Origin of the sequence: Pediococcus ethanolidurans (genome assembly GCF_001437405.1) — a bacterium.
Lineage (GTDB): Bacteria > Bacillota > Bacilli > Lactobacillales > Lactobacillaceae > Pediococcus > Pediococcus ethanolidurans.
Map to the genome: position 1 here is coordinate 1 of NZ_JQBY01000012.1, position 57671 is coordinate 57671.

General features: G+C 37.3%; 49 protein-coding genes and 1 pseudogene. 30 read left to right on the top strand and 20 right to left on the bottom strand.

The window, feature by feature from the left end; translation table 11 throughout:
- Positions 1–241 precede the first annotated feature (241 nt).
- Positions 242–1516, bottom strand: a complete 1275-nt coding sequence (locus tag IV87_RS06205) for an ammonium transporter (protein ID WP_057806459.1) — start codon at positions 1514–1516, stop codon at positions 242–244.
- Between the two features lie 514 nt (positions 1517–2030).
- Between IV87_RS06205 and IV87_RS06210 the strand changes: the two genes are divergently transcribed.
- The 12 genes and pseudogenes from IV87_RS06210 (at position 2031) to IV87_RS06265 (ending at position 18496) form a co-directional block, all read left to right on the top strand.
- A complete protein-coding gene (locus IV87_RS06210; protein ID WP_057806460.1) occupies positions 2031–3506 on the top strand; it encodes a UbiD family decarboxylase in 1476 nt (491 codons plus the stop codon).
- 73 nt (positions 3507–3579) lie between these two features.
- A pseudogene (locus tag IV87_RS06215) lies at positions 3580–4184 on the top strand (UbiX family flavin prenyltransferase).
- A 200-nt stretch (positions 4185–4384) separates the two neighbouring features.
- The gene (locus IV87_RS06220) at positions 4385–5809 is read left to right on the top strand and encodes an MFS transporter (protein ID WP_057806462.1); all 1425 of its coding nucleotides are present in this window, start codon (positions 4385–4387) and stop codon (positions 5807–5809) included.
- Between the two features lie 264 nt (positions 5810–6073).
- Positions 6074–6535: a universal stress protein gene (locus IV87_RS06225; RefSeq protein WP_057806463.1), complete on the top strand. Its 462-nt coding sequence runs from the start codon at positions 6074–6076 to the stop codon at positions 6533–6535.
- 43 nt (positions 6536–6578) lie between these two features.
- On the top strand, positions 6579–8006 hold the full coding sequence (locus tag IV87_RS06230; protein ID WP_082623533.1) for an Nramp family divalent metal transporter: 1428 nt from the start codon (positions 6579–6581) through the stop codon (positions 8004–8006).
- A gap of 220 nt (positions 8007–8226) precedes the next feature.
- Positions 8227–9975, top strand: coding sequence for a pyruvate oxidase (spxB, locus tag IV87_RS06235; protein ID WP_057806465.1), 1749 nt, complete (start codon positions 8227–8229; stop codon positions 9973–9975).
- Between the two features lie 624 nt (positions 9976–10599).
- Positions 10600–12369 (top strand): SLC13 family permease, encoded by a 1770-nt coding sequence (locus IV87_RS06240; protein ID WP_236698978.1) that lies wholly within the window; start codon positions 10600–10602, stop codon positions 12367–12369.
- Positions 12370–12419: 50 nt separating this feature from the next.
- On the top strand, positions 12420–13901 hold the full coding sequence (locus IV87_RS06245; RefSeq protein ID WP_057806467.1) for a sulfotransferase family protein: 1482 nt from the start codon (positions 12420–12422) through the stop codon (positions 13899–13901).
- 44 nt (positions 13902–13945) lie between these two features.
- The gene (gene sat / locus IV87_RS06250; RefSeq protein ID WP_057806469.1) at positions 13946–15100 is read left to right on the top strand and encodes a sulfate adenylyltransferase; all 1155 of its coding nucleotides are present in this window, start codon (positions 13946–13948) and stop codon (positions 15098–15100) included.
- 8 nt (positions 15101–15108) lie between these two features.
- Entirely contained in the window at positions 15109–15711 is a 603-nt protein-coding gene (gene cysC, locus IV87_RS06255; protein WP_057806471.1) for an adenylyl-sulfate kinase, read from the top strand.
- Between the two features lie 34 nt (positions 15712–15745).
- Complete coding sequence (locus tag IV87_RS06260) at positions 15746–16696, top strand: DHH family phosphoesterase (RefSeq protein WP_057806473.1); 951 nt, start codon at positions 15746–15748, stop codon at positions 16694–16696.
- A 60-nt stretch (positions 16697–16756) separates the two neighbouring features.
- Positions 16757–18496 (top strand): aryl-sulfate sulfotransferase, encoded by a 1740-nt coding sequence (locus IV87_RS06265; protein WP_057806475.1) that lies wholly within the window; start codon positions 16757–16759, stop codon positions 18494–18496.
- Positions 18497–18778: 282 nt separating this feature from the next.
- Here IV87_RS06265 and IV87_RS06270 read toward each other — a convergent pair whose 3' ends face one another.
- The gene (locus IV87_RS06270) at positions 18779–21496 is read right to left on the bottom strand and encodes an FtsX-like permease family protein (RefSeq protein WP_057806477.1); all 2718 of its coding nucleotides are present in this window, start codon (positions 21494–21496) and stop codon (positions 18779–18781) included.
- A gap of 10 nt (positions 21497–21506) precedes the next feature.
- On the bottom strand, positions 21507–22211 hold the full coding sequence (locus IV87_RS06275) for an ABC transporter ATP-binding protein (protein WP_057806479.1): 705 nt from the start codon (positions 22209–22211) through the stop codon (positions 21507–21509).
- Between the two features lie 161 nt (positions 22212–22372).
- Here IV87_RS06275 and IV87_RS06280 point away from each other — a divergent pair, with 161 nt between their 5' ends.
- On the top strand, positions 22373–22984 hold the full coding sequence (locus IV87_RS06280; RefSeq protein ID WP_057806482.1) for a TetR/AcrR family transcriptional regulator: 612 nt from the start codon (positions 22373–22375) through the stop codon (positions 22982–22984).
- Positions 22985–23085: 101 nt separating this feature from the next.
- Here IV87_RS06280 and IV87_RS06285 read toward each other — a convergent pair whose 3' ends face one another.
- The 4 genes from IV87_RS06285 to IV87_RS06300 are packed head-to-tail and all read right to left on the bottom strand — an operon-like array spanning position 23086 to position 27801.
- Positions 23086–24954 (bottom strand): CDP-glycerol glycerophosphotransferase family protein, encoded by a 1869-nt coding sequence (locus IV87_RS06285; protein WP_057806484.1) that lies wholly within the window; start codon positions 24952–24954, stop codon positions 23086–23088.
- Positions 24951–26081, bottom strand: coding sequence for a CDP-glycerol glycerophosphotransferase family protein (locus tag IV87_RS06290; protein ID WP_057806487.1), 1131 nt, complete (start codon positions 26079–26081; stop codon positions 24951–24953). Before IV87_RS06290 ends, IV87_RS06285 begins: the two co-directional genes overlap by 4 nt.
- Positions 26069–27094: a ribitol-5-phosphate dehydrogenase gene (locus IV87_RS06295; RefSeq protein WP_057806489.1), complete on the bottom strand. Its 1026-nt coding sequence runs from the start codon at positions 27092–27094 to the stop codon at positions 26069–26071. Before IV87_RS06295 ends, IV87_RS06290 begins: the two co-directional genes overlap by 13 nt.
- A complete protein-coding gene (locus IV87_RS06300; RefSeq protein ID WP_057806491.1) occupies positions 27094–27801 on the bottom strand; it encodes an IspD/TarI family cytidylyltransferase in 708 nt (235 codons plus the stop codon). Before IV87_RS06300 ends, IV87_RS06295 begins: the two co-directional genes overlap by 1 nt.
- Before the next feature lie 279 nt (positions 27802–28080).
- On the opposite strand from IV87_RS06300, the gene IV87_RS06305 reads away from it, so the two are divergent.
- Together IV87_RS06305 and IV87_RS06310 are read left to right on the top strand one after the other, a co-directional pair.
- Positions 28081–29427, top strand: coding sequence for an FAD-dependent oxidoreductase (locus tag IV87_RS06305; protein WP_057806493.1), 1347 nt, complete (start codon positions 28081–28083; stop codon positions 29425–29427).
- A 380-nt stretch (positions 29428–29807) separates the two neighbouring features.
- A complete protein-coding gene (locus IV87_RS06310) occupies positions 29808–30302 on the top strand; it encodes an isochorismatase family protein (protein ID WP_057806495.1) in 495 nt (164 codons plus the stop codon).
- Between the two features lie 98 nt (positions 30303–30400).
- On the opposite strand, the gene folP is transcribed toward IV87_RS06310, so the two are convergent.
- From folP to IV87_RS06345, 7 genes are all read right to left on the bottom strand, one after another.
- Positions 30401–31540, bottom strand: a complete 1140-nt coding sequence (gene folP / locus IV87_RS06315) for a dihydropteroate synthase (protein ID WP_057806497.1) — start codon at positions 31538–31540, stop codon at positions 30401–30403.
- Complete coding sequence (locus tag IV87_RS06320; RefSeq protein ID WP_057806499.1) at positions 31527–32135, bottom strand: non-canonical purine NTP pyrophosphatase; 609 nt, start codon at positions 32133–32135, stop codon at positions 31527–31529. The genes folP and IV87_RS06320 overlap by 14 nt, the downstream gene beginning before the upstream one ends.
- A complete protein-coding gene (locus tag IV87_RS06325; RefSeq protein ID WP_057806501.1) occupies positions 32128–33444 on the bottom strand; it encodes a bifunctional folylpolyglutamate synthase/dihydrofolate synthase in 1317 nt (438 codons plus the stop codon). The genes IV87_RS06320 and IV87_RS06325 overlap by 8 nt, the downstream gene beginning before the upstream one ends.
- A gap of 9 nt (positions 33445–33453) precedes the next feature.
- Positions 33454–34023, bottom strand: a complete 570-nt coding sequence (gene folE, locus IV87_RS06330; protein WP_057806503.1) for a GTP cyclohydrolase I FolE — start codon at positions 34021–34023, stop codon at positions 33454–33456.
- A 14-nt stretch (positions 34024–34037) separates the two neighbouring features.
- Entirely contained in the window at positions 34038–34520 is a 483-nt protein-coding gene (gene folK, locus IV87_RS06335; protein WP_057806505.1) for a 2-amino-4-hydroxy-6-hydroxymethyldihydropteridine diphosphokinase, read from the bottom strand.
- Positions 34513–34881 carry a dihydroneopterin aldolase gene (folB, locus tag IV87_RS06340; protein ID WP_074693892.1) on the bottom strand — a complete coding sequence of 123 codons (369 nt, stop codon included), beginning with the start codon at positions 34879–34881 and terminating at the stop codon, positions 34513–34515. The genes folK and folB overlap by 8 nt, the downstream gene beginning before the upstream one ends.
- Positions 34882–35056: 175 nt before the next feature.
- Positions 35057–36190: a vitamin B12 independent methionine synthase gene (locus IV87_RS06345; RefSeq protein WP_057806507.1), complete on the bottom strand. Its 1134-nt coding sequence runs from the start codon at positions 36188–36190 to the stop codon at positions 35057–35059.
- Positions 36191–37531: 1341 nt separating this feature from the next.
- Here IV87_RS06345 and brnQ point away from each other — a divergent pair.
- From brnQ to pcp, 4 genes are all read left to right on the top strand, one after another.
- A complete protein-coding gene (gene brnQ / locus IV87_RS06350; protein ID WP_057806509.1) occupies positions 37532–38920 on the top strand; it encodes a branched-chain amino acid transport system II carrier protein in 1389 nt (462 codons plus the stop codon).
- 281 nt (positions 38921–39201) lie between these two features.
- Positions 39202–39879 (top strand): DUF969 domain-containing protein, encoded by a 678-nt coding sequence (locus IV87_RS06355; protein ID WP_057806511.1) that lies wholly within the window; start codon positions 39202–39204, stop codon positions 39877–39879.
- Entirely contained in the window at positions 39872–40795 is a 924-nt protein-coding gene (locus IV87_RS06360; protein WP_057806514.1) for a DUF979 domain-containing protein, read from the top strand. Before IV87_RS06355 ends, IV87_RS06360 begins: the two co-directional genes overlap by 8 nt.
- Positions 40796–40814: 19 nt before the next feature.
- Positions 40815–41462 carry a pyroglutamyl-peptidase I gene (gene pcp / locus IV87_RS06365; RefSeq protein ID WP_057806515.1) on the top strand — a complete coding sequence of 216 codons (648 nt, stop codon included), beginning with the start codon at positions 40815–40817 and terminating at the stop codon, positions 41460–41462.
- 409 nt (positions 41463–41871) lie between these two features.
- Here the strand turns inward: pcp and pepT are convergent, their stop codons facing one another.
- Positions 41872–43116, bottom strand: coding sequence for a peptidase T (gene pepT, locus IV87_RS06370; protein WP_057806517.1), 1245 nt, complete (start codon positions 43114–43116; stop codon positions 41872–41874).
- Between the two features lie 208 nt (positions 43117–43324).
- On the opposite strand from pepT, the gene IV87_RS06375 reads away from it, so the two are divergent.
- Positions 43325–44188 carry an ROK family protein gene (locus tag IV87_RS06375; RefSeq protein WP_057806519.1) on the top strand — a complete coding sequence of 288 codons (864 nt, stop codon included), beginning with the start codon at positions 43325–43327 and terminating at the stop codon, positions 44186–44188.
- 146 nt (positions 44189–44334) lie between these two features.
- Positions 44335–44886: a ferritin-like domain-containing protein gene (locus IV87_RS06380; RefSeq protein ID WP_057806521.1), complete on the top strand. Its 552-nt coding sequence runs from the start codon at positions 44335–44337 to the stop codon at positions 44884–44886.
- 20 nt (positions 44887–44906) lie between these two features.
- Here IV87_RS06380 and IV87_RS06385 read toward each other — a convergent pair whose 3' ends face one another.
- Positions 44907–45578 (bottom strand): Crp/Fnr family transcriptional regulator, encoded by a 672-nt coding sequence (locus tag IV87_RS06385; protein WP_057806523.1) that lies wholly within the window; start codon positions 45576–45578, stop codon positions 44907–44909.
- Positions 45579–46484: 906 nt separating this feature from the next.
- Between IV87_RS06385 and IV87_RS06390 the strand changes: the two genes are divergently transcribed.
- Both IV87_RS06390 and IV87_RS06395 read left to right on the top strand, forming a co-directional pair.
- Positions 46485–48113 (top strand): ABC-F family ATP-binding cassette domain-containing protein, encoded by a 1629-nt coding sequence (locus IV87_RS06390; protein WP_057806525.1) that lies wholly within the window; start codon positions 46485–46487, stop codon positions 48111–48113.
- 109 nt (positions 48114–48222) lie between these two features.
- The gene (locus IV87_RS06395; protein WP_057806528.1) at positions 48223–48975 is read left to right on the top strand and encodes an alpha/beta hydrolase; all 753 of its coding nucleotides are present in this window, start codon (positions 48223–48225) and stop codon (positions 48973–48975) included.
- Between the two features lie 64 nt (positions 48976–49039).
- On the opposite strand, the gene IV87_RS06400 is transcribed toward IV87_RS06395, so the two are convergent.
- Positions 49040–49522: a nucleoside 2-deoxyribosyltransferase gene (locus IV87_RS06400; protein WP_057806530.1), complete on the bottom strand. Its 483-nt coding sequence runs from the start codon at positions 49520–49522 to the stop codon at positions 49040–49042.
- 31 nt (positions 49523–49553) lie between these two features.
- Positions 49554–50198 carry an NAD(P)-dependent oxidoreductase gene (locus tag IV87_RS06405; RefSeq protein WP_057806532.1) on the bottom strand — a complete coding sequence of 215 codons (645 nt, stop codon included), beginning with the start codon at positions 50196–50198 and terminating at the stop codon, positions 49554–49556.
- 154 nt (positions 50199–50352) lie between these two features.
- On the opposite strand from IV87_RS06405, the gene IV87_RS06410 reads away from it, so the two are divergent.
- The 4 genes from IV87_RS06410 (at position 50353) to IV87_RS06425 (ending at position 54752) form a co-directional block, all read left to right on the top strand.
- Positions 50353–51852, top strand: a complete 1500-nt coding sequence (locus IV87_RS06410) for a gluconokinase (protein WP_057806534.1) — start codon at positions 50353–50355, stop codon at positions 51850–51852.
- Between the two features lie 77 nt (positions 51853–51929).
- On the top strand, positions 51930–52133 hold the full coding sequence (locus IV87_RS06415; protein WP_057806536.1) for a PLD nuclease N-terminal domain-containing protein: 204 nt from the start codon (positions 51930–51932) through the stop codon (positions 52131–52133).
- Between the two features lie 671 nt (positions 52134–52804).
- Entirely contained in the window at positions 52805–53557 is a 753-nt protein-coding gene (locus IV87_RS06420) for an alpha/beta fold hydrolase (protein ID WP_057806538.1), read from the top strand.
- 154 nt (positions 53558–53711) lie between these two features.
- The gene (locus IV87_RS06425; RefSeq protein WP_057806540.1) at positions 53712–54752 is read left to right on the top strand and encodes an oxidoreductase; all 1041 of its coding nucleotides are present in this window, start codon (positions 53712–53714) and stop codon (positions 54750–54752) included.
- On the opposite strand, the gene IV87_RS06430 is transcribed toward IV87_RS06425, so the two are convergent.
- On the bottom strand, positions 54749–55009 hold the full coding sequence (locus IV87_RS06430) for a hypothetical protein (RefSeq protein ID WP_057806542.1): 261 nt from the start codon (positions 55007–55009) through the stop codon (positions 54749–54751). The genes IV87_RS06425 and IV87_RS06430 overlap by 4 nt on opposite strands.
- A 136-nt stretch (positions 55010–55145) precedes the next feature.
- On the opposite strand from IV87_RS06430, the gene IV87_RS06435 reads away from it, so the two are divergent.
- The 3 genes from IV87_RS06435 (at position 55146) to IV87_RS06445 (ending at position 56961) form a co-directional block, all read left to right on the top strand.
- The gene (locus IV87_RS06435) at positions 55146–55469 is read left to right on the top strand and encodes a helix-turn-helix domain-containing protein (RefSeq protein WP_057806544.1); all 324 of its coding nucleotides are present in this window, start codon (positions 55146–55148) and stop codon (positions 55467–55469) included.
- A 245-nt stretch (positions 55470–55714) separates the two neighbouring features.
- Complete coding sequence (locus IV87_RS06440; protein ID WP_057806546.1) at positions 55715–56560, top strand: sulfite exporter TauE/SafE family protein; 846 nt, start codon at positions 55715–55717, stop codon at positions 56558–56560.
- Positions 56561–56604: 44 nt separating this feature from the next.
- Positions 56605–56961, top strand: coding sequence for a DUF1634 domain-containing protein (locus tag IV87_RS06445; protein WP_057806674.1), 357 nt, complete (start codon positions 56605–56607; stop codon positions 56959–56961).
- Between the two features lie 5 nt (positions 56962–56966).
- Here the strand turns inward: IV87_RS06445 and IV87_RS06450 are convergent, their stop codons facing one another.
- On the bottom strand, positions 56967–57647 hold the full coding sequence (locus IV87_RS06450; protein ID WP_057806548.1) for a YoaK family protein: 681 nt from the start codon (positions 57645–57647) through the stop codon (positions 56967–56969).
- Between the last annotated feature and the right edge of the window lie 24 nt (positions 57648–57671).

A 57671-nucleotide genomic window follows, 5' to 3' on the forward strand; every position in this document is an offset into this window, starting at 1 on the left:
AAAATCTGTCTCAAATATTGACTTCAATCCAGTGGTTATTACAGATTTTGTAATAACCATTCACAAATAAACTTTTATGTTTTAACTGATAAAAATATAAAGTTTGTTATTTAATTTATAAAGTCCCACTACCTTGATTGGTGGTGGGACTTTTTATTTTCGTTAACATGTAGTATGGCTCAGCAGCTTAATATTTACTAATAAGCATCTTTTAAATTGTGTCCTTTAAATATCGATCCCTTTAATCTGGTTTATGCATACTTACATATGAATGAGAATTAGCCAATTGATTACTGATGTTTACAGTATAATCTGCTTCTTCACCTTGTTCACTTTTGTCCAATCCTATCTTTTCTTTCTTAGGTTCAACACGCATCGGTATAAATAAGCAGAGGACCTTAATGATAATAAATGTCATAGCAGAGACAAAAATAATTGTTATTACGGTAGTTAATACTTGAATACCTACTTGGTACCACCCTCCACCATAGAAGAGACCATTATGAGATATGATAGGATTTACATATTTAGTAGCAAATAATCCAACTAAAATGCTACCAGTGATACCGCTAATACCATGGCAACCAAAAACATCAAGTGTATCGTCTATACCGATTTTGTCTTTGAAATAATGAATAAAAATATAACTAGACAAGGTAGAAAAAATACCAATCCAGAAAGAACCAGCAAGCGTCACAAATCCACAAGCTGGTGTAATTCCAACCAGTCCGCAGAGAGTACCGGTACAAACACCAACCAAATTTGGCTTTCCTGAAATAATCATATCTAGAATCATCCAGGTAACCATTGCAGAACCAGTTGAGACTGTAGTTGTCATAGCTGCTTGGACAGCAATATTACTAATGCCTAATGCTGAACCAGAATTGAATCCATACCAACCAATCCAAAGAATTACGGTACCAATCAGAACCCAAGGCAAACTGTAATGGGTATTAGAAGGCTTAATTCTTTTTCCAAGAACAGCTGATAGAATCAATCCCGTAATACCGGCATTGATATGAACAACAGTTCCACCAGCAAAGTCTAAAATTCCAAGCCCTGCTAAAAGTCCTTGTGAACTCCAAACTAAATGAACCATTGGATAGTAAATCAATACTGACCAAAGAATTAAAAAGCTTAACAGGAAGTTAAATTTAATTCTACCAACAATTGATCCAACAAATAATGCTGGTGTAATAATAGCAAATGTCATTTCAAAGCCAGAAAAAACCATAGTCGGAATTTTTTGGTCATTTAAAGATCCCGTACGTATATTATTCATAAAGAAATTATGTAAGTTCCCAATGATTCCATAAATGTTACCTTCAAAGGATAAACTGTATCCAACTGATATCCAGAGAATAATTGCAATTCCCGTCATGATAAATACAGATAACATTGTGTTAACAACATTTTTTTGTGACACTAAGCCGCCATAAAAAAAGGCAAGGCCAGTAGTCATAAATAGGACTAATATACTAGATATAATTAAAAATAAAGTGTTAGTAACGTTCATAATATTTTCTTCCTCTCTATAAAAAGAGAGTACATGAAGTGCATGATTGAAGTCAATACTTTATGTTATATTTTATAACATGTATCAAAATAATATCTCACACCATTTTAATAGATATTGATAATTTTTTAAAAACTAGTATTTAATTACTTTGAATACTAGTTTATTTCATAAATAAGGTGTGTATATGCAATTTACTTAATTTAGTCTAAATGGATCAAATAAAATAACCTCATCAGATTAATTCTGGTGAGGCTTTTATTCATTTTAGTCTTGGGGACATTTTGGGGACATACTACACATTTTATTGCTTATTTTTGCGTATTATCAAAAATTGAAACAGCATGATACCGGGGAATAAGCGTTATTAAGCTACATTGTATATTCCTGTTGGGAATAATGCTAGTCGAAACCCGATTTGTTCGCAAGTAATTGCACTCATATAATTAAAAATGTAAAAAGATTTCAGTGTTAATGAAATTTTGAGAGTTTTATAAATTGGAGGTTATTAACTATGGCAAAAAAAGATGTTTATGATTTGCGTAAGGTTCTTGATGAATTAAAAAAAGAGCCAGGTCAATATCATGAAACAAATGTAGAAGTTGATCCAGACGCTGAATTATCTGGCGTTTACCGTTATATTGGTGCTGGTGGAACTGTGCAACGACCAACGCAAGAAGGTCCAGCAATGATGTTTAACAACGTCAAAGGTTTTCCGGACACTCGTGTTTTAATGGGATTGATGGCAAGCCGTAAACGGGTTGGTAAGATGTTTCATCATGATTATCACACCCTTGGTCAATTTTTAAATGATTCCGTGGAAAATCCGGTAGATCCTGTAATGGTTGATGAAGCAGATGCACCAACTCATGAAGTTGTGCATAAATCTACAGATGCAGACTTTGATATTCGTAAACTAGTAGCAGCTCCTACTAACACACCAAGAGATGCTGGTCCTTATATTACGGTTGGTGTTGTCTACGGTTCTAACCCTGATAAAACTATGAGTGATGTGACAATTCACCGAATGGTCCTTGAAGACAAAGACAAATTAGGAATTTATATCATGCCTGGTGGTCGTCACATTGGTAAATTTGCTGAAGAATATGAAAAAATGAACAAACCAATGCCAATCACCATTAACATTGGTTTGGATCCCGCAATTACCATTGGGGCAACTTTTGAGCCACCTACAACACCACTAGGTTATAACGAATTAGGTGTTGCTGGTGCCATTCGTCAAGAACCGGTTCAACTAGTTAAGGGATTAACGGTTGATGAAAAGGCAATTGCTCGTTCTGAATATACTTTGGAAGGTTATATCATGCCTAACGAACGCATTCAAGAAGACATCAATACCCATACAGGCAAGGCAATGCCAGAATTTCCTGGTTATGATGGTGATGCTAATCCTGCATTGCAAGTTATTAAAGTTACTGCTGTTACGCATCGAAAAGATCCCATTATGCAAAGTGTGATTGGGCCTTCAGAAGAACATGTCAGCATGGCAGGTATTCCAACTGAAGCAAGTATTTTGTCCTTAACTAACCGAGCAATTCCCGGAAAAGTTTTGAATGTCTATAATCCTCCTGCAGGTGGTGGTAAGTTGATGACCATTATGCAGATTCATAAGGATAATGCAGCAGATGAAGGTATTCAACGTCAGGCAGCATTATTGGCATTTTCGTCGTTTAAGGAACTGAAGACGGTATTCTTGGTTGATGAAGATGTAGATATTTTTGATATGAATGATGTGGTGTGGACAATTAATACCCGTTTTCAAGCAGACCAAGATATTATGGTGTTGCCAGGAATGCGTAACCATCCGTTGGATCCATCAGAACGTCCGGAGTATGATCCCAAATCAATTCGGACACGAGGAATGTCATCTAAGTTAGTCATTGATGGAACGGTGCCATTTGATATGAAGGATCAATTTGAACGTGCTCAGTTTAAAGAAGTGAAGGACTGGGAAAAGTATTTGAAATAGGATGCTTGAGCGAGCGACCGGTTTTTGAGTAAAGTTTTTTTAAGTAAAAATTTTAACGTAAGAAGGTGCAAACATGAAAAAAATTATCGTCGGAATTACGGGTGCTTCGGGCACGGTGTATGCAATTGACTTGTTGGAAAAATTGCATCGATTGGATGATGTGGAGGTTCATTTGGTGATGAGTCAGTGGGCAAAAAAAATTTGGAGTTAGAGACAGATTATTCACTGAGTCAGATTAATGAGTTGGCTGACAAGGTTTATCATATTAATGATCAGGGAGCGGCAATTGCGAGTGGATCGTTTTTGAATGATGGTATGGTGATTGTGCCGGCAAGTATGAAGACGGTGGCAACGATTGCGTATGGAATTGGCGATAATTTGATTGCGCGCGCTGCGGATGTTGCGATTAAGGAACAAAGAAAACTGATAATTGTGCCAAGAGAGACACCATTGAGTGTGATTCATTTGGAAAACTTGACGAAGTTGGCGAAGGTGGGAGCGCAGATAATTCCGCCGATGCCGGCGTTTTATAGTCATCCGAAGACGATTCAGGATTTGGTGAATCATCAGACGATGAAGGTTGCTCCTGCGAACGGTCCTAGAGCTCAGCGGAAAAAGACAGGCAGAGACGGGTCTAACCGTGACGTATGCGGGATCGCAATCCCGCAGGAATCATAGTTATGTTTAGAAGGTTGCTCTGGCGAACGGTCCTAAAGCTCAGCGGAAAAAGGCACTTCACTAAAATTAGCAGTATAAAAATTAATAAGATTATTCAAGGACACGACAGCAAGGCGATGCCAAGCTGTATGTGCCCTTGTATTTTGAAATTATTCATATTTTATTAAATAACAGAATAGATTGAGGAGATGGGCAACAAGATGAATGAAAACAAGATTTCATTGAGAACAAAGCTGGCGATTGTTTCAGCTGGAATGATCTCATTTATGGGTATTTTGGTAGAAACTTCGTTAAACGTTACGATGAATACGTTAAGTAATCAGTTCAACGTGAGTGTTGGTACGGTTCAGTGGATTACAACAGCCTACCTATTACTTGTGACAATTATGATGGCAGCAATGGCGTTTATTATGCGGAAGTTTAAATTTCGTTCGATTTTTATCTTTTCCGCAACAGCGTTTATCGTGGGGTCCATTGTGTGTGCAATTGCAGAAACCTTTTGGATTTTATTGATTGGACGAATGATTCAGGCGATTGCAACTGGATTAGCAACGCCATTAATGTTTCAAATCATTAATGTCAAAATTCCGAGTCAACACGTTGGAACCTATAATGGGGTTGCTAGCATGTTGACATCATTATCACCAGCTTTAGGGCCGACATATGGTGGTATATTAAATACATTAATTAACTGGCGTTGGATTTTCTGGGTAGTTTTACCTCTTAGTATTGTTGTGCTTATTATGGGAATGAGCAGTATAAATATTCCTGTGCAACATAAAGATGGTGAAAAGCTTTCATTTGATAGTGCTGGTATGGTTTGGTTGAGTTTAGTTTTAATTGGGTTTGTTTGGACCTTTAATGAAGCTGGACTTGCAGGTTGGACGTCAGGTGCTTTTTGGATTTCTCTGGTTATTTCAATTTTGCTATTGGCTAGTTATGCTTGGTACAATTCCAAGAGCAGCCGTGAAGTTTTAGATTTTGGCTTGTTGAAGAAAAAGGCGGTCTGGCTTCATTTAGTTAACTACTTTGTGTTAGCGTTTGTAAATATTGGTATTTCCTGGTTATTACCAATGGTTGCTGAGGTTAACTTAAAACAAAGTTCAATGGTCGCAGGACTCTTAGTGTTACCTGGAGCTTTAATTGGTGCGATTATTTCACCAAGTACAGGTGCCATTATGGATAAAAAGGGTGCTTTTTTACCATTGATGATCGGAAATATTTGCTTATTAGCATCTGTTGTCCTGTTCTTCTTCTTAAACAACGTGATGACTTCAATGATTCTTTTAGCATTATTTGTTATTCTTAGAATTGGCGTTGCATTCAGTTTTGGAAATGTAATGGGTGCGGCCAGTCAACAAGTTGTGCCGGAAAAACGAGGAGACATTAATTCTTTGTTTAACATGATGCAGCAATATGCTGGTGCCATGGGAACCGTAATTTTGGCTTCAGTTGTGAGTTCTTTAGAGTTGCATGGTGGTTCAGTTGTGGCGGAAACTCGTCATGGATCAGAAATTGATTATGTTATTTTGAGTGTGCTAGCCGCGGTTGCCTTAGTAACAGTTATTGTTAATCGGAGCACGCGTAAACAAGCAGTTAAAAAAGTAACATTGGCAAAAAATTAGTTAATTGAAGATTTATAAAAGACATTTGGTCAATTCTTGATCAAATGTTTTTTTGCTGTAAACTAAAAGCCTTTTGCTAATTAAGGGACACCTAAACTTAAATTGAACTAATATTCACTTTTTTTTAATTTATGTTCATCTTTTTGTAGAATTTTATTGTTTTAAGTGTTACGATCATCTAGGTGGTAAAAATCTGCAAACAATTAAATATGTGTTTATTATGATATTTTGAAAGTGACTTTTTTTGAGACGAGGAGGTTTATTATGCAAACAAGTGAGTTAAGTCGACCACTTATTTTCCGTCGTGTGTTGTTAACTGTGGATGCTGATGATCCCAATTCATCGATTCGAGCGTTTCGTTACGCTGCCACGATGGCTCATGATTATCAGATTGAATTATGTATTGTGTCCGTTTTAGAAGACGATGATGTGAACATTTTCGATGTGATGACACCAGGAAAAATGGACAAAAAAGAAAACGATGTTCGCCAAACCGTTGAAGACTACATGACAATTGCTGAAAAACTGGGAGCAGAACATGTCACAGGCTTAACAGTGGGTGCAGGCGATGTAGATGATGTAATTTTAGAACGCGTTATTCCAAAGTTTAAACCTGATTTAATTGTTTGTGGATCTGATACAGAAGAAGCAAGCCACCGTGTACCAGGAGCAGTAGGATTAAGAATTGCAAAACGGGCACACGTTTCCGTAATCGTAGTTCGATAATTCAGAGATTGAATTTTGAGAATGTTAGAAAAGAGGAAATGCCATGGCAAAAAATGACAACCAAGATAATATTAAAGAAGTGAAGATTCAAAAAGGAAAGTTGGCACGAAAGGGTTCGCTCTCAGGACACAAAGAACATCATATTATTTCATCTACAGGTGGTGCGAGTAAATCTTTAGATGAAATCAATGGAAGTGTAGAAGTTCCTCAAAATGCTGGTGTCCTAAAAACATTCTTGGCTTACTTAGGCCCGGGAGTTTTAGTTTCAGTTGGGTATATGGATCCAGGTAACTGGATTACTTCAATTTCTGGTGGAGCTCAGTTTAAATATCGATTAATCAGTGTTATTTTGATTTCAAGTTTGATCGCAATGCTGTTGCAAGCAATGGCTGCCCGGTTGGGGATTGTAACAGGTCGTGATTTAGCGCAGCTTACCCGTGAGAAGACTTCCAAACTCGGTGGTGTTGTATTATTCATTATTACAGAACTAGCCATTATGGCCACCGATATTGCGGAAATCATTGGATCAGGGATTGCGTTAGAATTGCTGTTTGGATTTCCACTGATTGTTGGTATTATCATTACGGCATTTGATGTTTTACTTCTATTGCTGTTAATGAAACTAGGATTTCGAAAAATTGAAGCAATTGTAGCTACCTTGGTTGCTGTAATCTTGTTTGTTTTCTTATATGAAGTTATTTTAGCACAACCAAATGTCCCAGAAATTCTCCGTGGGTTTGTGCCAGGCAAAGATTTAATTGAAAACCAATCAATGCTATATATTGGCTTGGGTATTGTGGGTGCAACTGTTATGCCCCATAATTTATATCTTGGTTCATCAATTTCACAGACCCGTAACTTTGATCGCAACGATCATAAGAGTGTGCGTAGTGCCATTCGCTATACGGTAGCTGATTCTAATATGCAATTAACGATGGCTTTTGTTGTTAACTGCTTGCTTTTAATCTTGGGAGCTGCCTTATTTTTTGGAACTAATTCAGATTTAGGTCGTTTTGTTGATTTATATAACGCATTGGGTAATTCAAAAATTGTTGGTGCTGTTGCAAGTCCGGTATTAAGTATGTTATTTGCAATCGCCTTACTCTCTTCAGGTCAAAGCTCCACAATTACTGGAACCTTATCTGGTCAGATTATTATGGAAGGTTTCATTCGCTTACGGATGCCATTATGGGCACAACGTTTGTTAACCCGATTACTAGCCATTATTCCTGTATTGGGATTTGCCATTTACTATCACGGTAATGAGTCACAAATCGAAAACTTGCTGACATTTTCACAGGTGTTTTTGAGTGTTGCGTTACCGTTTGCCATGGTTCCACTAATTATTTTTACCGGTAGTAAAAAAATTATGGGTGAGTTCGCAAACCGGATGTGGGTTAATGTCTGTGCATGGATTGCGGCGGTTGTTTTGATTATTTTAAATATTTGGTTAATCTTACAGACTATATAATTAGAATCAAAAAGTTGATTTGAGTATTAAGGTTACTGACTAATAAAAGACTAGGAAAAATTAATTTTTTCCGGTCTTTTTTGTTTTGCTTGAAAAATAGGTTGTTTATTTTTTTGTGAGATCGTTTCCTTTTACACACCCATTCAGTTCATGAGATACTGTCACTATAGGTATACGGTTATGACTACAATAATAGCAATTTAAGAAAGAAGGACTTATTATGGGTGAAACAATTAATGCTGGCATTGCAATGATGAAGGTACTTGAAGATTGGGATGTTCAGCAAGTTTATGGCATTCCTGGTGGATCAATTAATAGCACAATGGAAGCGTTACGTGTTGAAAAAGAAAAAATTGATTATATTCAAGTTCGTCATGAAGAGGTTGGTGCATTTGCAGCCACCGCCCATGCCAAGTTAACTGGAAAGATTGGTGTTTGTTTTGGTTCGGCTGGCCCAGGTGCTACCCATTTATTTAATGGATTGTATGATGCACAAATGGATCACGTACCTGTTCTAGCGTTGATTGGGCAGGTAGGAACGGGAGACATGAACTGGGATTCTTTCCAAGAGATGAACGAAAACCCTATGTTTGCGGATGTTTCCGTATATAATCGAACGGTGATGACGGCGGAAAGTTTACCACACGTTGTGGATGAGGCGATTCGACGAGCATACAAAGAGAACGGGGTGGCAGTAGTCACCATTCCGAATGATCTGGGAAAACAAGAAATTTCAACAGACTTTTGGTCTTCCGGGCATAGCTATGTGCAACCGCTACTGCCTGAACCGAATGAACAGTTAATTGGACAAGCACTGGAATTAATTAAACAGGCCAAACGACCGATAATTTTTGCTGGCATTGGGGTTAAAGGTGCGACAGAAGAATTGATTTCTTTGTCTAAGCACTTAAAACTACCAGTAGTTATGTCATCTATTTCTAAGGGAACGATTCCAGACGATTTTGAGGCCAATATGGGTTCAGCGTATCGAGTGGCAACTAAGCCGGGAAATGAAACGCTGGAAGCAGCTGATCTGATTGTGATGATTGGGGCAGATTTTCCGTTTGGACGTACAAAGAATTTGTTCAAATCACAAGTTAAATTCATTCAAATTGATATTGATGCTGCCAAAATTGGAAAACGTCATAACGTTGATGTACCGCTGCTGAGTGACGCAAAAAAAGCAATGAAACAACTGGTCGCACAAAGCGATGAAATTACCCATCGCCGCTTTTATGATGCGTGTGTGGCTAATATGAAAAATTGGCGTGCTTATTTGCAACAGTTGGCTGACAAAACAACTGAACCGCTAGAAGTTGGGTCAGTTTTTAAACAGATTAATCGAATTGCTACCGGAAATGATGTGTTTGCCGTTGATGTTGGGGACGTCACCATGAATAGTTTGCGATTCTTAAATATGAATCCTAACCAAAAATTTACAACTTCAGCGTTGTTTGCCACAATGGGTTACGGAATTGGGGCGGCCATTGCCGGAAAATTAACTTATCCAGAACGTCAGGTCTTTAATTTGGCTGGAGATGGCGCATTTGCAATGGTGATGCAAGACGTCTTAACACAGGTTAAAGAAAAATTGCCTATTATTAATGTTATCTTTTCAAATGAAAATTTCGGTTTTATTAAAGATGAGCAAGAAGATGAAAAGCAAAAATTTTATGGTGTCGATTTGCAAGGTGCGGATTTTGCGATGATTGCAAATGGAATGGGAGCGACAGGCATTTCAGTTAAAACGCACCAAGAATTAATTGCCGCGTTTGACAAGGCGGTTGTGGCAGATGGTCCAGTTGTGATTGATGTTAAGATTCGGGCAAACCGACCATTGCCGGCTGAGGATCTGCAATTAGATCCTGCAACTAATTCAGCAACTGAAATTGTTGAATTTAAACGTCGTTATGAGGCAGAGGCGCTACAACCAATTAGTGTTTATCTAAATGAATTTGAAGTGGAATAATTAAAAACACAGGCTGAAAGTATCAAAATTATTTCAATAACTGTTGTTAAACAACGGAACGTAAAAAAATAGTCTAACTGTTGTCTTGTGGTTCAGTTGGTCGGAACAGAGTATGAGCTCTTGCAGCTTCAAGTCGTGCCCACTACTACGTAAAGAAGAATGATTTTCGTTCCAAAAATCTTGATACTCCGTACGATGTCGATTCTTGTGGCAAAAATCAGCCGCAAGAACTCACACTACGTTCCAGCCCAAATTTGCTGGAAGACGACATTTTTATCTAATTCTATTACCATAAACATTTTTGTGATTAAAACTAAATGCAGCTATCAACAAGACAGAGACAAAATCAATTGGGATTTTGTCTCTGTTTTTTGTTGTCCAAAAATAAATGTTATCTAATTGTTTTAATTAGCAATTCACGAAGAATTCAAATTTGATGAAACTTCGTGCTAAATCCTCAATTTATCTACCACGTTAGTTCATATGTCTATATTACAATTTTCTTCAATGTTATTAGTAATTACTGTTTAAAAAGTCTTTAAAAAATTCGCGGTTGGGGAGTTCTACTTTCATTCTATGATTATCATCATAATTTTTTAGAAATGGAGTTGATCTAACACGACTTTGCAAATTGCAATTGTTCTAGTAACCTTGGCCGTTACATTTATTCTGATGGCGATGGAAATCACAACACCTAATGCCATTATTTTATGTGCGCTTGTTTTTTTGATGGTCATTGGAATCTTGTCTCCGGATGATGCTTTAGAAGGTTTTGCTAATGATGGTTTAGCTACGATTGGTCTAATGTATATCATCGCCTATTCGATTGCCAAAAGTAATGTGATTACCCACTTCTTTGATCGTGTTTTGGGAAGTGGCAAATCAGAAATACGTTCCTTACTACGGTTACTCACGACGGTCAGTTTATTTTCACCGTTTATGAACAATACCCCTATTGTTTCAACGCTTACCCCAATGGTTCAAAAGTGGTGTAAGGAAAAGCATTTATCAATTTCAAAATTTTTAATTCCTTTATCTTACATCACAATTCTTAGCGGACTCATTACAGTGATTGGAACCTCAACTAATTTAGTTGCTCAAGGTTTGCTTTCTAAATATCATCTTCAGCAGTTTGGATTCTTTGATTTTGCAGTGATTGGAATTCCAATTACGGTGGTTGGTGGGTTGTACTTACTGACAATTGGTTATCGAATTTTACCAAATTATAAAAATAGCAATGTGGATAGCGTTATTCAATCACCGAATGATTATCTTATTGAAATGTCAGTTGATGCGGATTTCCCATTTATAAATAAATCTGTTAGTAAAGCAGGTTTACGTAACTTAGAGCATGTTTTTCTTGTTGCTATTAATCGTGATGGCCAACCAATTGTACCGGTTAATGAGGATATGACGATAAAGTTACATGACAAACTTTATTTTACCGGTTCAGTAAAAGAAATTAATGATTTGCTTCAAATTCCAGGGCTGCAACCAAGCACCGAAAAAATCGATATGGTTGATGTCACCAATGAACACGCACATATCGTTGAGTTATCCATTCCCGATAATTCAGCACTGGTAAATCAGACAGTTAAGTCATCTAACTTTCGTGACGTTTATGGTGGTGTAATTGTTGCCATTCATCGTGATTCGGCTAAGTTAAGCGGTCAAATTGGTCAAATTAGCTTAAAGGCCGGGGATGATCTGGTCGCCATTACCACTAATGAACCAGAACAGCTAGGATCAATGAAAGATTTACATGTTTTTAATGAGCGGTTAACTAAAACAAATAAAAAAAGCTATAAAGATTTCTTACCAGTGCTTTTGTTGGTTGTTGCTATTGTGATTTCAACGTTAGGAATTGCTGATCTTTTTGTTGCCTTGGCAGCAATTTGTGTCATTTTGTTTCTCACTAAATGCATTACCGTTCAAGATGTGCCGCGGGCCGTTGATATGAATGTATTGTTCCTTGTGGCAAGTAGTTATGGACTTGGATTAGCTATGTCTAATGTTGGGGCGGATAAGTTTATTGCCAAACAACTGACCTTGGTTACGGGGACGACAAATCCCATCTTGTATATGTTTTTATTGTATTTCATAACTAACTTTTTGACGGCACTTTTGTCAAATGCAGCAGCTCTTTCGTTAATGTTTCCGGTGATTGTGTCAGCGGCTAAATATATGGATTTACCGGTTATGATGTTGGCTATGGTAATTACGATTGCGGCAACGGCCGACTTTTCGACCCCCATCGGTTATCAAACTAATTTAATTGTGTATGGACCGGGACACTATAAGTTTACAGATTATTTTAAGGTAGGAATCCCCCTTAATATGATTTGTATGGTGATTTGTGTTTTTGTCACCTATTACGTTTATGTTGTTATGTAAAAGCATTAGAAACGGTAACTAAAAATTAAAAAATAGATAGGAAGATGCAAATGGCAATTCAATTTTTACAACGATTTTTCCCCAGTTTACGTTCTAAGCGTGCAGTTTTAGTGTTAGGAAGCGGACGTTCCGGAACGTCAGTTTTAACTAAATGTATTAACTTTATGGGCATTTCGTTGGGTACGGATAATTTGTTAGCACCCAGTAAACGCATTAATCCCAAAGGCTATTTTGAAAATAAAGATGTCATTAACTTTCATAAATCGCTGGGTGGAAAAATTCGCTATCGACCTGCGTTTAAAGGTTATTATGACAGTCCGAGAATTAAAAAAGATCGAACAACGTTGACTAGATATTTAACGAATAAGTTTCAAAAAGAACAGTATTTAGTTATTAAGGATCCACGAATGAACGATTACATTGAGTTATGGCAACATGTATTAGCGGATGTGAAAGTAAAACCCGCTGAAATTATTCTAATTCGAAATCCGCTTGATGTTGTGGCCTCAAATTCAAGAGCCTGGCATCGAAACAAAGTGCTTGCTTTGCGACAATGGCAAGTTCGGACATTACTTTCCTTGCGTGATACCAAGGGACATCCGCGATTGGTCGTTAGTTATGAAGATTTATTTCATAAAACAATGCCAACCTTACATCGAATTTCAACCCAGTTAGACTTGCCATGGCCGAAAGATGAACAAGCATTAGAAGCCAAAATTGATGGTTTTATTGATCCAGCACTTCAAAAAAGTGACAGTGGTGAAAGTTTGGAAGAGTTTAAAAACGAGAAAGAGCTTGAAGATGATGTTAAGAAACTTTATTTATTAGGCGTTAAGGCGGCAAATGATGATGACTTTTTAACTTCGGATGACTTTGATCACCAAATTAATGAGCTAACGGATCGTTATGTTAAAAAGTACGGATCTTTATATCGTGATTTTAATGTCAAAATCAAGAGTAAAACTGTTTTTGTTTACGGCTCGAATACAACGCAAATCAATGCGGTTAATGCATTATTGAAACAACAAGACGTTCAAATGGATGATGAGCAGACGAACCGAATGCATAAGCTATTGATGGCAGTTAAACAAAAACGAAGTAACGATCAGCAAATGTCTAATAATTATCCTAATGATTATGATTATTTAGAATTAAAGGAAAATTTGAATAATTATATTCGGCATGCCGCCAAAACAAAACCGCTGTGGGGAATTGGCGATGCACTGGATAGTGAACTCGTTGAAATGTTGTTGACAGTTAGTGAAGAGATGAATTTAGATACACGTAATATTTTAATTTTAGATGATGAAGCAATGACAAAAGATGAAGGCAAGAAAGAAGAGCTAGCACAAGCTTATCAAAAGGTTCTAAAACGGATTAATAAGCATCCACATTTAATTGTGTTGGCGTCAACATTAGCCAAACCTGAAACGAAACAGCAAATAACCAAGTTTATTGAAGCTGACAATGACCCCGACCAGCTTCTAAATTATCAACATGAAGTCGCCAAAGAAATTGCCCAGTTGCAGTAAAGCAGGTAATGGTATTAACAACAAAAATAGAATGGAGAAAAAATATGGATAAAATTTATGGAATCACACCTCATGGTGGAAAATTAGTCAATTTAAAGGATCTATCTACAAAAGCAACTGCGAAAGCTGAAAACTTACCTAAGTTAACAATAAATAATTGGAACATTTCTGATTTAGAATTACTGGCAATTGGTGGCTTTAGTCCGCTAGAAGGTTTCATGTCAAAAGCTGATTATGATGCAGTAGTCAACACCATGCATTTAACGAGTGGTGTGGTATGGAGTATTCCAATTACACTTCCCGTTTCAAAGGAAAATGCGGCTAAGATTCAACTTAACGAAAAAATTGCCTTAGTAGATGCAAACGGAACGATTTATGGCACGATGGTCGTAACTGATAAGTATCAGCCTGACAAAAAAGTAGAAGCACAAAAAGTTTATGGTACAACGGAGGAAGCCCATCCTGGTGTTAAAAAAATGTACGATACTGGAGATATTTATTTAGGTGGTCCGATTAAATTGTTAAAAATGCCATCTCATGGTGATTTTAGTGATTATTACATGGAACCAATTGAAACACGTAAAATGTTTCATGATTTGGGATGGAAGACGATTGTCGGTTTCCAGACACGTAATCCCATTCATCGAGCTCACGAGTTTATTCAAAAGACAGCTCTTGAGAGTGTCGACGGCCTATTATTAAATCCACTTGTAGGTGAAACAAAAGCCGATGATATCCCTGCTGATGTGCGAATGAAAAGTTATCAAGAAATTTTACGTTACTATTATCCAAAAGATCGCGTTCGACTAGTCATTTATCCTGCCGCGATGCGTTATGCTGGGCCTCGTGAAGCGGTATTGCATGCAATTGTGCGTAAAAATTATGGCTGTACCCATTTTATTGTCGGAAGAGATCATGCCGGGGTTGGTGATTATTATGGTACTTATGAGGCTCAAGAATTGATTACCTCCGTCGAAAGCGAAATGGGGATGCAATTCTTCAAGTTTGAGAACTCATTTTACTGTAAAAAATGCGGTTCAATGGCAACAGGGAAAACCTGTCCTCATGGTGCCGAAGATCACATTTCATTGAGTGGAACAAAAGTCCGGGCAATGTTAAAAGCAGGTATTGTGCCACCAAAAGAAGTTTCTCGCCCAGAAGTAGCCCGTGTATTAATTGAAGGCATGAAAAGAAAGTAGAGGAACGGATGAATAAATCAGAAAATATTACTTGGCAAAACACCAAAATTAGTAAACAAGATCGTCAGTCCTATTTTGGTCATAAAAGTGCCGTTCTTTGGTTTACTGGCTTATCTGGTTCTGGAAAATCAACGATTGCAGTTGAAGTTGAAAAACAATTATTTGAACATCATTTAAATACTTATGTTCTGGATGGTGACAATATTCGTTTTGGCCTCAATAGTAATTTAGGTTTCTCAGCCAAAGACCGGGAAGAAAACATTCGCCGTATTGGTGAAGTTTCCAAACTATTTGTTGATGCTGGAACACTTACGTTGACGGCATTCATTTCTCCATATCGGGCCGATCGTGATCGCGTGCGTAATATTTTGGGAGACGGTGAGTTTATTGAAGTTTTTGTGGATACCCCGATTGAAGTATGTGAAAAACGAGATGTCAAACATCTTTATGAGAAGGCTAGACGTGGTGAGATTAAGGGCTTTACCGGGATTGATGCACCCTATGAAAGGCCACAAAATCCTGAAATCACAATTGATACCTCGACACAGTCATTGGCGACATCAGCACAGCAAATCATTGATTATTTAGTTGAACACAAATATATTAATTGAACAGATTAATTAACTAAGGAGATGAATTGGGAAAATGAATTCAAAAATTATGGCCCTAATTAAAGCACATCAACGAATTTTTATTTACCGTCACGTCAATCCAGATCCTGATGCGATTGGCAGTCAAGCTGGATTAGCGCGAATGTTGCGAATCTCGTTTCCAAAAAAACAAATTTTTGCAGTTGGTTCGCCCAGTTCATCACTTGCTTGGATAAGTACCGAAATGAGTTTAAAAAAATTACCTACTCCTGAAGATTTGGTCATTGTAGTCGATTGTGCCAACCTTGCGCGAATTGACGGCCCGATGCCTGTAAAACCGACCATTAAAATTGATCACCACCCAAACTTAGATCCCTATGCACAAATTAATTGGGTTCAAGATGGGACTTCTAGTTGCGCAGAATTAATTTATGAGTTGTATCAAACATACCGGTCGGAGCTTTCATTAGATTTGAAGACGGCTAGTAGTTTATATGCGGGGATAATAGGAGATACAGTCGGTTTTTCAACGGCGGATACAACTAGCCAGACTTTTATGACAGCAGCTGCCTTACGTCAATTAGGTGTAGATGTGGCAAGACTTAGTCAACAAGTAACGGCTATTGATACCCGAACAAGTCAGTTGTATGGATTTGTGATGAGTAATGTTGCGGTGAATGCACATGGCCTGGGCTGTTTGGTGATTTCACAAAACGTTTTAAAAAGTTTCGGTCTTAACTGGGGTGAAGAAGATCCTGTTGTGTCATTACCCGGTAAACTTGAAGACGTCAAAATGTGGTTAATGTTTATTGAAAGCCCTGATAATAGATATCGAGTCCATTTACGTTCAAAATCAATTCCGGTGGATGGTTTAGCTCGCCAGTTTGCAGGAGGCGGTCACCCATTGGCAAGTGGCACGTATGTTAATGATCTTCAAGAAGTCGAAGCAATCATTCAGGCTGCTGACAAATTGTTGAATGCACAATCATCAGATGTTAGTGCGTAAAAGCCATGCTGGTCTTGTTACTTAAACAAAATCAAAATTTGAATGAAGGGAAAGCGAGATATGCGTAAAAAAATAAAGTGGCTCATAGCTGTCATCGTGGCGTTTATAATAGTTGGTGCTGCTTATTACTATAAAACTTCCAAAACGAGTACAACTAGTCAAGTCACAACAAGTAAAGTACGCTCAGATAGTGCCGTTAAAAAAGATATTAATTCACGTCTCGTTTACAACGAAGTTAATTCTCAAAAGAGTATTACAAAAAGTCTGAAAAGCAAAGCAACTAGTGGCACATACACACTTAACAATATTTATACCAAGTTAAATCCGTATAAAGTTTCACCACTAACTGCTGTAGCAATCTTTCATACCAGTAAGGCTGCAAAGGTTAGCTATACGGTAGTTGGAAAAACAAGCAAAACATCTATTACAAATACGGTTAATAAATATACTAAATCACATACACTTCAAATTTTAGGTTTGTATGCCGACTATAATAATACGGTAAAAATAAAAGTAACTTATAAAAATGGCACTTCGGTTACCAAAACAATTCGAATTCAAACCGCAAAGGTTCCTAGTTCGTTATCATCGATAAAAATTAATGTGACTAAAGCTAATAAAAAGAAAATGGAAACTGGTAAAGGAAATGCTAAATTAACGTTTATGGTCAGAACGACTATTTCTGGTAAAAAGCAATCCAAAAATTACTCGTTTGGAATTGATGCGGATGGTGCAATTCGTTGGTACACAACACGTCCAACATCGCATATCTTTAAACAACTGAGTGATGGTAATTTGTTGATTTGGACGAAATCGAAGGCCTCGAATTCCTACTTTAACGAGTTGGTTGAAATGAATTATGAAGGTAAAGTAACCAGAACGTATCGTTTGAACCATAAAGCTTTGGGCAAAGCGAAGGGATCTAAAAAGCAAAATCATAATCAGATTCATCATGATGTCACTGAGTTGCCCAATCAAGATTTAATTGCCACGGTTTCTGATGGTGGTCGAACTTATGTGGAAGATACAATGATCGTGATTTCTCATAAAACAGGAAAAATTACTAAAGTTATTAATATGAAGAACATTTTGCCAAGCAAATTCTACAGAGATTACACGGCAACCAAATCATCTAAATATATGGGTAAACGAGATTGGTTCCATGAAAATTCGGTTTACTATGATAAAACGGATAAGAGTTTGATTATCTCTAGTCGTAATCAAAACTTAGTTATGAAGATTGATTATAAAACAGAGAAAATTAAGTGGATTCTTTCTGGTAAAAAACGTTCTGCTTGGCCAAAATCATACCGTAAATATTTGCTAAAAGCTTCTGGTAAAATTGCATGGCCAGGTGGGCAACATGCTGCTATTGTAGCTCCTAATTCGTTAGGAAAGAAAAATTCATTAAATCTACTGATTTTTAATAATAATGTTGCAGTTGGGGACACTAAAAAATCGCTTGCTAACTCTTCTGGGAAATATTCAGAAGGGGTTGAGTATAAGATTAATGAAAAGAATATGACGATTAAACAAGTGGACAGTTTTGGAAAATCACTTGGTAGTAAAAACTTTGCGAATATTATTGGTTCTAATCGCTATCTAAGCTCGACGAATCGTTTGATTGATTTTGGGTGGTTAGATAATGGTGATGCGGCTAACGTGATTGAATATGACGCCAAGACTAACAAACAAATCTTCAACGTCAAGTTAACCAACCTTGGTAGTGGCGGTTACGTCTATCGAGCAGAACGCTTCTCATTGTTCCCAACTAAACATAGTTATGGAACGAATGAGTAGTCTAATTTAAAGATAAAAAAGATCGATCACTTAATTAAAATTTCTAGTGATCGATCTTTTGTTGTGTGCAGATTTATTTGGGTTATTAAATTAGATTAAGTTTTTGTCTTTCAGCAAATTGAGTGGAAATTTACCAGAGCAACTACAAGTAGCTAACAGTCAATCTACTTTGATGAATTACACCAGTTAATAACTCTAGTTGGAATCACGTTTTTGAAAGTTAGTCCTAAACTTAAAAATGGAAATACATGATTATCTACAATTTAGATAAATATTTTAAAATTAATCCACTGATTTTAATGCCTCAAGCATATCAACACTCTGAATTTTATGATTCATCATGATCATAACAAGTAGTGAAAAGATGATTGTTAGGACTACGGAAATCAGAACATTAAGCCAGGTTAAACCAGGGGCCACCATTGCAGTTGCTGGTGGCAATAGTTCCATAATATAGGCGTGAAAAGCATAACCGATTCCGATACCGACAATAATTCCAGCACCAGTAAGAAGATTAGTTTCGCGGTAAATATACATTAATACTTCACGTGGATAGAACCCTAAAACTTTTAAGGTGGACAGTTCACGTACACGTTCACTAACGTTAATGTTGGTTAGTGTATACAAAACAACCAGTGACAGTAGGGAGGCACTTAGTACCAACACAATAATTAAGTTATTCAAATTATTTAAAATATTCGTGATCGTGGTCTTAGCTTCCTGAGCCTGGATTGTTTCAACAGCAGCGTCATGATGGTTGAAGTTCGCTGCAAAAGAATTAATCTTTTTATTGGTTGCATGCTTCAATTTCACTAGATAAGCGTTATCAGGTGCTGATTGACCATAGACTTTTGCGTAATAGGCACGGTTCATATAAACATAGTGCCCAGCGTACATAGTTGTGATGCCAGCAATCTTAATTTTATGGGCAGTGCCATCGCTATCATGAATTACGATATGATCGCCAACGGTCGCATTTTGTAATTTGGCTAGTTTTTCGGAAACAATCGCACCAGAATTAGAAAAATGAAGCTTCTTGTCAGTTTTGTAATTACGTAGCTTAATATATTGATCTAATGTCGCTGTCTTAGTTGGCACCATTAGTGATATTTCCTCACGGGCATAATCGTTTTTTCTAGTCGCATAAACATCGGCAAAATAGGCACTAGCATGTTTTTGAATTTGATCAGAATTCGTTACTGCTTTTTTTGCCTTGGCAACATTAGCAGCAGTTGCATTAGGATTATAGGCAGTGATCAGATCATACTGACTAATTTGGCCAAATTGACGATCAACGATAGTATTCAAAGAATCACGAATACCAAAACCGGTGATCATTAGTGCAGTAGCTCCGGCAACACCCACAACCGTCATCAACATTCGCCCTTTATAACGGAATAAATTACGGGCAGTAACTTTATGTGAAAAGCTGAGATGCCGCCAAATTGGCGTAATTTTTTCCAATAAAATTCTTGAACCTTTTGCTGGTGGTTTGGGTAACATTAATTCAGCTGGAATTGTTTCTAGTGCTTGATGGGCTGCTAACCACGAAGCTAGTACGGTTGAGAAAAGAGCGATCAAGAAGGATAGGATAATATATCCAGGATGAAGTGATAATAATAAATTGGTAAAAGTAAAATTTGCTGTATAAGCTCGAAAAATAATTCGTGGTAAAGCAACTAAGCCCAGCAGACTACCCAGTATTGTCCCAGTTAGTGCTGTGGAAATACTATAGACTAGGAATTCGCGCATGACTTCACCCTTAGAGTAGCCTAAAGCACGTAGGGTACCCATTTCAATACGCTTTTCTTCGACCATTCGTCTCATGGTTGTAAAACTGACTAAAATAGCAATTAGGAAAAAGAAAACGGGAAAGGATTTACCTAAGGCATCAATTCGTTGAGCATCCTCACCGTAGTTGTTATAACCAGCATTATAATCATTACGATTTTGAATGGTTAAACTAATATCGTTAAGTTGTTTTCTACTAGTTTTTGCAGCAGTGATTTTACTTTTGGTAGCGTTAAGTACCTTCCGTTGCGTTTTAATTTTTACTTTTTGTTTATCTAATCTAGTTTGTGCAGTTTGTAATTGTACGATTGCCCCCGTGTTATTAGCAGCTTTGGCGGCGGTTAGTTGCGTTGCTAATTTTTTTTGAGTTGTATTTAGTTTTGCAGAGGCTTTTTTCAAGGCCACAGTTCCGGTAGTTACCTTATTTGTTGCATTGTTAATATTTTCGTTAAGTGTTTTGTGTCGCGTTTTGATTCGTGCATCGTTATGTTTATTTAGTTTTTTTTGAAGTGATTTAGCAATCTCGGCAGCCTTTTTTTCATATTTATCCGAATAAGCACTACCACTGACACCCTTAAAAGCAACACGGGCGACGTTTGGTTCTTTACTGGAAAATGCTTGTTTATTAACGTAGGCAAAGCCATATAGTGTACCACTACCGGCAGTGGTACTACCAACATTATCTTTCTTTAGATATTCGGTTGAGGTTGCGAAACCAACAATTTTGAACTTGGTCTGTTTAAGTGCCAATTTGTGATTATTTTTTGCTGCTTTGATGGTGATCGTTTCGTTTAACTTATATTGACCCCGTAGGCTGTCACTTAAGACAATTTGATGGCGATTAGCAGGCTTGTGACCTTTAGTTAGAACTAATTTTGATAGTGAGTGAGGTGTCGTTTCAACACGCAGGGCATGATTTGATCCCTTGATCAGAACGTCTGTGGTATGACCAAATTCAATTGTTTTAAATTGGCTGCGCTTTTTTAGATATTGTTGATCCGCTTGATTCAGTGCGATTGTTGAGGTAATTTTTGCATCAGCAAGATTTTCTTTTTCATAATATTTTTGAGCGGTTTGTCGCATATTTGGTCCAGTGACATTTAAGCCGATCAGAACAAAAACACCAAGCATTAATAAAGCCGAAACTGATAAAAACCGGCCTATGGACATTTTAAATTCGCGTCTAATATTTTTATTAATTGTTTTCATCGTCTTGCCCCTACCATTCTAATTGTTCGACTGGCGTAGGCGCATCATTACGTGTATCAGATTTAACTTGTCCATCAGCAATTTCAATAACGTGGTTGGCCATCGGGCGAATCATACTGTTATGGGTCACGATAATAACGTTTTTATGGTATTTATGTGTGAAATCCTGAAAAAGTTGTAAAATTTTCTTTCCAGTTTTGTAATCAAGTGCCCCAGTTGGCTCATCGGCAAGTAATAAATCGGGATTTTTTGCGATGGCACGTGCAATTGCTGCGCGTTGTTGTTCACCCCCAGATAGTTGTGCGGGAAAGTTTTGTAATCTGCTTTCAAGACCAACCGCCGTTAGAGCTTCAGCAGCATTCATGGCATTGTCGGCGATTTCTGAGGCTAGTTCGACATTCTCGACTGTCGTCAAATTTTGAACTAAATTATAAAATTGAAAAACGAAGCCAATCTTTTTACGGCGATAGGTTGTTAATTCACGAGAATTTAGATCAGCTAATTCAGTACCATTAACATTAACTGATCCACTGGTAAGCTTATCCATCCCACCGAGAACATTAAGTAGGGTGGATTTTCCCGCACCAGATGCCCCGAGAATAATGGTTAGTTCTCCCTGTTTGATTTCAAAACTGATATCTTCGTTTGCGGTAACTGCATGTGTACCTGTTCCGTAAGTTTTAAACTCATTCTTAACTGAAATAAAATTGGTCATTGTGTTTTCCTCCAAATCTCAATATAATAAGCACCGTGTTGATTATTTTACGTATTTATTAAACCATGGCACTGTCCAATTTCAATGTTCAAAAATAAGAAAAGTGTTGAGTAAATTGAAGTTATGCTAATAAACTACTTTGATTGTGGAAGAGGGAAATCATGACTACACAGCAAGAACGACTTAGACAAACGGAAACTGTAATTATCGAAGCTTTATTAAAAATTGGTAAAACTAAGCCACTTTCTCAAATTTCCATTAGTGATATCTCTAGGGCAAGTGGTATTAATCGTGGTACTTTTTATCTACATTATTTAGATAAAAATGACTTAATTAATCAAATTACGACTCGGTTAGTGAATCAAATTCAGACAATTTTAGATAATGAAATGAGTGGTGCGATGAATTATCGTTATTTTTCTGCCGATGAACCGTATCCAGTGATTCAGCACTTGATTGATGTCGTTGCAGATAATAAATTGTTATTGCGTTTTTTACTTGGTCCCAATGGCGATTCGGAATTTTATTTAACCATAACTAAGAAACTACAAAAAGCTATTTTACAAGAATTGAAACGAGTAAAGGGTACGAATAGTTTTCGCCCGGATGTTCCAAGTAAGTACGCAATTAGATTGATTACGAATGTCATTTTGACGATTATTACAACATGGATTGAAGTACCAGATAATTTATCTAAAGAAGCGGTTTGTCAACTGATTATGAAGGCACTTTATTTATCTCCGTATAATATGCTAGGAATAAATAACAAATGAACTATTAATTAGTTTACTAATCAAACATCAAACAAGCCTGTAGTAAAATTAGAAACTTTTACTACAGGCTTGTTATGTTTTATTCAAAATTAGTTGTTCTGTTAGGCATGTTTTCCCCAGTGAGGAATAACTTTGCCGTCTGGCGTATGGTCAGGATCTTCATTTTGAAGATTCTGATCATCGTCGTTTTTAAATTCATTTTCCAATTCATCGACAAAACGTTCGGTTGCATGACCATCGGGTTGATCGAAGAAATAATTGACAAATGAATCTAATTTTTGACGGTTCATTTGAGGCTCTTGAATTTTTTTAATTAATTCATCTGTATTTTCGGCCAGTGTGCCTGGAATAAAGTCTAAGTAATTAAAATAGAAACTCCGCTTTTGCATATAGTCAGTTAAATCAGGGGCAAAGAAAATCATGGGACGTTTCAACAGGGCATATTCAAAACAAACTGAAGAATAATCCGTAATTAGTTCGTCCGCGATCATCAGTAGATCATTAATTTCACGATAATCAGAAACGTCATGGAAAAAGTCGGCGTATTTATACGGAATGTTTGCTTCGTTTTGTACAAAGGGATGAATTTTCAATAAAAATACATAATCTTTGTGTAATGCTTCATATATCTTATTGAAATTAATATCTTCAAACGGATAGTAAGCAGATTGTTGACCATTCCCACGGAAAGTTGGTGCAAACAAAATTACTTTCTTACCTTTAATGAACGTCAATTCTTCTTGTAATTTTTGACGCACGTTAGCTTGATAAGTTTTATCAAAAAAGACATCAGTTCGTGGAATTCCAGTTGTGACAATATTTTTTTCCGGGATATCGAAACCTTCTGCGTACTTATCAGCAACGTGTTTGGAAGAAACAAGTGCTTTGGTATAATTTTTGTGATTTAAGGAATCAAGCTTTGGACCGCCGGGCATGCCAACACGGCTGTAACCAAAAGTCTTAAAGGCACCTACCGCATGCCATACCTGAATTAAATCCGCATTGTGGCGGATAGTCAGTGGATAAATCATTGGATAAAAATCATCCAATAAAATATAGCGACTAGTCGCGAAGGCTTTGGCCAATACAAAAATTTCATGCCAAGACTTTTTGGCCTTGATACTAGGTTTTAAATAGAATGAGATCTTAAAATTTGTTTTTCGTTTTAACAACTCTTGATAGATAAATTCAAAATTGCCAGAAATACTGGTTCGACTATCAGAAACAAACGAAATTTTATGACGATCTACGGGTAATAGATGATACCAATTATAAGCCATTTTCAAAACGCGGCGTTTTAAGCTGCGCATTACGGGACTTTCCAAAACAAATTCAGTATCCAATTCATTTTCAAGAGGATTAATCTCACTAAGAATATTGGATCCGACTTCTAATGAATTAGCGGCAAAATTATATTTAAAAATCAAACGATATTGCGTGTTCTTTTTGGCAGAATAACTAGTCATATTGGTAATATAGCTTAAATCATGTGCACAGTCTAAAATCTTTCCCACGGAAGTTCGTTCAATTAACCAACCGTCAGAAAGATACTGTTTTAACTGAATTTTGATTTCATACTGACCAGGTTCCAATGGTTTACCTTTATTGATTACTGAGAAGTTAGCAGTTCCTGTGTAACCGGCCATGGGGAAACGAGGATCTTCGCTTGTTTGATTTACAAGAGGAATCTCAATGTCATCAACGCCATCTTTTGCAAGAATCAGGCTTTTGACGATTTTTTCTTCATCTTTTTCCGGAAACTTTTCAAAGTAGGCAATACCAGAAATTGTAAAGTAGGCACCATTGAAATCAATCGAATTGACACGTCGTTTGATTAAAGAATCAATATTTTCCACCAAACGCGGGGAGTGGTAAGTCGGTTGAGTTTCTTCTGGAGTCACTGTATTTGCAGGTGTCGGATGTAGTATTCGATGCAGTTTATTTCTAATTCTTCTTAATAAATGTCTCATATTTTGTGTTCTCCATACCTATTAATTGATGTTAAAAATTGGTAGACACGATCGCTATTATGACCATCCTGATTGGGAAAATTTTTGTGCTTTAATTGACGAACGTAGTCCAGATCGATTTGAGAAAACTTTTCATTAATGAATGTCATCATTTCAGGTGCTTTTTGAAAAAAAGGCGCGTTCAAATACTCAAAGTAATTTACATAAAATCCCTGTTTTTGCACATATTCCTGATAATCAGGTGTGAATAATAAAATAGGACGCTCAAAATAACTGAAATTAAGTAAAAGTGATGAATAATCAGTAATAAAAGCATCCATTGTGGGCATCATTGCTTTAACTCGTGCCGGGTCCTGAAATAAATGAATATTTTTAGGTAAATTGTGAAGATTTTCTTTCATATTAACATATGGATGAATGGAAATGTAGATTTCCCAATCTTCTTTCAACTCTGGAGCCGCTTTGATAAGTGCGGTGACAGCTGCCAATACTTTTTTTGAATCATTCTGACGATAAGTTGGTGAATACAGGATCTTTTTTGTATGCTTGGGAGTCAGTTTAATTTGCGTATGCGCAATGACATCAAGCATGGGTTCACCCAGTGGTAAAACATGATCTCGGTTAATATCAAAGGCATCGGCATAAGCTTGACGGTCTGCTGCAGTGTTAACGACAACCCAATCATAATTAGTATGAGGTTTGATGACACTATTTTGAGCATTTGGTAAACTTAAGCCAATTTTTTTCAGTGTACCAATGGCATGCCAAGTTTGAATGACAATGTTTTTGCGATGCTTTTTTAAAGAATACAAAGGGAAAAAATAATCATCAATGATGAACAAGTGAGATGTCGCAATGTAATAAACGGAAATTAAAGAATACCAAAAAAATAAAAGGCGACTCTTAGGTGAGCGATCATAGTGAAAACAAAATACTTTTAATTCATAATCACCATTTTTCTCAAATGTTTCGTAAAGTTGTTTAAGATTATCTACTAACTGCGTATTACGCATGGTAGCAAAAGTTATGCGTTTCGGATGGGGACGAAACACGTAATAGCAAATTTGGTAACTGGTGTTATAAATGAATTTTAGGAATATTAATTTTAGTCGTTTTAAATCTCCCAACGCATCACACCCTTTCCCCAGGAGCTTGTACTATCTTTTTCAAAAAAGCTAACGACTTCTTTAATCGAACTTACTTTTTGGGTTTCACCAATTAAATTACACAAGCGTTCACGAGTTTTGCAATCCTTAGCTAAGATGTTGATAGCTCCTTCAAAATCTTCACGGCTACTACGACTTGAGCCTCTTAAGGTTAGACCGCGTTCGAGAACTAAACGGGTATTAATTTCAATTGGATTTTCAGAAACGCCCAATAACATAATGGTGCCCATTGGTCTAATGTGGTTGATAATTTGATCAACGGCAATTTGACTACCAGAACCACCGGTACATTCGAGTGCATGACTAACCTTTAATTCTGGGGGAATATCACTAACTAAATAGGTTTCATCTGCAAAAGAAAAATAGTCTAATTTATATTGATGACGACCAAAAATAATTAGTTTACTTTCAGGGAAAAAGGATTTTGCCAGAGAAGCAATGATATAACCCAGATTGCCGTCACCCCAAATGCCAATAATATCTTGATCGGCATCCATGGTTTCCTTTAAGTTGGTAAGTGCCTGAACGCCTACTGAGATCATTTCGGTGAAGGCAGCCATGTTAGGTTCAAAATCTTGAGGAATTTTAATCACGCGATCGTGACGTAAAAAAACATACTCCTGCATGAAACCATCATAGCCACTGGAACGAAAATGATTATTAGTGAGGTAATTTTCTTTAACAATGGGGCTTTGATGTGAAGGGGTATTGGGAATCATTGCCACAGTTTCGCCAGCAGAAAACTTATTTTGCGGATCATAGACGACTGTTCCGATAGCCTCATGAATTAAGGCCATGGGGAGCTTTTTGTTGAGAACTGCTTGAGAACGATTGCCAGAAAAGTACCGTTGATCTGCTTTACAAATTGATAAGTACGTTGGTCGAACAATAATTTCATTAGAAGTTAAATTTTCGTCAATGGTTTGAGATTCAAATTGGCGAGTACTGACTAACCGATAAACTTGGTTTAGCATTAAATAACCACCCTCTTTTCTACGATTGCGCGTGCTATTTTTAGATCATATGGTGTTGTGATTTTAATATTAGAAACTTCACCGCGAACAATATGCACTTCTTCACCAGCGAGGAGGCAGATTTTACAAGAATCGGATAAAATTTCTTTTTGTTCAGTGGTCAGTTGATTGAATGCTTTTTTTAGTTTTTTGATGTTAAAACATTGTGGTGTCTGACCTTGATACATATACTCACGGATGGGAATTTCGTTTACTTGTTCATTTTCACCGCGAACAATCGTATCAATGGCCGGAACGACTGTATCAACCGCCGTATGAGTCATGACCGCGTTAATATTGTCATCAATAATTCGTTGCGTGATAAAGGGACGAACGGCATCATGGGTCACGACCACGTCATCATCATGGAGACCAAAAGTTTTTTCGATATAGGTGATTCCATTCATTAAAGTGTCATTTCGTTCGGATCCGCCGGTAATCACAACTACGCGGGAATCCTTTATAAACTTGCTGATTAGATCTTTGGTATGTGTTAACCAGTCACTGGGACACACCACGATGATGGCATTAAAACGTTTTTCTAAAACGAATTTTTCAATTGTTTGAATTAAAATTGGTTTGGAGCCAAGTGGTAAAAACTGCTTTGGCATGGCTGTGTTACCCATGCGGGTACCTTTACCGCCGGCTAGTATTTGTGCATATATCATAATAAGAACTCCATTTCTTCTTAAATAATAGTCATATGTTAGTTTACAAATATGAAGATAATGTTATCGATTAGGCAACTTTCTAAGACTAATTTCCAAAGTTTTTGCATTGGTATAGGAAAAATAAGATGGTTAAGGTTTAAACGACAGTGAATCGGTGAACTTTCGAATTGATAGAGCATGGTGTGTAAGCGTTGACATTAGCTACCTATTTCATATAGAATTGAGCTAACAATAAGCTGTTAGTTTTAATAACAATAATTTTTTGGAGGAATAATTATGAAAATAATTGTAGTGGGTGCGACTCATGCGGGAACCTATGCAACTAAACAAATTTTGACGGAGCATCCAAACTATGAAGTGACGGTGTATGAAAGAAATGATAATTTATCGTTTTTATCCTGTGGAATTGCTTTGTGGGTGGGTGATCATGTTTCAGATCCGAATAAAATGTTTTACTCTTCACCTGAAAAATTAGAAGAACTTGGCGCGACCATGAAAATGCAGCATGACGTGCTTAATATTGATACGGATAAAAAAACGATTCGAGTTAAGAACTTAATTTCTGGGGAAATATTAGAGGATTCATATGATAAATTAGTTATGGCTACAGGATCGGCACCTGTGATTCCACCAATTAAAGGCGTCGATAACTCGAAGGTAAAACTATGTAAAGACTGGAACGATGCCAAAATTTTGCGAGCGACAACGCCAAAAGCAAAATCTGCGATTATTATTGGTGCCGGTTATATTGGTGCGGAATTGGCTGAACAGTTGGCAGTCACAGGAAAACAAGTAACTTTAATTGATGGATTACCTCATGTATTGACGAAAAACTTTGATCCGGAAATTGGGTTACGAGTGGAAGAAGATTACAAAGAGCATGGTGTCAAATTAGCGATGAATGAATTGGTCCAATTTTTTGCGGATGATGGTGATAAGATTACCGTTACAACCACTAAAGGAAGCTATACAGCCGATTTTGCTGTTTTATCTGCAGGTTTTCGTCCTTATACCGATTTACTTAAAGGGAAGGTTAAAATGTTACCCAATGGGGCAATTATTACGGATGATTATATGCAGTCCTCAGATCCTAGCATTTTTGCTGCCGGTGATTCTGCAGTTGTGCATTACAATCCGACTGGAAAAGATGATTACATTCCATTGGCTACAAATGCTATTCGACAGGGAATTTTAATTGGTCATAATATTGAACATCCTACGGTTAAATACATGGGAACTCAAGCATCATCTGCGGTGGCTCTGTTTGGAAAAACATTGGCATCTTCCGGATTAACTGAGAGTGGTGCTAAAGCACGAAATGTCGCGGTGGAAAGTGTTACGCTTGAACAAAATTATCGTCCTGATTTTATGTTGACCACTACGCCAATTTTGATGCGTTTAGTTTGGGATCCCAAAACACGAGTGGTTTTAGGTGGGGCATTTTATAGTTCTTATGATTGTGCCCAGTCGGCTAATGTTATTTCATTAGCAATTCAAACTAAAATGACTATTGATGAATTATCTATGGTAGATATGTTCTTCCAACCTAACTTTGATAATCCACTAAATTATGTAAATGCCTTGGCAATGGCGGCTGTGCAAAAGAGTGTGGGTAGGAGCTGAAAATGTTTGTTAGGACAGTTCTCAAAGGCAGGCCCCGCATTATAAAGATGCCTAGCGTGGGATTTACATCCCCCTGACGGCACCTTTATATTGTGGATCCTTAGCGTCTTTGATCACTCACTGATTTAAGAATTTATTAAATAAAAGTTGCAGCGCTTTCCTCTTTTTGATTCGGTTGTACTATAATATGATAAGGTACTCATTTGGGGAGTTTCAATCGCAGCCTTGATTCGTTAGTTATAAACCTATTCGCCAGTTTTATATTAAATTCTTACAGTGGGGGATGCGAAGAACGTATTGGAAAATAGATCATCTTTGGATAACGTAGGCGTTTTACTTTAGTACCGAAAACAACCATGATTTATGAAAGAGGAAAGAAAATGGCAGATGTATTAATTGTAATTGATATGCAAAATGCACTGAGTAAAATGGTGAATTTCGATGCAGTTGTTGCAGGTATCAACGAACGCATCAAGATTTATCGAGCAGAACGAAAAGCAATTTTTTTCGTTCAAACCACTGATGAAGAGATTCCAAGCGATACAAAAGCGTTTGAACTAACTGATAAACTTGATTTTAATTCACAAAAAGATGAGTTTATTGTTAAAACTAAACCAGATGCTTTTTATCACACAAACTTAGAGGCGTATTTAAAAACTTACAATAGTCGAAGCATTGAAATTTGTGGCGGGCAGACAGAATACTGCGTGGACACCACAATTCGAGTAGCTTGTCACTTAGATTATAAAGTGGAAGTGACGCGTGGTTTAACCACGACTTTTGATTCCGATCTTTTAGATGCGCAAACCATAATTAAACATCACGAGAGTATTTGGGATGGCTCGTTTGCAACCATGTTACCTCAAACTAAATAACTACTAAAGAAGCACCCACAGAAGAATTCGTTTTTCTGTGAGTGCTTCTTTTTTTAGCATTAAAATGTGACTTAAAGAGTTTTTTGGAGGTAGCCTTATTATTTGAACCAATAACCATTATTAATCGTCTGAATCATTTTAACGAGTTGTTTGGTTTCCGTAATATCATGCACGCGCAAAATATTACCACCATTCAAGTACATATATGTTTCCGCAATGAGTGTTACCGAAAGGCGATCCTCTTTTTTTAAATCGAATAATTTGGCTCCAAAACCCTTTCGTGAAATTGCGATCATGGTTGGTCGGTTGAATTCATTAAACTGATCAATGTTTCGCATCATGGCATAATCTTGGTAACCATCTGCCACTTTGGCATAACCAATGCCGGGATCTAAAGCAATACGCTCTTGGTCAATGCCAGCAGCTACTAATTGAGTTAAATTTTGCTTGAAGAAAGCTCGCATTTCTTGGGTTAAATTGTCGTATTCTTTGTCTCGACTGCTGTGCATCGTAAGTAAACCGATTTTTGTCGGTGCCAATAAAGTCAGTTTACGAGGGTCATCAGTAAATGCATTCACATCATTGATGATAGCAACATACCCGGTTTTGACGATAGTTTGCATGACTTCAAACTTATAAGTATCAACTGCTATGGTAATCTGGGGGTAAATTTGATGAATCTGTTCAATCGTTGGCATAATCCGAGCCAGTTCTTCTTTAACCGAAATTTCCTTAAAACCAGGCCGAGTAGTCTGTCCACCTAACTCAATGACATCTACTCCAGCAGTTACCATTTCATCCACACGGTTCATAATCTTTTGGGGTTCAAAGTAACGCCCACCGTCATAAAATGAATCGGGTGTAATGTTTAGAATGCCATAGATTAAAGGATTCTGTAGCAAATCACGATGATGGTGACCGTAATTCCAGTAAACGGCGTGTTGTTTATAAATAGCGGCTAAGGTTTCATTGTCAGCAGTGTTTTGAAATAAATGACTAAAACGGGTCGTAAATAATGAAAAGCAAGCTAACGGAAGAACGGTCTGAATACTAGTTGTATTGACTTGAATGGGCGTATCAAACGTGCGTAACAGGTCGGTTAATTGGTTCAATTGATCTGCCGAAAGCTCACTAAATTTCAAGACAATTTTTCGTTGTCGAATTAGCATATTATTCGTGATTTGATCAGCAAATGTTTCTGAATGTGTAAATGTATTGGTGAGATCAGAAATGTTCATATTCGTTTTGTGCCACCTTTTCTAAAAGATTTTGAATCGCTTTGGTTCGATGAAGATAGGGCGTCTTTTCAGTATCGGTCATTTCTGCTAAGGTTTGTGTTTCACCCAAAGGAATTAAAATTTTGTCAAAACCATAACCGTTGTTTCCCCGTTCCGCCGTACTAAAGGTTCCTTCAAATACACCTAGTCCATGATAAACGCGATGATCAGCGACACATAAAATTAAATCAGTTCGTAAAGTTACTTGCCGAGATCTCCCATTGACTAAATTAATTAGATAGTGGTTTTTATCTGCGTCAGATGGATAGTTGCTGAGTTGCCGAGAAGTTTGAACGCCAAACTTATCAGGATAGGCAGCAACTATCATACCGGAATCATCACCCAAAACAGATTCAGTAGGTAGTTTTTTGAAGATAAAAGTTGCCTTTTGCCGGGCGTTGTTTAAGTAACTGGTGGTACCTTCATTAGGAAAATGCAAACGAGTGATTGCGTTTTGATAAGATTCGGCAGAAATTTTAAAATCTTTGAAACACTTTATTAATTCAGCAGTTTTGTCTAAATTATTAGAAGCAATTAAAATAGGTTGTTTAAACATTCAAATCACCTTCAAATTGTTTGATAAAGTAAAAAGAACCGGTAACGATAATGACATCGTTTTTGGAACTTTGCTGACACGCTAGATTCAGACTTGCTTTCGAATTTGATAACTCAAAAAGATGGTCTTTTGGAAAATAAAATTCGGTTTGAATAACATGGGCCAGTTGATGTTTGTCTAAAGCTCGTTGATGCTGACTGGGTGTATTCACGTAAACGTCAGTTGCAAGTGGTAAATAACTTTTTAACATTTCAAAGTAGTTTTTATCTACTAAAAATCCTAATAAAAAACTGATTTTTCGATTTGGAAACAGTGTTTTTAATGACTTAACCAGTTGTTTGGCACCATCCGGATTATGGGCACCATCTAAAATGATGGTGGGTGCTTGATGAATAAGTTGCATTCGACCAGGAATGCTAAGCTGTGCTAATGCTTGGTGAACAATGTGTTCCTTAATCGAAGTCCCGTGTCTTTGAAGCCAAGTTACCGCACTAAGTACCGTAGCCAAATTATCTAATTGAAAATTACCAACTAAGCCTAATTGGTAAACATGTTGCGCAATCATGGGCCCACTGATTTGTAATTTAGTACCAGTTTCATCGCGCTTGAGAATTCTCAGATGTACGTCTTGGACAAAATGAATGTCGGCTTGTTGTTTTTCAGCAACTTGACGTAATACTTGTCTGGCCATTTGTTTTTGGTGAGGCGCCACAATTACCGTGGAATCTGGTTTAATAATGCCAGCCTTTTGCGTCGCAATTTTTCGAATCGTGTGGCCTAAAATTCGCGTATGATCATAATCGATATGAGTAAACAAGGTTAGCAGGGGGGCCGAAATAGCATTAGTAGCATCATTTTTTCCACCTAAACCGACTTCCAGAACAACATAGTCAACGTTGGCCTGCTTGAAAGCAACTAAGGCAATTAAAGTGAACCATTCAAAAATTGAAAGTGAAACCGCAGTATCGCTTTGTTTTAGGGTGTCTGAAATAACCTGATAAGCACGAAGAAAAGCAGTATAACTAATCATTTGACCATCAAGTTTGATTTGTTCGCGATCATCAAGCATTGCAGGACTAGAGAAATGACCAACGTGATAACCATTAGCTTGCAGAATGGCTGCTAACATTGCGCCGGTAGACCCTTTTCCGTTAGTTCCAGCGATATGAATGACTTTATAGGCTTGCTCAGGATGCTGTAGTTGTGCCAATATGTGACGCAAAATGGGCACACGATCGTTTTGTGTAACCAAAACTTGATGATTCATTTTTGCAATTAAGTCATGATAAGTTTGTTGATCTTCAGTCATAGTGCTAGATTACCTCTGATGTGTTTGTTGGAGAAATTCATTTTTAAGTTCATGGTCTTCAGAAAAGTTGCCTAAGAATTTGTTTGTATACGTAAATAAGCCAGATTTGTTGATGCCACGCATTTCCATACACATGTGACGTGCAGAAATGGACACGGCAACTCCCTTAGGTTTTAAAATACGTTGTAATTCATCAGCAATCATTACTGTGATATTTTCTTGAACACTGGGACGACGAGCGGCAAAGTCGACTAAACGTGGAATTTTGCTTAAGCCAATAATTTTGCCATTTTGAGGAACGTAAGCAACATTAACTGTGCCAAAAAAAGGTAAAAGATGATGTTCACACATTGAATAGAAGGGGATGTCTTGAACTAAGACCATACCCGCATTTTCAGCAACGTTAAAAATCTTGTAGTCTTCAAAATGTTGTTTACCAGTTTCTGCAAAAATTTCTTCATAGGCACTCGCCACACGTGCCGGTGTTTTTTGAATGCTCGTTCGTTTTGGGTCGTCACCAATAGCTTCAATAATGTTATGAACGGCATTTTCTATCTTCGTTTTGTCTTTTTCAATCATATTCTGTTTACCTCTTACTCATGTAAAATTTCCACCCAATTGTGATCAGGCGTAGTTTGTAGTTGCTGGTTAGTTTTAGTAATTAATTGGTCATCGTTTAAAACATCTAACAAAGGAATTAAAACGAAACGCCGCTTGGCAATCTCTGGATGAGGTACAATTAGCGTTTCATCGTGAATGTTTTCGTGATTAAAGTATAAAATGTCCAGATCAATGGTTCTTGGCCCCCAATGAATGAGACGCTTGCGTCGTAAAGCTTGTTCAATTTGATGCAAAACATCTAGTAGTTCATGCGCCGTTAGAGTCGTTGATAAGCGAATAGCAATATTCAAAAAATCATCTTGTGGAACACCGCCAACGGGTTGTGTTTGATAAATTGGAGACACTTTTTCTACTGTGATCATGGCATTTTCATTAAGTAAGTTTGCTGCTTTGTTTAAATTTTTTTGACGGTCGCCGAGATTTGAACCGACACTTAAATAAGCTTGATTATTCATGATGTTGTGCTCCTGAAACCTCAATTTCAATATTATCGAAAATACCAGCAATGGGAACACTGTACTTGCGAACTTTTAGTTTTACAGCCTGAATGGTAGGATAATCTGCTAAGATTTTCTTCAAAAGATGGTTAGCGACACTTTCAATCAGATTATAATTATTGTTTAAAACGAATTCTTCAATGGTTTGGTAAACATCCGCGTAACTGACGGTTTCCTTTAAATCATCATGTTGCACTTTTTCTTCAATTGGATAGGTGAGCTCAGCATCAATTTGAAGACGTTGACCTAACTTTTTCTCCTCCGCAAAAACACCATTGAATGTGTGAAAACTCATGTTATTAATTCTAATTTTACCCATATTAGCCATTCCCCCAGGCAGTTCTGAAATTTATTTCCCTTTAATAGTATCATGTTTAACGCTAGGCGTCTTTTTTGATGGATACTAATAGAAAAAACCAGATCAAAACTCGAAAAGAGCTATGTTCTGGTTTTTACCGTTTTTGTATAAGGCAACTAGATACCCTTAATAATTATTATTCAGCATCTGACCAAACTTTTTTTGCAGTATCAATGACTAAACTTAATTTAGCCCATTGTTGATCAGCCGTTAACTTGTTGCCCTCTTCTGTTGACGCAAATCCGCATTGAGTAGAAAGTGCCAAATTTTCAAGAGGAACTTCTTGAGTAGCTTCCTTAATGCGGGTAAGTAGTTGGGATTGATCTTCCAATTCAGGAAATTTAGAGGTTACAAGGCCTAACACGATGCGTTTGTGGGCATCATGGTTCCAAATTTTAGCAAGCGGTTTGAAATCACCAGCACGATCGTTATCGTATTCGAGGAAAAAGCCGTCATAATTTAATTGGCTGAGATACTCAGCAACAACGTCGTAACCACCTGAAAATAGGAAGGTTGACTTAAAGTTACCTCGACAAATATGAGTAGTTACAGTCAAATCATCTGGTAAATTTTCTAAAAGCTTATTAATGACGTAAACGGAATCTTCAGCAATTTTACGAAACGGCTTTTGACCTTCAGGATCGTTTTTAGTTTCGTCAAGTTTACTGATTAGAAAAGCCCAAGTCGTGTCATCTAATTGAATATAACGACAACCGAGATCGTAAAAATGCTGAATGGTTTCATGATAGGCCTTGGCTAAATCGTCTAAATAATCTGTATGTTTTTCGTAGAATTCAGGTGCGTTATCACTTCGATTATCCCGGAATAATAGACTAGGCGAGGGAATCGTTTGCTTAGCCTGAACACCATCAGGTACGATTGATTTCAGATATTCAAATGCTTTGAAAAATGGATGTTCAGGGTTGTAACTAATCTTACTTGTTAGATAGGCATTGTCGGTTCGTGTTTTTTGACCATGAAATTTATAACTTTTTTGATAGTCATATTTACCGACACCATCTAACCCCCAAAGAAAATCAAGATGCCACCATGAACGACTAAATTCACCATCTGTGACCGCATGAAGACCAAGAGCAACTTGTTTATCAACAATTTTTTTAATTTCTTGGTGCTGAATGGTTTCAAGTTGACTGGTAGAGATTTTCTTATCTGTGAAATCTTTATGAGCTGCTTTTAATTCGGAAGTTCGTAATAAACTACCAACTTGATCGAAACGATAGGGTGCCTGTAAACCTGTTTTAAGTGTCATGATTGTAAACTCCTTAGTATTTTTTTAGAAACAAAAAAGCTCGTCCTCAACGTTAAAAACGTCAAGGGCGAGCACTTCATTAAAGAAATGACCACGGTACCACCTTGGTTTAAAATAATTTAAAAATTATTTTCTTAAAGAATTCCCCGAAGGAAACTCCGACGCGATAATGGGCGCACCCATCTGTATTTTGCTAAAGCTTAATGCAGAATGTTCTCCAAGACCATCTTCTGGTTCACTCTTTTACCTCGTTACACCAAAAGAGGCTCTCTGTAAAAATGTGGGACCGTACTCATCTCTTCATTGCTTTTTAATTGTTATCTAATTTGGATTCAGTTTAGCGCGTGTTTTAAAACTTGTCAAATTTCACCATGCGTTTAAAAATGGGTTGATCAAAGCTCGACACATACAGCTGTGTAAAGCTTTAGTAGGAAAGTGAAAAAGAGTTTTTTTAAAATAAGAGAAGATCGTTAATCTTCTAATTAGGTGTAGCAGCCAAAAACTATGAGGTAACGGTCAACTTGAAGCAGTAATGTTAAATGTTTCAACTATTTTATCAGGCAAAGTAACACCAGTAAAAGCACTTACTAGTTATTTTTTAAAACAAATTTTTATGTGACATCAAGGAATTAAACATGTCAGTATTTCTTTAAACGCGGCATCCCGCAGTGCCATGGATAATTGATGAAGGCCGTTTTGTAAGACTTAAATAATAGGTGTAGTGGAGGCGTTGGTGAAAGAGTGTGTCGATGTCACTTAGCGATTTATCGCTTAGAGACATGGGAGACTGGAGAGATCCACTTCTGGCCTGAAAGGCAAGAAGTTAGCTCGTAAGCGACCACACGTCCCCGCATCAACGCCGAAACGGAACAAAATTAAAAACATGAATAAAATTTAATTAGAAGCACTACTTACTAAAACTCAAACACATACACATCTAAAAAATGGGTTTGACAATGAATCATGACCGTTCTATAATAAGCAACATTAAATATAAATGAGAAACACGTGTTGAAGGTTTCACGGATGATAAGCTAGCGAATTTCTAGAAAGTGTTTGGGGTTGAGAAAACATATTTCCTAGTTTAAAAAGGTGAAAACGAGCGAAATTGTCGCAAAGATGATTATGGTTGCACCCAATATAGTGCCAGTGTATCAGGTGTTTTTGACGAAAAATACGGTGTACATGGTGAGACAAACTTTGTGAAAAGCTTGTAAATTAAGGTGGTAACGCGTGCAAACGTCCTTTGGATTAGTAATTAATCTGAGGGACGTTTTTTTATTCTTATTAAAGTTTTGACATCAACATTGAATTGCAGAAAAAGGAAGGAAGTTTTTATAAATGGAACAAACACGTAAATTTACATGGAAAGAATTAATTGTGGTGGCATCAATGCTATTTGGAATGTATTTTGGTGCTAGCAACTTAACTTTTCCAGTGCAAATTGGGCAACAGTCCGGTTCTGCATTTATTAGTTCAATTATTGGTTTTATCATTACAGGTACAATTTTACCTTTACTTGGCGTTGCTGCGATTGCAATTACGAGAACGCATGGTGTCTATGAACTAGCGCAACCAATTGGTAAAACGTACGCGTTGATCTTTACTGTTATTTTGTATATTGCTATTGGCCCAGCCTTTGCAACACCACGAACAGCCACGGTGCCCTTTGAGTTTGGTATTGCGACCCATGTCAGTGCGGCAACAGCACCATTATGGCTTTTTGTTTATTCGGCTTGTTTCTTTACGGCAGTGGTATTGTTTTCAATTAACCGCCATAAAGTGGTCGATTATGTTGGTCGTTATCTGAATCCGGTTTTTATTATCATGGTCGTTATATTAATTGCAGTTGCCATTTTTAAACCAATGGGAACAGCAGCTGGACAAGCAGTTACGGGCGCTTGGCGAAAAGGCGCGATGACCAATGGCATTATTCAGGGTTATCAAACAATGGATGCACTAGCCTCTGTTGAGTTTGGTATTGTGGTTATCACAGCAATTAAAGCTTTAGGGGTGAAAAAGGAAGCAACAGTTGCCAATTTAACCGTCAAAGCAGGCATCATTGCCGCCAGCGCGATGGCCGTTATCTATGCCGGATTAGCTTACATTGGGGCAACCAGTCTAGGTCATTTAAAAATTGCAAACGATGGTGGTATCGCACTTGGTCAAATTACACAGTATTTCTTTGGTAATGCCGGGGTTTATATTCTAGCTATTATGGCAACAATTACTTGCATGACTACTGCTGTTGGTGTGACAACTTCTTTTGCAACGGCATTTAGTGGAATGTTTCCTAAATTTAGTTATAAAACATATGTGATTATTGTATCTGTAATTTCTTTTGTGGTTTCTAATTTTGGGTTCGAAACCATTATTAATGCTGCTGTACCGTTTCTGATGTTTATTTATCCACTATGTATCACGTTGATCTTACTATCATTAGTTTCACCATTCTTTCATCGAGCCCGGGTTGTTTATATTTGTACAACGATTTTTACAATTGTACCGGCCATTGTGGATGGATTGAATGCGGCTCCAGCAATAGTAGCAAAATCAGTTGTTGTGCAGAGCCTTACCAATTTTGAGAGTAAGTATGTCCCATTCTTCGCACAAGGATTTGCTTGGCTTGCTCCTGCTATTATTGGATTTGTGATTGGAATTGGAGTTTATGTGGTGCAACGTGTTCGTGCTAATGACGAATCAACTGTTAGTGAATCAGATTGGTCATAATGGCGTTGCTTGCGATCTTCGGAACCATAGAAAACTAAACTAAGACTATTAAGAATGAAGCGATGAGAACTGTTTTTCTCATGGTTTCATTTTTAATTTCAAGAATAATTGTTGGTTTGTAATGAATTTAAATTAGTAATCATAATTTGAAAAGCTAAACAACGTAGGTTGTGTTTAAACATTCAGTTGTTGAGAATCAAATTTGCCCTGAATAGGTTTTTATGATAAATTTATGATAAACAAATTAGAAGCAACCAATATAGAAATCGGAGGGTAAGTGAATGGAATACATACGTTTAATTGGTGTTTTAGTTATCATTTTAGGGTTTGCATTTAGATTGGACACCGTTGCAGTTGTACTAATCTCAGCGTTAGCAACCGCATTAGCATCAGGAATTGATTTCACAAAATTTTTAGCTATTTTAGGACAAGGTTTTTTGGATAATCGAATGGTTTCACTATTTTTTTTAACCTTACCAATGATAGGGGTAATTGAACGAAATGGATTAAAAGAATCTGCCGTAAACTTAATTCATCGTCTGCAAAACTTAACTCCAGGGCGTATTTTTGATATTTATTTACTGATTAGAGAACTAGCCTGTGTTTTTGGAATCACTCTGCAAGGACAGGTTCAGTTTATTCGTCCGTTAATTAATCCAATGGCGCAAGCGGCAGCTAGTGTCGAAGCAAAACTAACGCCAAAGGATGTGGATCGAATCAAAGCACGTTCCGCAGCTACTGAAAACTTTGGAAACTTTTTTGCACAAAACTTATTTGTCGCATCTGGTGGTGTTTTATTGATGGCAAGCACTATGAAATCACTGGGTTATAAAGTCGATCCCACTGGAATTGTTTTGTATTCAATTCCAGTTGCCGTAATTACGCTTGTCCTTGTATTTTTCTATAACCGTTTGTTTGATCGCCAGTTTGCTAAGAAGGGACGTGCTAATAATGACTAATTTGATCAATAATATTTTAACCTTCCTTTATATGTTAATTGGCGTGGGATTTTTAATTGCCGCGATTGAATCATTTCGCGATAAAACTAACTCGGCTCGTTATGGAACGGGGCTGTTCTGGACATTATTTGCGGTAATTTTTGCTTTGGGGCAGTGGTTACCAAAAGCTCTAGTTGGCGCTTTGCTACTGGTGATTGGATTACTTTCACTTTTAAAGCAGGTGAAAGTAGGACATATTAAAGAGATTAATGTTAAAACGGCTGAGAAGGCTGCCCTAAAACTACGCGGTTGGATTTTCTTACCTAGTATTATTTTAGCAATTACCGCAATTTTAGTAGCCCAATTTACACCGTTTGGTGGTCAGGTAGGTATTGGTGCGGCTGCGATTTTGTCATTGATTGTTGCTATTGCTTTAACTAAATCTAAGGGTAAAGATGTTTTTGATGACACGCAACGAATGGTACGGTCAGTGGGCTCGGCAGGAGTATTACCGCAACTATTGGCAACATTAGGAGTTGTTTTTACAGCATCTGGTGTTGGTAAGGTAACAGCGCATGCAATTTCAAGTGTGTTTCCAACCGGTAATCATTTATTGGGAGTCGCTTTGTATTGTGTGGCAATGGCGTTATTCACCATTATTATGGGAAATGCCTTTGCAGCCTTTGCGGTAATTACTGCTGGAATTGGAATTCCCTTTGTTGTCGCTCAAGGCGGTTCGGCTGTGGTAGTTGCGGCGTTAGGAATGACTTCCGGATACTGTGGCACATTGATGACCCCAATGGCGGCCAATTTCAATACGTTACCGGTGGCTTTGATGGAAATGAAAGATCCACTAGGTGTGATTAAACAGCAGGCGCCAATTGCAATTCCAATGTTGTTAATCCAAATTTTGTTGATGTATGTACTGGCATTTTAAATAGGGAGGTAATTTAGAAATGAAAATTCTTGTGACTGGTTTTGATCCATTTGGTGACGATAAAATTAATCCGGCAATTGAGGCTGTAAAACGCTTGCCAGATGAAATTGAAGGTGCTCAAATTGTGAAGGTGGAGATTCCTACAATTTTTGGTAAGTGTGCGGAAGTGACGCATGCGGCAATTTTAAGGGAAAAACCTGACTATGTGTTGAATATTGGTCAGGCAGGCGGTCGTTTTGGTTTGACACCAGAACGGGTGGCAATTAACTTTGATGATGGACGAATTAAGGATAATGCGGGATATCAGCCCCTGGGTACACCGGTGCATGAAGATGGGCAAAATGCTTATTTTACGCAGTTACCGGTGAAGACGATGGCTAAGGCGATAAGGGCGGTAGGTTTGCCAAGTAGTGTGTCGACGACGGCGGGAACGTATGTATGTAATCATATTATGTATCAGGTGCAGTATATGATTGATAAGGAGTTTCACGAATTGAAGGCAGGATTTATGCATATTCCATTTTTGCCGGAGCAGGTGACGAATAGGCCGAATACGCCATCTTTGAGTTTGGAAGATGATGTGAAGGGAATTACGGCGGCGATTGGTGCGATTGTGAAGCAGGATGGTAAGAAGGATATTGAAAGTGTGGAGGGACATGTAGCTTAAAGTGAACGAAGAAAAGCGGGTAATAAGGGACTTCTAAGTGTTGTGGAGGCGGGATCGCGATCCCGCAGGAACAATACTTAGAAGTCCCTTATTGCTTTTCGGAGTTGTCCTGAGGCTCAGCGGAAAAAAAGAATGTAGGGTGTGGAGGCGAGTTCTTGCGGCTGGTTTTGCCACAAGAATCGACAACGTTCTGAGAATAAAACTTTCGGAACGAAAGTTTCCTTAAAAATCGAAGTAGTGCGGGATCGCGATCCCGCAGGAACAATACTTAGAAGTCCCTTATTGCTTTTCGGAGTTGTCCTAAGGCTCAGCGGAAAATTATTTTCAAAATAGTTCCTTTATTAAAAAAACGTTATACGTATCTGTATTTCTACAGAATTACGTATAACGTTTTTAATTTTAATGAATTTTATTTACTTTGTTCGCTATTTAATTGATTGATTTTCAAAATTAAATCAACAGCTTTTTCCATTGTTTGAACAGAAACAAATTCATAACGACTGTGCATATTCTCGCCACCAGCAAATAGGTTGGGTGTTGGAATGCCCATGAAAGAAATTTTAGAACCATCTGTACCACCACGTACTGGATAAATAACAGGTTTAATAGCTAATTTTTCCATTGCAGCTTTTGCAAGTTCAACAGGAGTCATGTCTTTTTCAAGAATTTCACGCATATTATAGTACTGATCATGTGTCTCTACAGTGACACGTTCTTCACCAAAGTCAGAATTGAGTTTGTCAGCTATGTTCTGTAGTTCTTGTTTACGTTGTTCAAATACTTTTCGATCATGGTCACGAATAATATAAACTAACTTAGCGTGATCAGGAGTACCGGTCATTTTAAACAGGTGGAAGAAGCCTTGACGACCATCGGTTAATTCTGGACGGTCACCAGCAGGAACAAGGTTATGATAATCAATTCCTACTTGAAGTGCATTAACCATGACATCTTTAGCAGTGGCCGTGTGTACCTCGTTTCCTTGAATTTCTACGGTTGTTTGGGCTGCATTGAAGGTTTCATATTCCAATTCACCAAGGGGACCACCATCAACCGTATAAGCGTATTTCGTATTGAAATCTTTGGCATCGAAGTGGTCCGCGCCAGTTCCAGTTTCTTCATCGGGAGCAAATCCCACCCGAATTTCACCATGTTTTACTTCAGGATGACTGAGATAATATTCCATTGCTGTCATAATTTCGGCAGCACCGGCTTTATCATCGGCACCCAGTAAAGTCGTGCCATCCGTTGTGATTAAAGTTTGCCCCTTGTAGTTGTGTAAAGCTGGAAAAGCCGCAGTTTTTAAAATCCATTTGCCGTCCTTACTCAAAGAAATGTCGGACTCACCATCGTAGTTTTCATGGATTTGAGGATCGATATTTTCGGCATTAAAATCAGCTGTATCAATGTGAGCAATGTAGCCTAAAACTGGTGTATTGCCATCATCATTAGCAGGCAGTGTGGCAACTACATAGCCACTTTGAGCTTGAGTGTGAACATCCTTTAATCCAAGATTGGTTAGTTCTGTAGCCAGAGTCTTTAGGAAAGCAACTTCTTTTGGATCCGTGGGAACAGTATCTGAATCAGGATTAGAACGAGTATTTACTTTCACATATTTCAAGAATCGTGGTAACAAGGTTTCGTATTTTGCCAATTAAATCACTCCTATTTATATTGTTACGTGTATTTTAGCTTAAATAGGACAAGAAAGAAAATTTAGTGAATTAGTTGCCTGTAACTTATTTGGGTATTTTTAAGAAACTTAAAAAAGTTAAGCTCACATCATTTTATGCCTATGCTATAATCATGTTAGCGGTTACAAAACGTAATCTTTTTATTTTTGCATAGGAGGAAGAGAATTTATGAAATTAGGTGCAATTGAGGCTGGCGGAACAAAATTTGTTTGCGCAGTTAGTGATGAAAACATTAATGTTGAAGATCGGGCACAGTTTCCAACCACAACGCCCGCTGAAACCATGGCACAAGTGTTTGCTTATTTTGAACAACATCCAGTTGATGCGATTGGAATCGGGTCATTTGGTCCGGTGTCTTTAAACCAGGATGCTGATAACTATGGTTTTATTACAAACACGCCTAAATTAGCATGGAAAAACTATGATTTTTTGGGTGCTATGAAGGCTCATTTTGATATTCCCTATTATTTCACGACTGATGTGAACGTGGCCGCTTATGGAGAGTATCAGGCCGGTGCCGGACGTGGGAAAAAGAACATTTTGTATTGGACCGTTGGAACCGGTGTGGGTGCAGGTTATATTCAAAATGGTGAATTTCTGCAAGGATACAGTCATCCCGAAATGGGTCACATTCTGTTAAGACATGATCCACGCGATCTCGGATTCGAAGGGGTCTGTCCTTATCATGGAGATTGTTTTGAAGGCTTGGCTGCTGGTCCATCTATTGAAAAACGATTTGGCAAAAAAGGCAATGAACTTGATCCAAGTAATGAATTCTGGGAAATTGAAGCAAATTACATTGCTCAAGCCTGTGTCAACGCAACGCTAATTTTGCGTCCGGATATCATCATCTTCGGTGGCGGCGTCATGAAGCAAAGTCAGTTATTCCCACAAATTCAGACCGAGTTTGTGAAACAAATGGCTGACTATGTTGACTTCCCTGAAATTTCAAATTATATCGTCCATGTTGAATTGGGTGATGATGCAGGAATTACAGGAGCTTTAATGTTAGCAAAAAAGGCAACTGAATAGCTTGGTTAGATCATAAATATGGGTGGCAAGGTAGATGACCACAAAATATTTATGATCTTTTTTTCAAAACTTGATTTGCATCAATTTAAAGAACTCCTTTTCTCGATAAACTAGACACATATTAAGAAATTAGGGGGAACCAAAAAATGTCAAACACACCAGAAGAATTATTTGCAGCAGAACAAAAGCAATCTGAGATCGATCATCATGTGCCAACCGCTGGAGCCATGGTTAATCATATTGTTTCCAACTTTACTGTTTTAGATGCAAAGTTACATCAAGTTAGATGGTACGTTAAAGGCTTGAGCGCACCAGCAATTCAAACAGTTTATACCAAATTGATTCAAGAGAATCGTGATCATTATGATGAAATTGGTGATCTGTTATTGGACGAAAATGAAAAGCCAGCATCAACAACCGATGAATATAGTGAATATTCTATGATTGGTGAGAATGGTAAGAACAAGTATTTCACGGCAGAAGCAATGGTCGGTGAAACGGTTCAGGATTTTGTCACTCAAAATCTATTTGTGGATCGGGCAATTAAACTAGCAGAAAAAGAAAATCGTCCCACCTTACGTAACGCAATGGAGAAGTTACGGGGAGACGATAATCATGAAATTCGTGTGCTTCAAAGCATAGTTGGCAACGATGCCGGTGAAGGATTAGAAGACGACGATGAAGATGACGAGGATTAGTTTAAATTAAAAATTTAAGTTTAATCAAGTAAAACGAGTGAATCTTTATCAATCAATTTAATTTGTTTTTGTGGACCTTGTGAAATCCAGCCCTTACGTTCGAATTCTGTGAGTTTACGACTTACAGTTTCAGGCGTGGTGCCGAGATAAATCGCAAGGTCCTTTTTTTTGATTGGTAACTTAAAGGTATCTTTTTCCAAACTGGCACCCGTTTCTACTAAGTAATTACCAATACGCGCTTCAACTGTTTCGGTGGAAGCTTCAGTTGTGCGTTTTTCAAGTGACGAAATTCGTTGACCGAATTCGTTAATCAAATTCATGCTGATACTAGGCGATTGACTAAGTAATTTTTGAAAGCTTTTTCGACTAATCCGACAAACTTGGGTCGGAATTAAAGCTACACCGGAAGAACTGCGTGTCATTTCTTTGAAAAGGGCACCTTCGCCATCAAAATCACCAGATTGCAGTAAGTAAAGAAGCTGTTCGCGACCATTAGCAGCAATTTTAGAAACCTTAACTTGGCCGTTTGCGACAATGATCAGGGTGTCAAGATCATCCCCATCAAGAAAAAGAGATTCCCCAGCTGCATAATGTTTGTGAGTCATAATGGTTTCAATTTTATCAACATCGCTATCAGGTAAGTGTTTAAATAATGGAACTAACTTAATACAATCATGTTCAGAACGTTGCATGATGTTACCTCACTTTATTTGAATTAAATTACCTAAAGAATAGCATGAAAATAGGTGCACGGAAAGCAACACGATTGTTATAGAAATAAAAACTAAAGATTGAAAGTATCAAAATCACTTCAATAACTGATGTTAAACGACTTTGCCTATAAAAAATGGTCTAAAGTGCCGTCTTCCAGCAAATTTGGGCTGGAACGTAGTGCGAGTTCTTGCGGCGGTTTTGGCCACAAGAATCGACATCGTACGGAGTATCAAGATTTTCGGAACAAAAATCATTCTTCTTTGCGTAGTAGTGGGCACGACTTGAAGCCGCAAACCACGTCTTCAAGCTCGGCCTTTATCTAAGCGAAAACCACTAAGATAAATATCACTACTGAGCCCATTTGCTTCCAGACTAGGTCTAATCTTTGCAATCTACACAGTGATACAAAGGTTGTTATATCAGCGTTACTGAGCATTATTGAAGCATCAAACGTTCTTAATTCGGAGGCGATTGGTCTCAGGGGTGAAATTATCCTTAGCAATTCATTTGCTTAGAATAAGGCCGAGTTTGAAGACGTGGTTTGCGGCTTCAAATCGTGCCCACCCCGTTCCAGACCGGTTGAGCCGCAGGACGGCAATTAGACTGTTTTTTATAGACTATGTCGTTTACCATCAGTTATTGAAGCAATTTTGATACTTTCAACCTTTATACAAAAAACGTAAAAGTTGATTTTGACTGGGATGTAAAGTTTTAAGTCAAATTTCTTATGACTAACGTTTTTTTGTCAGGTGATCAAATGTGAATTGACATATTCAGTTTGCTTGACTTGCTTTAGATTGGTCATTTGTGATACATTTTAAGAATTGTGAATTAGATCTGAAACCCGTTTTAATAGAATTTATCAAGAATAGTGAGGATATTAAATGATAACAGTTACCGATATGAGTATGCAATTTTCTGATCGCAAACTCTATGAAGAAGTTAATTTGAAGTTTACGCCTGGAAATTGCTACGGCATTATTGGTGCCAATGGAGCTGGTAAATCAACTTTTCTAAAAATACTAGAAGGCAAATTACAGCCCACTAAAGGAAATATTTCCATTTCGCCAAATGAGCGGATGTCGAGCTTAAATCAGGACCATTATGCTTTTGAAACTGAAAAAGTTTTAGATACTGTGATTATGGGACATAAAAAGTTATATGACATTATGAAAGAAAAAGATGCCCTATATGCTAAAGAGGATTTTACGGATGCTGATGGAATCAAGGCAGCTGAGCTCGAAGGTGAATTTGCCGAGATGGATGGTTGGAATGCAGAATCTGATGCAGCTCAATTGCTACAACAACTAGGAATTGACGAAACCATGCAAACGCAAAAAATGAGTGAACTAACTGAAAGCCAAAAAGTTAAAGTTTTATTGGGACAAGCTTTGTTTGGTGATCCTGATATTTTAGTTTTGGATGAACCAACCAACGGACTTGATGCCCAGACAATTTCCTGGTTAGAAGACTTTTTGGGTGATTTTCGTAACACAGTAATCGTGGTTTCTCATGACCGTCACTTCTTAAATGCAGTTTGTACCATGATGTGTGATGTTGATTTTGGTAAAATTCAACTTTATGTGGGTAACTACGACTTCTGGATGGAATCAAGTCAATTAGCAGCTAAACTTAAAGAAAATGCGAATGCCAAAAAAGAAGAAAAGATGAAAGAATTGCAAGAATTCGTGGCTCGTTTTAGCGCGAATGCTTCTAAATCGAAACAGGCGACGTCCAGAAAGAAACAACTTGAAAAAATTACATTAGATGATATTCAACCATCGACACGTAAATATCCATTTATTAGTTTTACACCAGAACGAGAATTAGGGAATGACTTATTACGTGTGGATAAGTTGTCTAAGTCAATTGATGGTGTAAAGATTTTAGATAATGTCACATTTACCGTAAAACCAGGTGAAAAAGCAGCTTTGTTGAGCCGAAATGATTTGGCAACCACCACCTTGTTGCAAATTATTGCCGGTGAACTTGAACCTGATGAAGGAACAGTCACTTGGGGACAAACCACCACACGAAGTTATCTACCACGTGATATTAATGAATATTTCTCTGATGAAAAGCTGGATATTTTGGAATGGTTACGTCAGTTTGCCCCTAAAGAAGAAAGTGATAATACGTTCCTGCGTGGTTTTTTAGGTAAAATGTTGTTCTCTGGTGAAGATGTTAACAAGCCAATCACCAAACTATCTGGTGGTGAAAAAGTCCGCTGTATGCTTTCTAAGATGATGTTAAGTAAGGCTAACGTGTTGTTATTGGATGATCCAACTAACCATTTGGATTTGGAATCCATTACTTCGTTAAATGATGGGTTGATTAATTTTGCCGGATCCTTGATTTTGACTTCACATGATCGTCAATTTATTCAAACTATTGCTGATCATATTCTTGAAGTGTCAGACAAAGGCGTTGTTGACCGTGCTGAAACTAGCTATGATGAATTTATGGATCATGAAGATATTCAAAAAAAGGTTCAAGCTTTATACGCTGAATAATTTGAATAATTTATCACTTTCAAGTGTTAGAAGCTGAAAAAGAATAAAAATCCTGCTAAAATGGCCTTGTATAAAAATCTATTAATATTATAGAAGGAAAGTCTTTAGTATGAACGTAGAAATTAAACGAGATGGTTTAATCTTACGTGGCTTGTTGGAAGCACCAAGGACTAATGAATATGATATTGCGATTTTAATGCATGGGTTTACCGGAGATTTGGGGTACAAAAAAACAGATTTATTAGCACAAGTGGCACAAAGATTGCATGAGTATGGAATTGCAACGATCCGTTTTGACTTTAATGGACATGGTAAAAGCGATGGTCGTTTTCAAGATATGACGGTTTCAAATGAGGTTGCAGATGGTAATGCTATTTTAACCTACACGAGAAAATTGCCACATGTTCGCAAAATCTATTTGATTGGTCATTCTCAAGGTGGGGTTGTCGCTAGTATGCTTGCGGGATACTATCCAGAATATATTTCGAAACTAGTTTTATTGGCTCCTGCTGCTACTTTGAAGGAAGATGCCCAAAATGGCGAACTTCAAGGAACAACTTATCGGCCACATCATATTCCAGATGCGCTGCCTACCAAAAAACATTTGATTGTTGGCGGATTTTACTTGCGAACAGCTCAGATGTTACCGATTTATGAAGTGGCACAACAATATACCGGACCAGTTTGCCTAATTCATGGTGATGCGGATACAGTAGTGAATAAAAAAGCTTCAGAACGTTATCATGATGTGTATCAAAATAGTGAGTTGCACATCGTTTCTGGCGGGTCACATCAATTTAAAGGTGCAGCCCGTTCCCAGGCACTACAAGTGGTGACAATTTTTCTTGAAGGCTTTGAGTGAAAGCAAAGACGTTTAAAAGTATAGTAAAAGGATGAGAAAAATTTCTCATCCTTTTTTGTAGGACTTAAATGACATCCAAGTGAACATATTTATTTTTTAAATTGTAAAAATCATAGCTTGCTAAGTTTTGCACATCTTTTTCGCCGTTAAACATCGCTGTATAGCTGCCAGCAAGCATTAAATTAATGGAAAGCTCTATCTGTTTATCAAAACGAACCAAGAAAACAGGTTTGTGCTGACCAAAGGCATAACCACATTCCCAGATCGTTCCGGCATCTGATTCGTGTTTGCCATCTTCAAGTTCATAATCCAGGATTGCAACCACGATGTCTGCTTGATCAATTTGGCGAATATCAGCATTAAAAGTAGCAATTTGCCATTCAAAAGAGCCAACTGGCGCATCTGTGTATTCATCTTTTCCAGGAAGAAAGATGGCTCCAGAATTGATGGTTTGATTGGTTTCCAGCAAACGTTTGACGGTTGTGACACGATCATTTTGTCCTTTACTAAAAAAGGGGCCAGCAAGGTAAACAGATTTTGATTGCATTGAATTTCTCCTTTAGGTTGTTGAGAGTGACTTATTTGTTGCAGACAGTAAAACGTGCCTGGTGGACAGTTGGCGTTTCAAGCTCGTCTAAAATAGCGACAGCCATCGTTCCCGTTGAAACTTCTGACTTTTGTTGCTCATTAAATAATACGTTGTCTTGTCCTAAAATGTAGTCTGTTTTGGGCCCATCCACAAAGCTTTGTGAAGGTGAAACGCCAACCCAGTTTACGTTTTTAACGGTTCGTAAAAAATCTAGTTCAAAAGCCTGTGATTCAGGTGTGTCAATCCAATCTTGTGAATTTGGAATTTGTTTAAGTTGTTCGACAAACAAGCCTTTATCACTTTGTAAACTACCGGCCCCCAGAATAAATATGACTCGTGGTGTGCTAGTTTCACGCAAAAGATGGATGAGATGAACGGCCAAATCAATATGTTGATAGGCTAAATGTTTACCCATTGGAACAGCAAATGCATCAATGACAACGTCTAAATTACTCAAATCTTGTTTTGTGATTGCAAAAGCATCTTTTTCGATGATCGTAACTTTACTGTCGAATAATGTTTTTGCTTTTTTTGCATTGCGTACAAGCGCGGTTACCTGATGACCACGATCAAGGGCTTCAAAAATAATTTTGGAACCAGCCTTTCCAGTAGCACCAATGACACCAATTTTCATAGTATAATTCGTCCCTTCTTAAAATTCATGACAATTTGTTACGTCATAGATTCATATTTCGATTACAATTAAAATTATAAAACAAATGAAGCACGAATGTTAGCAATTAGTTAATTCCGATTTGATCGGATTTAGAGAAACTGAGGGGAAAACCATGCAAGCAATGATTGGCGTTGATATCGGTACAACGAGTACCAAAACAGTTTTATTTGATCTTAAAGGACAGGTGGTTGCCAAACAAAATATTGGTTATCCGCTTTATCAAGATCAAGCTGACAAAGCCGAAGAAGATCCTGATAAAATTTTTGTGGCGGTCGTTAAGGGAATTAGTCAGGTTGCAACGGTAGCTAAAGAAAAGGCAATTGAGATTTTAGGGGTTAGCTTTTCGGCTGCCATGCATAGCTTGATTTTGATGGATGTCCATGATCAACCGCTGACCCGCGTGATCACGTGGGCCGATAATCGTTCTGAGAGTCAATGTATCGATTTGCAAAAAAGTGGAAAAGCTCAAGCGTTATATCTACATACAGGAACACCCAATCATCCGATGACACCCTTAACTAAAATTATGTGGTTTCGTGAAAATCGTCCAGAATTATTTTCTAAAGCAAAGAAATTTATTGGCATTAAAGAATACGTATTTTTTAAACTATTTGGCAAATATGTGATTGATTTTGGATTGGCTTCAGCAACTGGATTATTTGATATTCAGACCATGCACTGGGATGAGCAAGCATTACAAATCGCCGGAGTTTCAGAAAATCAACTTTTAAAATTGGTTAGTACAGAAACGACATTTTCTGATCTACAACCAAAAATGGCTAAGAATCTGAATCTTTCTGCTGAGGTGCCGTTTATTATTGGTAGCAGTGATGGCGCGCTGGCTAATCTTGGGGTTGGTGCAACTACTAATGGAAGACTAGCTGTTAGTATTGGAACAAGCGGTGCAGTTCGAATGGTAGTCGATCATCCCGTTTTCGATCCGCAAGGAAAATTATTTTGTTATGTATTAGGAAAAGATCTATGGCTTGTGGGTGGCCCAGTAAATAACGGTGGCATTATCTTGCAATGGATTCGAGAAAAATGGTTTTTCAAAGATAAACATATGACTTACCCGGAACTAATTGAATTAGCAAGTAAATCCGAAGCTGGTGCGCATGGCTTGATTTTTTTGCCCTATTTAGGTGGAGAGCGAGCCCCACTTTGGGATGCAAATGCACGCGGAAGCTTCTTTGGATTAACGCGCAAGCATACCCAAGTTGATATGATCCGAGCAGTATTAGAGGGAATTGTGTTAAACCTTTGTGAGATTGAACAGCGAATTGACCAAATTGCCGGACCAATTACGAGTGTGCGGGCGACCGGTGGTTTTTCTCAGTCGTCATTGTGGGTTCAAATCTTGACTGATTGTTTCAATCAAACGGTGACTGTTTCTGAAAGCTCAGCTGGTTCTGCATGGGGCGCTGCAATAATGGGATTGGAGAGCTTAAAAATTGAACATGATATTAAAATCAAGCAATTTAAAACATGGACGCCGGATTCTCAGTATGTAGCACGTTATCATGATTTATCAGAAATTTGGCAAGATGTTAGTCGAAAACTAGAACCAGAATATCAAAAAATTTCAGATTTTCAACAGAAATATAACAAATAAGAATGATAGTTGCAAACGTTTTCAAAACGGTTCATACTGTGAGTGAATTAATAGTGAATATAAGGAGCGTGACCGTGATGAAAGAAGATAAAGCATTCAAAAAAGAGTATTGGCCAATTGTGATTTTAGGAGGTCTAATTCAGTTATTTGCACTTATTGATATTTTAAAAAGTCATGAGTTTAAACGAGGAAATAAATTAATTTGGAGTGCATTAGTATTTGTTCTCCCACCATTCGGTGCATTGTCTTACTATGGATTTGGAAAAGTGCGAAATGATTAGAACGCATTAATAAATTTAGAATCCTGATTATGCTAGTCAAAATAGCATGATCAGGATCTTTTTTTATTTAACTGAAGGTTGAAAGTATCCAAATCGCTTCAATAACTGCGGTTAAACGACTTAGCCTATAAAAAATAGTCAAAAATGCCGTCTTCCAGCAAATTTGGGCTGGAACGTAGTGGGCACGACTTGAAGCCGCAAACCACGTCTCCAAGCTCGGCCTTTATCTAAGCGAAACCCGCTAAGATAAATGTCACTACTGAGCCCATTTGCTTCCAGACTAAGTTTAATCTTTGTAATCTACATAGCGATATAAAAGTTGTTGTATCAGCGTTACTGAGCATTATTGAAACATCAAACGTTCTTAGTTCGGAGGCGATTGGTCTCGTGCCCACTATTACACGTAAGGGTTAGTTTTTGTGCCGAAAACTTTAATGTTTCATACGATATCGATTTTTGTGGCAAAACACAGCCGTAAGAACTCGCACCCTGTTCCAGAACGGGTGAGCCGTAGGACGGCATTTTAATCTAATTTTGTTACCAAGAACGCTTTTATATTAGGTAACGAGATGCGTTTTGGGCTTCCAACCTTTAGTTATTTAAAAATAACTGTAATAGGATTGCAAACAATTCTATAATGGGCATTAATAAAATTGATTGGGGATGAGCAGATGAAAATTTTTGATACCGGTCATGGAAAAATTCATTATTATTTCAAAGAAGCCGCAAATAATTATCCAACCGTTTTGTTCTTTCAAGGTGCAACTGCAGCAAATTGTTATTTAGGATTTAAGAATATTATTACTGCGCTTCCTCAAAACTACGGAATATTAGCAATTGATCAATTAGGTTACGAAAAAAGTGATGTGACTAAGAGTGATCGTACTTTAAATCATATTATGGATGAAACGAAAGCTATTGTGGATTGTGAAAATTTAAAAAAGGTCATTTTGTTTGCCCACAGTTTGGGTGGTTTGTATGCGTTAGGTTATGTCAAAAAATATGTTGAACAGGTTGTTGCAGTTATTGGTGTGGAACCAGTAACCGGAACTGCTGATCAAGATGCCGATGCGTTTGCTGAGGCCGTTAAACAAGAGGCAAATGAAATTAGTCAAATGCGCGCTCATGGTGGTATTCCCGAAACAGATTTAAGAGAACATATTAATCCATATTTAGATAAAGAAGAGTATGACGCGCAATTAAAAATTTTTCGTGAAACGTTAGATAATTCCAATCAAGTTAATGAAGCAGAACATGCTAAAGAGTCAGTTCAGGCTATTAAGAATCAGTTAATTCCTGATAAAATTCCAGTTTTGTTATTTTCTCGCCCGGCCAGAAGTTCGGAATATGAAAATTCAGAATTCAAAAATATTAATGAGCAAACTAGAATTTGCTATTGTGGAAATTCTCATTTTCTTCATTAGACAGAGAGCAAACGAGTTATTTCAGAAACTAATCACTTTTTAAAACAAATTGAGAATTAATCCTTCGGTTATAAAACTTTTATTCTAAATTAGTTGAAAACGATTTCTACCTTGCTTATGATGAAACTAACAACTTAAGAAGGAGATCGTTAAAATGACTTTGAAAATGGCAATTATTGGCTTTGGAAAAAGTGCAAATCGTTATCACTTACCTTACTTAAAACATCGAAAAAATATTGAAGTGAAATACATCTATAATCATCAACGACATCCCGAACGAGAGACAAATTATCAAGGAATGGGGATTACCTTTACAACTGATTTGGATCAAGTCTTAAATGACGATGAAATTCAATTGATTACCATTTGTACACCAGCTGATACGCATTTTGACTTTGCCAAACAAGTGTTAAACCACGGAAAGAATGTTTTGGTAGAAAAACCATTTTGTAAAACGGCAACTGAAACAAAACAATTATTGGATTTAGCTAAGCAAAAACATCTAATTGCCATGCCATACCAAAATCGACGTTTTGACAGTGATTATTTAACTTTGAAAGAAGTTTTAAATCGCGGATATGTGGGTGAACCATTGGAAATTGAGTCTCATCTGGATAAATATCGTCCTGATAACAGTGTGCATACCGGTGACAAAATTAACGGAACTTTTTATGGATTAGGTATTCATATGCTTGATCAAATGTTAGCTTTGTTTGGGAAACCACAATCTGTTGCGTACGATATTAGAACAATTCAGAATTCAAAAAGTACCCTTGACGATTATTATCAGATGGATTTGCACTATGGCAAGTTAAAGGTGACGGTTAAGACTGATCCACTAGTCGCATTGCCTAATCCACGTTTTATTTTACATGGCACAACTGGTTCTTATGTGAAATATGATATTGATCAGCAGGAAAATGACCTTAAATTAGGAATTATGCCAGGTGATCGTAATTTTGGAATTGATACACCTGATAAATACGGACGAGTGAAATATCATAACCAAAACGGTGATTGGATTACAAAACAAATTCCTTCTCTACAAGGCGATTACGGTCGTATTTATGACTCACTTTATGACAGTATTATCAATGGTAAAGAAAAGTTGATCACTGATGAAGAAACCTTATGGGACATTGAAATATTAGAAAGTGGTATTCAACAACCAACGCCAAGTGTGGTTCATTTTTAGGCGGAATGTGACATGAATTGATTAACTCCTTTTGCCTGAATCATAAACTTATTTACAATAAATTGATGTCGTTTGTTGTAGTGACCGTATACTGCAATTTGTGCGTTAGGTTCAGCGAGTGCTAAGAAGTTTAGAGCGTGTTGGTGAATTAAACAGTTAACTTTTGCTTCATGATTATCGGTTAGTTCAAAACGCACAAGTGGGGTCAAATTGAGCACCTTAATTGATGATGTAATTTTTCCAGATAAATTTATCATACAACTCATCTCCTTGTTTAAAATCATTGTACGAACATGTGTTCTTTTTGTAAAGTCTATTTTGAGAATTTTTATGAACAGTTTTCTTTACTTATTTTCTTATAGTCATCATAATTAAATTGAAAGGGTGATGACGATGGAGCTGCAAAGTGAAATTTATCAAAATCGAAGACAACTGAAGTTATCTCAAGCAGATTTGGCAGAACGAATGGGTGTTAGTGAAGCTACCATTAATCAATGGGAACAAGGTGAAAAATATCCAACGGTGGAAAATTTGATTGATTTGAGTAATATTTTTGAAATTACGTTGGATCAATTAATTCGTGGAACAGAACAGACTGTTCATAATAAAGAAATGACACAACAACATTTAAACGGTTGGGATTTTCTGGCCCGCTACTGGTGGTTAATTTTTGCGGTTGGCGGATTTTTATTCTGGATTTTAAGTCGATTTTCGTAATAAAAAAATGGTTAAATGTTAGTTTGCTACAATTAAAAACTTATCAACACAAGTGTGAGGATGAAAAACTTGATTTTTTTCATCCTCTTTAATTTGATCTAATCATTTCTATATTTTTGTTAACAAAGATTAAAATGCACTTAAGAGCAGCTACATTTTGTAAACTACTATTGATTGCGTAACTTATTTCTCTTATTATGGAAACATGTAACATGCTATGGAAACTCAGGGGAGAGAAGAAATCCATGATAAATACACTTTTACTTTTAATTATTGTCGGTCTCGCAGCCGGCATTTTCGGAGCCATTTTTGGAATCGGTGGCGGTATGATCGTCACCCCAGTCTTAACTCTTTTAATGGGTCTCGACATTAAATACGCTATTGGCGCCAGTATTATTTCTGTAATTGCAACTAGTTCTGGTGCAACGGTGGCGTATTTGAAAGATGACATGCTTAATTTACGGGTAGCGATGTTTCTAGAAATTGCGACAACCATTGGGGCAATTGCAGGGGCAATCTTAACGGGTGTGTTGCCATCCGCAGTTTTATACGTTTTATTTGGTGCATTACTTTTATTTTCGGCTTGGAATATGTATCGTAAAATGCGTGCGGGCAAAGAAAAAACAGAAGCGATTCAACCAGATTCTTTGTCAACGAAGCTTAAACTAAATGGCAGCTACTATGATAATGCGGTTGATAAAAAAATTGATTATCAAGTCTCTAATGTGCCTGGTGGTTTTACGATGATGTTGGGTGCTGGTTTGGCAAGTGGCTTACTGGGTATCGGCAGCGGAGCCTTTAAGGTGATTGCGATGGACACGATTATGAAAATGCCATTGAAACCTTCAAGTGCAACCAGTAACCTCATGATGGGCGTTACTGCGGCTGCTAGTGCCACGGTTTATTTCTTTAATGGTTCCATCAAACCAGAAATTGCGGCACCACTAGCGCTTGGCATTTTGGTGGGGGCGTTGCTAGGGTCCAAAATTATGAAACACTTACGGGCGCGAGTTTTGCGAATGATTTTTATTCCAGTTTTGTTTTATATCGGCCTGCAGATGTTTCTTAAAGGATTTGGGGTGACAATCTAATGGCACAAAATAAACAGCCGGAAACAGCTGAAGAATTAAAAAAAATGGAAGAAATGAATCAAATCGAGTTAATTATTGGTCAAGTTCTTCGAATTGGGGTTCTAATTTCAGCTGCCGTTATATTAGTTGGTGTTTTGTTGATCGTGTTTACTGGGCAAACCGGGTATTCAGCTAAGGTTTATCCAACAACCGTTAATGCAATCGCAAGTGGAATTGTTGCACTGAAACCATTTGCCATTGTGATGTTAGGACTGTTTTTATTGATCCTAACACCTGTATTACGGGTAGTAGTTTCCATTTATGCGTTTGCTAAAGAACGAGATCATTTATACGTGTGGATTACGACGTTTGTGTTAGTCATTTTACTAATTGGAATGTGGATTGGTTATTTGGGCAAGTAGGTTAACTATTTGTTATGTTCGCGATAAACAAGTAACCAGGCATAGGCAATTTCAACCATGGCCAAAAGTAAAGCAGCAAACCAAATAGTTTGAACATGGAAAAATTTTTGTAGAATTGCTGATACCATGGCTCCGCATGCAAATCCTAAAACGAGTTCAAAATAAATAATGGCTGTTTTGCTTTCTAATTTATTTCGGTTAATTAACGATTGACTTAAAGCAAGAACGGCCTTTTTTAAATTTCCAGTTGAAAAAACATTGTTGTACCCGTGTCCTTCAATTTCGCTAAAAGCTACATTTTGAACGGCCATGCTATAAGCTAAAACAGGCACAATAAAAATATTGGGAATCGTTAAAGGCAAACAACCAACAATTGCACAGACTAAAATACCTGGTAAAAGCGTTGTTAATCGCCAATAATGAGAAAAACTCAATTTTTTGTGTAATAGAGGAACGGTGGCGACTCCCAAAGAAAAGCCGATAATGGTGCTGATTTTAGTAAAAACGCCGGGTAAATTATGATTAGCAATATCAACGCTTAGAAAAATAATATTACCGGTTTGACCAGCAGCTAACACACCACCGCGTTGAATAAACGTGTAGGCGTCAATAAAACCGCCGATAAAAGTTAAAATAACGGCAATTTCACGGAGTTGATAAAGATTTGGTCTTCGAAAATTTTGCATGATTGAGCCTCGATTAAAAATGAA

Excerpts from the sequence above, each read along its gene's own strand:
- IV87_RS06400 (WP_057806530.1), bottom strand. The coding sequence starts at position 49,522 with ATGCAATCAAAATCTGTTTACCTTGCTGGCCCCTTTTTTAGTAAAGGA.
- IV87_RS06440 (WP_057806546.1), top strand. The coding sequence starts at position 55,715 with ATGATAAATACACTTTTACTTTTAATTATTGTCGGTCTCGCAGCCGGC.
- IV87_RS06300 (WP_057806491.1), bottom strand. The coding sequence starts at position 27,801 with ATGATATATGCACAAATACTAGCCGGCGGTAAAGGTACCCGCATGGGT.
- IV87_RS06395 (WP_057806528.1), top strand. The coding sequence starts at position 48,223 with ATGAACGTAGAAATTAAACGAGATGGTTTAATCTTACGTGGCTTGTTG.
- IV87_RS06360 (WP_057806514.1), top strand. The coding sequence starts at position 39,872 with ATGACTAATTTGATCAATAATATTTTAACCTTCCTTTATATGTTAATT.
- IV87_RS06380 (WP_057806521.1), top strand. The coding sequence starts at position 44,335 with ATGTCAAACACACCAGAAGAATTATTTGCAGCAGAACAAAAGCAATCT.
- IV87_RS06355 (WP_057806511.1), top strand. The coding sequence starts at position 39,202 with ATGGAATACATACGTTTAATTGGTGTTTTAGTTATCATTTTAGGGTTT.
- IV87_RS06305 (WP_057806493.1), top strand. The coding sequence starts at position 28,081 with ATGAAAATAATTGTAGTGGGTGCGACTCATGCGGGAACCTATGCAACT.
- folE (WP_057806503.1), bottom strand. The coding sequence starts at position 34,023 with ATGATTGAAAAAGACAAAACGAAGATAGAAAATGCCGTTCATAACATT.
- IV87_RS06410 (WP_057806534.1), top strand. The coding sequence starts at position 50,353 with ATGCAAGCAATGATTGGCGTTGATATCGGTACAACGAGTACCAAAACA.
- IV87_RS06210 (WP_057806460.1), top strand. The coding sequence starts at position 2,031 with ATGGCAAAAAAAGATGTTTATGATTTGCGTAAGGTTCTTGATGAATTA.
- IV87_RS06285 (WP_057806484.1), bottom strand. The coding sequence starts at position 24,954 with ATGAGACATTTATTAAGAAGAATTAGAAATAAACTGCATCGAATACTA.
- IV87_RS06270 (WP_057806477.1), bottom strand. The coding sequence starts at position 21,496 with ATGAAAACAATTAATAAAAATATTAGACGCGAATTTAAAATGTCCATA.
- IV87_RS06295 (WP_057806489.1), bottom strand. The coding sequence starts at position 27,094 with ATGCTAAACCAAGTTTATCGGTTAGTCAGTACTCGCCAATTTGAATCT.
- IV87_RS06310 (WP_057806495.1), top strand. The coding sequence starts at position 29,808 with ATGGCAGATGTATTAATTGTAATTGATATGCAAAATGCACTGAGTAAA.
- sat (WP_057806469.1), top strand. The coding sequence starts at position 13,946 with ATGGATAAAATTTATGGAATCACACCTCATGGTGGAAAATTAGTCAAT.
- IV87_RS06275 (WP_057806479.1), bottom strand. The coding sequence starts at position 22,211 with ATGACCAATTTTATTTCAGTTAAGAATGAGTTTAAAACTTACGGAACA.
- IV87_RS06445 (WP_057806674.1), top strand. The coding sequence starts at position 56,605 with ATGGAAGAAATGAATCAAATCGAGTTAATTATTGGTCAAGTTCTTCGA.
- IV87_RS06245 (WP_057806467.1), top strand. The coding sequence starts at position 12,420 with ATGGCAATTCAATTTTTACAACGATTTTTCCCCAGTTTACGTTCTAAG.
- IV87_RS06265 (WP_057806475.1), top strand. The coding sequence starts at position 16,757 with ATGCGTAAAAAAATAAAGTGGCTCATAGCTGTCATCGTGGCGTTTATA.
- spxB (WP_057806465.1), top strand. The coding sequence starts at position 8,227 with ATGGGTGAAACAATTAATGCTGGCATTGCAATGATGAAGGTACTTGAA.
- folP (WP_057806497.1), bottom strand. The coding sequence starts at position 31,540 with ATGAACATTTCTGATCTCACCAATACATTTACACATTCAGAAACATTT.
- IV87_RS06430 (WP_057806542.1), bottom strand. The coding sequence starts at position 55,009 with ATGATAAATTTATCTGGAAAAATTACATCATCAATTAAGGTGCTCAAT.
- folB (WP_074693892.1), bottom strand. The coding sequence starts at position 34,881 with ATGGGTAAAATTAGAATTAATAACATGAGTTTTCACACATTCAATGGT.
- IV87_RS06385 (WP_057806523.1), bottom strand. The coding sequence starts at position 45,578 with ATGCAACGTTCTGAACATGATTGTATTAAGTTAGTTCCATTATTTAAA.
- IV87_RS06345 (WP_057806507.1), bottom strand. The coding sequence starts at position 36,190 with ATGACACTTAAAACAGGTTTACAGGCACCCTATCGTTTCGATCAAGTT.
- IV87_RS06405 (WP_057806532.1), bottom strand. The coding sequence starts at position 50,198 with ATGAAAATTGGTGTCATTGGTGCTACTGGAAAGGCTGGTTCCAAAATT.
- IV87_RS06390 (WP_057806525.1), top strand. The coding sequence starts at position 46,485 with ATGATAACAGTTACCGATATGAGTATGCAATTTTCTGATCGCAAACTC.
- IV87_RS06325 (WP_057806501.1), bottom strand. The coding sequence starts at position 33,444 with ATGACTGAAGATCAACAAACTTATCATGACTTAATTGCAAAAATGAAT.
- IV87_RS06435 (WP_057806544.1), top strand. The coding sequence starts at position 55,146 with ATGGAGCTGCAAAGTGAAATTTATCAAAATCGAAGACAACTGAAGTTA.
- IV87_RS06320 (WP_057806499.1), bottom strand. The coding sequence starts at position 32,135 with ATGTTTAAACAACCTATTTTAATTGCTTCTAATAATTTAGACAAAACT.
- IV87_RS06205 (WP_057806459.1), bottom strand. The coding sequence starts at position 1,516 with ATGAACGTTACTAACACTTTATTTTTAATTATATCTAGTATATTAGTC.
- IV87_RS06225 (WP_057806463.1), top strand. The coding sequence starts at position 6,074 with ATGCAAACAAGTGAGTTAAGTCGACCACTTATTTTCCGTCGTGTGTTG.
- IV87_RS06375 (WP_057806519.1), top strand. The coding sequence starts at position 43,325 with ATGAAATTAGGTGCAATTGAGGCTGGCGGAACAAAATTTGTTTGCGCA.
- IV87_RS06425 (WP_057806540.1), top strand. The coding sequence starts at position 53,712 with ATGACTTTGAAAATGGCAATTATTGGCTTTGGAAAAAGTGCAAATCGT.
- IV87_RS06450 (WP_057806548.1), bottom strand. The coding sequence starts at position 57,647 with ATGCAAAATTTTCGAAGACCAAATCTTTATCAACTCCGTGAAATTGCC.
- IV87_RS06230 (WP_082623533.1), top strand. The coding sequence starts at position 6,579 with ATGGCAAAAAATGACAACCAAGATAATATTAAAGAAGTGAAGATTCAA.
- IV87_RS06260 (WP_057806473.1), top strand. The coding sequence starts at position 15,746 with ATGAATTCAAAAATTATGGCCCTAATTAAAGCACATCAACGAATTTTT.
- IV87_RS06280 (WP_057806482.1), top strand. The coding sequence starts at position 22,373 with ATGACTACACAGCAAGAACGACTTAGACAAACGGAAACTGTAATTATC.
- cysC (WP_057806471.1), top strand. The coding sequence starts at position 15,109 with ATGAATAAATCAGAAAATATTACTTGGCAAAACACCAAAATTAGTAAA.
- IV87_RS06415 (WP_057806536.1), top strand. The coding sequence starts at position 51,930 with ATGAAAGAAGATAAAGCATTCAAAAAAGAGTATTGGCCAATTGTGATT.
- IV87_RS06420 (WP_057806538.1), top strand. The coding sequence starts at position 52,805 with ATGAAAATTTTTGATACCGGTCATGGAAAAATTCATTATTATTTCAAA.
- folK (WP_057806505.1), bottom strand. The coding sequence starts at position 34,520 with ATGAATAATCAAGCTTATTTAAGTGTCGGTTCAAATCTCGGCGACCGT.
- brnQ (WP_057806509.1), top strand. The coding sequence starts at position 37,532 with ATGGAACAAACACGTAAATTTACATGGAAAGAATTAATTGTGGTGGCA.
- pcp (WP_057806515.1), top strand. The coding sequence starts at position 40,815 with ATGAAAATTCTTGTGACTGGTTTTGATCCATTTGGTGACGATAAAATT.
- IV87_RS06220 (WP_057806462.1), top strand. The coding sequence starts at position 4,385 with ATGAATGAAAACAAGATTTCATTGAGAACAAAGCTGGCGATTGTTTCA.